Annotated in this window: 49 protein-coding genes, 6 tRNA genes and 1 pseudogene (1 of these 56 running past the window's edge); 28 read left to right on the top strand and 28 right to left on the bottom strand. The window is 67.2% G+C overall.

The window, feature by feature from the left end; all coding sequences use genetic code 11:
- Positions 1–582: the 5' portion of a TetR family transcriptional regulator gene (locus Amac_RS34850; RefSeq protein ID WP_155358675.1), read on the bottom strand. Its footprint begins 63 nt before the window's first position; only the first 582 of its 645 coding nucleotides appear in the window; its start codon is at positions 580–582; its stop codon lies off the left edge, out of view.
- A 157-nt stretch (positions 583–739) separates the two neighbouring features.
- Here Amac_RS34850 and Amac_RS34845 point away from each other — a divergent pair, with 157 nt between their 5' ends.
- Positions 740–1,189, top strand: coding sequence for a winged helix DNA-binding protein (locus Amac_RS34845; protein ID WP_155358674.1), 450 nt, complete (start codon positions 740–742; stop codon positions 1,187–1,189).
- A gap of 52 nt (positions 1,190–1,241) precedes the next feature.
- Here the strand turns inward: Amac_RS34845 and Amac_RS34840 are convergent, their stop codons facing one another.
- Positions 1,242–2,204: a helix-turn-helix transcriptional regulator gene (locus Amac_RS34840; protein WP_155358673.1), complete on the bottom strand. Its 963-nt coding sequence runs from the start codon at positions 2,202–2,204 to the stop codon at positions 1,242–1,244.
- Positions 2,205–2,268: 64 nt separating this feature from the next.
- Here Amac_RS34840 and Amac_RS34835 point away from each other — a divergent pair, with 64 nt between their 5' ends.
- Complete coding sequence (locus Amac_RS34835) at positions 2,269–3,396, top strand: epoxide hydrolase family protein (protein WP_155358672.1); 1,128 nt, start codon at positions 2,269–2,271, stop codon at positions 3,394–3,396.
- 37 nt (positions 3,397–3,433) lie between these two features.
- Here Amac_RS34835 and Amac_RS34830 read toward each other — a convergent pair whose 3' ends face one another.
- The 9 genes from Amac_RS34830 to Amac_RS34790 form a co-directional block, all read right to left on the bottom strand.
- Positions 3,434–3,961 (bottom strand): EF-hand domain-containing protein, encoded by a 528-nt coding sequence (locus Amac_RS34830; RefSeq protein ID WP_174900263.1) that lies wholly within the window; start codon positions 3,959–3,961, stop codon positions 3,434–3,436.
- 102 nt (positions 3,962–4,063) lie between these two features.
- Positions 4,064–4,137, bottom strand: a tRNA-Glu gene (locus Amac_RS34825).
- A gap of 10 nt (positions 4,138–4,147) precedes the next feature.
- A tRNA-Glu gene (locus Amac_RS34820) sits at positions 4,148–4,224 on the bottom strand.
- 10 nt (positions 4,225–4,234) lie between these two features.
- Positions 4,235–4,324, bottom strand: a tRNA-Ser gene (locus tag Amac_RS34815).
- Between the two features lie 11 nt (positions 4,325–4,335).
- A tRNA-Leu gene (locus Amac_RS34810) sits at positions 4,336–4,409 on the bottom strand.
- A gap of 10 nt (positions 4,410–4,419) precedes the next feature.
- Positions 4,420–4,493: transfer RNA gene (locus Amac_RS34805), tRNA-Leu, on the bottom strand.
- 352 nt (positions 4,494–4,845) lie between these two features.
- Positions 4,846–5,478, bottom strand: coding sequence for a hypothetical protein (locus Amac_RS34800; protein WP_246268930.1), 633 nt, complete (start codon positions 5,476–5,478; stop codon positions 4,846–4,848).
- A 149-nt stretch (positions 5,479–5,627) separates the two neighbouring features.
- The gene (locus Amac_RS34795; protein WP_155358670.1) at positions 5,628–6,986 is read right to left on the bottom strand and encodes a hypothetical protein; all 1,359 of its coding nucleotides are present in this window, start codon (positions 6,984–6,986) and stop codon (positions 5,628–5,630) included.
- Positions 6,987–7,086: 100 nt separating this feature from the next.
- On the bottom strand, positions 7,087–8,697 hold the full coding sequence (locus Amac_RS34790; protein ID WP_155358669.1) for a dolichyl-phosphate-mannose--protein mannosyltransferase: 1,611 nt from the start codon (positions 8,695–8,697) through the stop codon (positions 7,087–7,089).
- A 107-nt stretch (positions 8,698–8,804) separates the two neighbouring features.
- On the opposite strand from Amac_RS34790, the gene rsmI reads away from it, so the two are divergent.
- Positions 8,805–9,647: a 16S rRNA (cytidine(1402)-2'-O)-methyltransferase gene (gene rsmI / locus Amac_RS34785; RefSeq protein ID WP_246268922.1), complete on the top strand. Its 843-nt coding sequence runs from the start codon at positions 8,805–8,807 to the stop codon at positions 9,645–9,647.
- A 110-nt stretch (positions 9,648–9,757) separates the two neighbouring features.
- Here rsmI and Amac_RS34780 read toward each other — a convergent pair whose 3' ends face one another.
- The gene (locus Amac_RS34780) at positions 9,758–11,242 is read right to left on the bottom strand and encodes a hypothetical protein (RefSeq protein ID WP_155358667.1); all 1,485 of its coding nucleotides are present in this window, start codon (positions 11,240–11,242) and stop codon (positions 9,758–9,760) included.
- 97 nt (positions 11,243–11,339) lie between these two features.
- On the opposite strand from Amac_RS34780, the gene Amac_RS34775 reads away from it, so the two are divergent.
- Both Amac_RS34775 and metG read left to right on the top strand, forming a co-directional pair.
- Positions 11,340–12,560, top strand: a complete 1,221-nt coding sequence (locus tag Amac_RS34775) for a glycosyltransferase (RefSeq protein ID WP_218041468.1) — start codon at positions 11,340–11,342, stop codon at positions 12,558–12,560.
- 40 nt (positions 12,561–12,600) lie between these two features.
- Positions 12,601–14,391: a methionine--tRNA ligase gene (gene metG, locus Amac_RS34770; protein WP_155358666.1), complete on the top strand. Its 1,791-nt coding sequence runs from the start codon at positions 12,601–12,603 to the stop codon at positions 14,389–14,391.
- A gap of 34 nt (positions 14,392–14,425) precedes the next feature.
- Here the strand turns inward: metG and Amac_RS34765 are convergent, their stop codons facing one another.
- Positions 14,426–15,631, bottom strand: a complete 1,206-nt coding sequence (locus tag Amac_RS34765; RefSeq protein WP_155358665.1) for an RNA-guided endonuclease InsQ/TnpB family protein — start codon at positions 15,629–15,631, stop codon at positions 14,426–14,428.
- 29 nt (positions 15,632–15,660) lie between these two features.
- Here Amac_RS34765 and Amac_RS34760 point away from each other — a divergent pair, with 29 nt between their 5' ends.
- The 5 genes and pseudogenes from Amac_RS34760 (at position 15,661) to Amac_RS34745 (ending at position 19,899) form a co-directional block, all read left to right on the top strand.
- The gene (locus tag Amac_RS34760) at positions 15,661–15,819 is read left to right on the top strand and encodes an Arc family DNA-binding protein (protein ID WP_155358664.1); all 159 of its coding nucleotides are present in this window, start codon (positions 15,661–15,663) and stop codon (positions 15,817–15,819) included.
- A gap of 238 nt (positions 15,820–16,057) precedes the next feature.
- A pseudogene (locus Amac_RS58130) lies at positions 16,058–16,183 on the top strand (transposase); the annotation flags it as partial.
- Between the two features lie 67 nt (positions 16,184–16,250).
- Positions 16,251–17,051: a transposase gene (locus Amac_RS56625; protein WP_246268921.1), complete on the top strand. Its 801-nt coding sequence runs from the start codon at positions 16,251–16,253 to the stop codon at positions 17,049–17,051.
- Positions 17,052–17,491: 440 nt separating this feature from the next.
- Complete coding sequence (locus Amac_RS34750) at positions 17,492–18,349, top strand: TatD family hydrolase (RefSeq protein WP_155358663.1); 858 nt, start codon at positions 17,492–17,494, stop codon at positions 18,347–18,349.
- Between the two features lie 626 nt (positions 18,350–18,975).
- Complete coding sequence (locus tag Amac_RS34745) at positions 18,976–19,899, top strand: resuscitation-promoting factor (RefSeq protein WP_170322809.1); 924 nt, start codon at positions 18,976–18,978, stop codon at positions 19,897–19,899.
- Positions 19,900–19,918: 19 nt separating this feature from the next.
- On the opposite strand, the gene Amac_RS34740 is transcribed toward Amac_RS34745, so the two are convergent.
- Positions 19,919–21,391 (bottom strand): integrin alpha, encoded by a 1,473-nt coding sequence (locus Amac_RS34740; RefSeq protein ID WP_155358661.1) that lies wholly within the window; start codon positions 21,389–21,391, stop codon positions 19,919–19,921.
- Positions 21,388–23,298 (bottom strand): serine/threonine-protein kinase, encoded by a 1,911-nt coding sequence (locus Amac_RS34735; protein ID WP_155358660.1) that lies wholly within the window; start codon positions 23,296–23,298, stop codon positions 21,388–21,390. The genes Amac_RS34740 and Amac_RS34735 overlap by 4 nt, the downstream gene beginning before the upstream one ends.
- A gap of 153 nt (positions 23,299–23,451) precedes the next feature.
- Here Amac_RS34735 and rsmA point away from each other — a divergent pair, with 153 nt between their 5' ends.
- Complete coding sequence (gene rsmA / locus Amac_RS34730; protein WP_246268920.1) at positions 23,452–24,300, top strand: 16S rRNA (adenine(1518)-N(6)/adenine(1519)-N(6))-dimethyltransferase RsmA; 849 nt, start codon at positions 23,452–23,454, stop codon at positions 24,298–24,300.
- Here rsmA and Amac_RS34725 read toward each other — a convergent pair.
- Positions 24,290–25,438, bottom strand: a complete 1,149-nt coding sequence (locus Amac_RS34725) for an FG-GAP repeat protein (protein ID WP_170322808.1) — start codon at positions 25,436–25,438, stop codon at positions 24,290–24,292. The two genes, rsmA and Amac_RS34725, sit on opposite strands and share 11 nt — an antisense overlap.
- Before the next feature lie 242 nt (positions 25,439–25,680).
- A complete protein-coding gene (locus Amac_RS57745) occupies positions 25,681–27,021 on the bottom strand; it encodes a serine/threonine-protein kinase (RefSeq protein WP_307729791.1) in 1,341 nt (446 codons plus the stop codon).
- A gap of 124 nt (positions 27,022–27,145) precedes the next feature.
- Here Amac_RS57745 and Amac_RS34715 point away from each other — a divergent pair, with 124 nt between their 5' ends.
- Positions 27,146–28,033: a 4-(cytidine 5'-diphospho)-2-C-methyl-D-erythritol kinase gene (locus Amac_RS34715; protein WP_155358657.1), complete on the top strand. Its 888-nt coding sequence runs from the start codon at positions 27,146–27,148 to the stop codon at positions 28,031–28,033.
- A 16-nt stretch (positions 28,034–28,049) separates the two neighbouring features.
- Positions 28,050–29,840, top strand: a complete 1,791-nt coding sequence (locus tag Amac_RS34710) for an ABC-F family ATP-binding cassette domain-containing protein (RefSeq protein ID WP_155358656.1) — start codon at positions 28,050–28,052, stop codon at positions 29,838–29,840.
- Between the two features lie 88 nt (positions 29,841–29,928).
- On the opposite strand, the gene Amac_RS34705 is transcribed toward Amac_RS34710, so the two are convergent.
- Together Amac_RS34705 and Amac_RS34700 are read right to left on the bottom strand one after the other, a co-directional pair.
- Positions 29,929–31,452, bottom strand: coding sequence for a trypsin-like serine peptidase (locus Amac_RS34705; RefSeq protein ID WP_155358655.1), 1,524 nt, complete (start codon positions 31,450–31,452; stop codon positions 29,929–29,931).
- A gap of 325 nt (positions 31,453–31,777) precedes the next feature.
- Positions 31,778–32,290, bottom strand: coding sequence for a MarR family winged helix-turn-helix transcriptional regulator (locus Amac_RS34700; protein WP_174900262.1), 513 nt, complete (start codon positions 32,288–32,290; stop codon positions 31,778–31,780).
- A gap of 85 nt (positions 32,291–32,375) precedes the next feature.
- On the opposite strand from Amac_RS34700, the gene Amac_RS34695 reads away from it, so the two are divergent.
- The 3 genes from Amac_RS34695 to Amac_RS34685 all read left to right on the top strand — a co-directional run bounded on the left by Amac_RS34695 (position 32,376) and on the right by Amac_RS34685 (position 35,093).
- Positions 32,376–33,128, top strand: coding sequence for a trans-aconitate 2-methyltransferase (locus Amac_RS34695; RefSeq protein ID WP_155358653.1), 753 nt, complete (start codon positions 32,376–32,378; stop codon positions 33,126–33,128).
- 99 nt (positions 33,129–33,227) lie between these two features.
- Entirely contained in the window at positions 33,228–33,575 is a 348-nt protein-coding gene (locus tag Amac_RS34690) for a VOC family protein (RefSeq protein ID WP_155358652.1), read from the top strand.
- Positions 33,576–33,644: 69 nt separating this feature from the next.
- Positions 33,645–35,093 carry a CYTH and CHAD domain-containing protein gene (locus tag Amac_RS34685; RefSeq protein WP_155358651.1) on the top strand — a complete coding sequence of 483 codons (1,449 nt, stop codon included), beginning with the start codon at positions 33,645–33,647 and terminating at the stop codon, positions 35,091–35,093.
- Positions 35,094–35,158: 65 nt separating this feature from the next.
- On the opposite strand, the gene Amac_RS34680 is transcribed toward Amac_RS34685, so the two are convergent.
- From Amac_RS34680 to Amac_RS34665, 4 genes are all read right to left on the bottom strand, one after another.
- The gene (locus tag Amac_RS34680; protein WP_155358650.1) at positions 35,159–36,010 is read right to left on the bottom strand and encodes an NUDIX hydrolase; all 852 of its coding nucleotides are present in this window, start codon (positions 36,008–36,010) and stop codon (positions 35,159–35,161) included.
- Positions 36,007–38,109 (bottom strand): RNA degradosome polyphosphate kinase, encoded by a 2,103-nt coding sequence (locus tag Amac_RS34675; RefSeq protein WP_155358649.1) that lies wholly within the window; start codon positions 38,107–38,109, stop codon positions 36,007–36,009. The genes Amac_RS34680 and Amac_RS34675 overlap by 4 nt, the downstream gene beginning before the upstream one ends.
- Before the next feature lie 162 nt (positions 38,110–38,271).
- Complete coding sequence (locus Amac_RS58125; RefSeq protein WP_155358648.1) at positions 38,272–39,279, bottom strand: TetR/AcrR family transcriptional regulator; 1,008 nt, start codon at positions 39,277–39,279, stop codon at positions 38,272–38,274.
- A 91-nt stretch (positions 39,280–39,370) separates the two neighbouring features.
- A complete protein-coding gene (locus tag Amac_RS34665) occupies positions 39,371–40,312 on the bottom strand; it encodes an acyl-CoA desaturase (RefSeq protein WP_155358647.1) in 942 nt (313 codons plus the stop codon).
- 249 nt (positions 40,313–40,561) lie between these two features.
- Between Amac_RS34665 and Amac_RS34660 the strand changes: the two genes are divergently transcribed.
- The 5 genes from Amac_RS34660 (at position 40,562) to pth (ending at position 44,826) form a co-directional block, all read left to right on the top strand.
- Positions 40,562–40,634: transfer RNA gene (locus Amac_RS34660), tRNA-Gln, on the top strand.
- Between the two features lie 150 nt (positions 40,635–40,784).
- Positions 40,785–42,227: a bifunctional UDP-N-acetylglucosamine diphosphorylase/glucosamine-1-phosphate N-acetyltransferase GlmU gene (glmU, locus tag Amac_RS34655; protein WP_155358646.1), complete on the top strand. Its 1,443-nt coding sequence runs from the start codon at positions 40,785–40,787 to the stop codon at positions 42,225–42,227.
- 74 nt (positions 42,228–42,301) lie between these two features.
- Entirely contained in the window at positions 42,302–43,279 is a 978-nt protein-coding gene (locus Amac_RS34650) for a ribose-phosphate diphosphokinase (protein ID WP_155358645.1), read from the top strand.
- Between the two features lie 93 nt (positions 43,280–43,372).
- Positions 43,373–43,984: a 50S ribosomal protein L25/general stress protein Ctc gene (locus tag Amac_RS34645; RefSeq protein WP_155358644.1), complete on the top strand. Its 612-nt coding sequence runs from the start codon at positions 43,373–43,375 to the stop codon at positions 43,982–43,984.
- 251 nt (positions 43,985–44,235) lie between these two features.
- Positions 44,236–44,826 carry an aminoacyl-tRNA hydrolase gene (pth, locus tag Amac_RS34640; RefSeq protein ID WP_155358643.1) on the top strand — a complete coding sequence of 197 codons (591 nt, stop codon included), beginning with the start codon at positions 44,236–44,238 and terminating at the stop codon, positions 44,824–44,826.
- Here the strand turns inward: pth and Amac_RS34635 are convergent.
- A complete protein-coding gene (locus tag Amac_RS34635; protein WP_246268919.1) occupies positions 44,823–45,392 on the bottom strand; it encodes a 3'-5' exonuclease in 570 nt (189 codons plus the stop codon). The genes pth and Amac_RS34635 overlap by 4 nt on opposite strands.
- 94 nt (positions 45,393–45,486) lie before the next feature.
- On the opposite strand from Amac_RS34635, the gene Amac_RS34630 reads away from it, so the two are divergent.
- From Amac_RS34630 to Amac_RS34600, 7 genes are all read left to right on the top strand, one after another.
- Positions 45,487–46,917, top strand: a complete 1,431-nt coding sequence (locus Amac_RS34630; protein WP_155358724.1) for a sugar transferase — start codon at positions 45,487–45,489, stop codon at positions 46,915–46,917.
- 4 nt (positions 46,918–46,921) lie between these two features.
- Positions 46,922–47,683: a 3'(2'),5'-bisphosphate nucleotidase CysQ gene (locus Amac_RS34625; RefSeq protein WP_155358642.1), complete on the top strand. Its 762-nt coding sequence runs from the start codon at positions 46,922–46,924 to the stop codon at positions 47,681–47,683.
- A 26-nt stretch (positions 47,684–47,709) separates the two neighbouring features.
- Positions 47,710–48,624 (top strand): sulfate adenylyltransferase subunit CysD, encoded by a 915-nt coding sequence (gene cysD / locus Amac_RS34620; RefSeq protein ID WP_155358641.1) that lies wholly within the window; start codon positions 47,710–47,712, stop codon positions 48,622–48,624.
- Positions 48,624–49,868 carry a sulfate adenylyltransferase subunit CysN gene (cysN, locus tag Amac_RS34615; RefSeq protein ID WP_155358640.1) on the top strand — a complete coding sequence of 415 codons (1,245 nt, stop codon included), beginning with the start codon at positions 48,624–48,626 and terminating at the stop codon, positions 49,866–49,868. The genes cysD and cysN overlap by 1 nt, the downstream gene beginning before the upstream one ends.
- 107 nt (positions 49,869–49,975) lie before the next feature.
- Positions 49,976–50,869, top strand: coding sequence for a sulfotransferase family protein (locus Amac_RS34610; protein ID WP_246268917.1), 894 nt, complete (start codon positions 49,976–49,978; stop codon positions 50,867–50,869).
- Between the two features lie 16 nt (positions 50,870–50,885).
- Complete coding sequence (locus Amac_RS34605) at positions 50,886–51,779, top strand: glycosyltransferase family 2 protein (RefSeq protein ID WP_155358639.1); 894 nt, start codon at positions 50,886–50,888, stop codon at positions 51,777–51,779.
- Complete coding sequence (locus Amac_RS34600; protein ID WP_155358638.1) at positions 51,779–52,609, top strand: WecB/TagA/CpsF family glycosyltransferase; 831 nt, start codon at positions 51,779–51,781, stop codon at positions 52,607–52,609. The genes Amac_RS34605 and Amac_RS34600 overlap by 1 nt, the downstream gene beginning before the upstream one ends.
- A 744-nt stretch (positions 52,610–53,353) precedes the next feature.
- Here Amac_RS34600 and Amac_RS34590 read toward each other — a convergent pair.
- The 4 genes from Amac_RS34590 to Amac_RS34570 all read right to left on the bottom strand — a co-directional run bounded on the left by Amac_RS34590 (position 53,354) and on the right by Amac_RS34570 (position 57,584).
- Positions 53,354–53,701, bottom strand: a complete 348-nt coding sequence (locus Amac_RS34590; RefSeq protein WP_155358636.1) for a hypothetical protein — start codon at positions 53,699–53,701, stop codon at positions 53,354–53,356.
- 43 nt (positions 53,702–53,744) lie between these two features.
- Positions 53,745–55,502, bottom strand: coding sequence for an AbeC-like domain-containing protein (locus Amac_RS34585; RefSeq protein ID WP_155358635.1), 1,758 nt, complete (start codon positions 55,500–55,502; stop codon positions 53,745–53,747).
- A 358-nt stretch (positions 55,503–55,860) separates the two neighbouring features.
- A complete protein-coding gene (locus Amac_RS34575; protein WP_155358633.1) occupies positions 55,861–56,784 on the bottom strand; it encodes a sulfotransferase in 924 nt (307 codons plus the stop codon).
- On the bottom strand, positions 56,781–57,584 hold the full coding sequence (locus tag Amac_RS34570; protein ID WP_246268928.1) for a lipopolysaccharide biosynthesis protein: 804 nt from the start codon (positions 57,582–57,584) through the stop codon (positions 56,781–56,783). The genes Amac_RS34575 and Amac_RS34570 overlap by 4 nt, the downstream gene beginning before the upstream one ends.
- Positions 57,585–57,671: the final 87 nt, after the last annotated feature.

Genomic DNA, 57,671 nt, shown 5'->3' with positions numbered 1-57,671 from the left:
GCTTTCCAGGAGGGACTGGCGTCCGCCCTGGCCGCCGGTGCGGACCCAGGCGCGGGCGGCGATGGTCCAGGCTGTGGTGGTGAGTTCTGCCAGCACCTGAGGTCGAAGGTCTCCGAGCGGCAGGTTGAGCTTGTCGGCAAGCAGGTCGCCGGTCTGCTGCTGGATGTCGGCACGGTGGTGTGCTGCGTACGCCATCAGGGTCGGCGCGGTCAGTACGAGCCGGCGGGTGGCGACATAGCGGTCCGGCCAATCCGCATCGAGTCCGGTGACGACCCCACACAAAATGTCCTTCATCTCGGTGAGGATGACGCCCGACAGAGTGTGGTCCCGCAGCGCGGTCAGGTTGGCCGACCACAGCTCGACTTCGGCTTCGATGGCGGCGGCTTCCTTGGCCGGGAAGGTACGGAAAAAGGTGCTCTTGGACACCTCCACCTCGTCGACCAGCTCCTCCAGCGTGGTCGCGTCGAAGCCCTTCTCGGTGAACATGCGCAGCGCGGCATCGGCCAGCGCCCGACGGGTGCGCAGCTTCTTGCGTTCCCGCAGCGGCAGCGAACGGTCAGCGGCCGAGGAGACGGATGCCATGGCAACACCCTAGCGTGACAAGCCCCAGCCTCTATAGGAGCTGAGCGTCTTTTAATTCATGTTGTCAAATGGTACTCAGTATCAGTATTGTTCGATTGTGGTACCGGCTCCCCAGAACACTCACCGATATGCCTCGACCTCTGACGAAGGAGCAATCATGTCCACCACCCCGATCCTCAACGGCCAGGTCCTCGGCCAGGCCCATTACGCCACCCGGGCCGTCCTGGAACGCGAACTGGCCCGCATCCGGACGTCCTTCCAGCAATCAGTCGCGCTCAACGTCGTGGCGAACAACGGCGGGGTCGTCGGCCGCGCCTGGCTCCTCGACCGGATGACCAGCACACTGAAGATCGACGAATCAGCTGCGTTGGAGACGCTCACCGAACTGACCGACGCCGGATTGGTGGAGGTTCTGCCCGACGAGCAACCGCGCGTACACTTCACCAAGGCCGGTCAGGCAGTGCAGCACCAGATCAGCGACGCGGTCGCCGACATCACGGCCCGGCTGTACGCGGACATCCCGGCCGCGGACATGGCCGTCGCAGGCCACGTGCTGACCCTTGTCACCCAGCGGGCCAACGCCGAACTGGCGGCGACCAAGAGGTAGCGTGCAGCGTCACCCACGCCTTCGCCCCTACGGCCTGAGGGCTGGCCGCGCCCTACACATCCCCGGCGGCGCGAGTGGCGCGGCCGCCCAGCGCACGCAGATACTCCACCAGCTCTGGCGGCTCGTGCACGTCGAACTCGCAACCGAGCATGAGCAGGCGCGACGCCAGCCACTCCAGGGTGTCGGCAGAGCCACGCAGGCGGCAACTGTGCTGATCGATCACCTCGACCTCGCCCGCAGCGGCGCCGAGCCGTTGCCTGACCTGCTCGGCCGGGAGGCCCAGGGTCGCCACCACCTCATAGGTCGGTGCGAGCGAGTACAGCTTGCTGGTGATGAACGCGGCCGCGTCCTGCTCGGGCGGCACGCGGGGCGGAACCCGTACGCCGGTCGCCCGCGGCTCGCTGATCCGGTCGGCGCGAAAGATCCGCCAGTCGTCGCGGTCATTGTCGTACGCCAGCAGGTACCAGCGGCGTCCGGCCGCCACCAGGCGGTACGGCTCGGCCAGACGCCTGGTCGGGGTACCGTCGCCCGCCCGGTAGGAGAAGCGCAGCCTTTCCCGATTGGCGGCGGCCCCAGCGAGCACCACCAGGTCCTGCGGGTCGAGGTTCGGCTCGCTCCCGGTCAGCATGGAAACGGTGGCGGCGCCGAGCGCGCCGACCCGGTGCCGCAGCCGGGACGGCAGCACCTGCTCCAGCTTGGCCAAGGCCCGTACGGACGCCTCCTCGATGCCCTCCACCGGATGCGAGGCCGCGGTACGCAGGCCCACCGCGATGGCCACCGCCTCATCATCGTCCAGCAGCAACGGCGGCATGGCCTTGCCCGCGGCGAGCCGGTAGCCACCTACCGGGCCCATCGTCCCCTGCACCGGATAACCCAGCTCACGCAGCCGGTCGATATCCCGGCGGATCGTCCGGGGACTCACCCCCAGCCGCTCGGCCAGCTCGCTGCCAGGCCAGTCACGTGGAGTCTGCAGCATCGACAACAGCTGGAGCAGCCGCGCAGAGGTATCACTCACGAAACCATCATGCACGTCCATATAGGACGAAAACTGGCCTACATAGTCCCTACCGTCGGATCTCATGAGCACCGAGAAGTTTTCTATCCACATCCCCCATGACGACCTGCACGACCTGAACGATCGACTTGCTCGCACCCGCTGGTCCCGGCAACTGCCCGGCGAGGGATGGAGCCGCGGCGTCCCCGTCAACTACCTCAAGGAGCTGGCCGACTACTGGCGTGACGGCTACGACTGGCGCCGGCACGAGGCGCGGCTGAACGAGTTCCCCCAGTTCGTGACCGAGATAGACGGCCAGGACATCCACTTCCTGCACGTCCGCTCCACCGAGCCCGGCGCGCTGCCGCTCGTCCTGACGCACGGCTGGCCGAACTCCTTCGTGGAGTTCACCGACCTCATCGGCCGTCTCACCGACCCCTCAGCGCACGGCGCGGACCCCTCCCAGGCGTTCCACGTCGTCGTACCCTCGGTTCCGGGATTCGGCTTCTCCGCGCCGCCACGCGGGACCGGCTGGACCGCCACGCGCGTGGCGCGGCTCTGGGCCGAGCTGATGCGGCGGCTCGGCTACGACCGTTACGGCACCCAGGGCGGTGACTTCGGCGCATACGTCGCCCCGGAGCTGGCCAGAGCCGCTCCCGACCAGGTGGTCGGCGTGTACGTCGTCAGCGGCCTCGGCTTCCCCACCGAGAAGGACGTCCCGGAAATGAACGACCAGGAACGAGCGGCCTATACAGAGCTCATGCAACAGGACTGGATGAACGGCGTGAATCACCACGCACTGCTGCGCGCCGCGCCCCAGACCTTCGCCTACGGATGGCACGACTCCCCGGTCGCGGCCCTGGCCTGGATGACGCAGAAGTTCCACGAGTTCAACGCCACCGGCAGACCACTGGAGCAGGCGATCGACCGTGACCTGTTCCTGACCAACGTGAGCCTGTACTGGTTCACCGGGACGTTCGGATCCTCGGCCTGGCCGTATTACGACAGCACCGGCTCCGGCTGGCCGGAAGGGCAGACCGCCGTACCGACCGGCGTCTACAGCGGACCGCCTGGCATCCGCCGACTCGCCGAACGCCACAACACCATCGTGCACTGGCCGGAGGACAACCCTGCCGGCCACCATTTCATCGCCATGGACCAACCCGACCGCTTCGCCGCCGACATGCGCGAGTTCTTCGCCAAGGTCCGCTGACTTCCACGGACCGGCTGGCGCGCCTCATGACCGACGGCTATTCCGCCAGCGCGCCGAAGACGTAGGTTCCGGGAGCGTTCGGGTTGTCGCCTGCCCAGAACTCTGTCCAGTGGGTACGGAACTCGTCGCGGGTGAGGTGGCCGTCGCCGTCCAGGTCGAGGCGGGGGAAGATCTCATCGGTGGCTGTGGGCGTCCCGTTCCAGGTCTCGATGAGCGCGCCGTACTCCGAGCGGGAGATGAGGCCGTCCCCGTTGAGGTCGATGGCCTCGAACATCGTGTCGGCGGTGCCGGAGACCGCGTCCGCCATGTCGCCGAGGCCTTCCACGACGAGGAGCACCTCGTCGAGGGTGACGGCGGTGTTGCCGTCACGGTCGGAGGCGGCCTGGAGCACCGGCCACCAGCCGGTCATGACGGCGGCCAGTCGCTCAGGATCGACGGATCCGGCGACGGCCATCCAGCGGCGGGCGAGGGCATGGAAGTCGGCCTCGGTCAGCCGGCCGTCTCCGTCCACATCCATCGTGCGGAAAACTCCGATGATCTTTCTACGCTGGAACTCACTGGCCACATCAGCCTCCGTTCTTCAGGAGACTTCATGCTTCCGGTAGGCCACTTTCGGTGACCATACTCTATTGAGTGACGAAACTGTTACGTAACGTGGTGGGTCCAGTACCCCGTACCGGATTCGAACCGGCGTTCTCCCGGGTGAAAGCCGGGCGTCCTGAACCGCTAGACCAACGGGGCACGACAAAGCTGGTAGCCCGTACCGGATTCGAACCGGTGATCTCCTGAGTGAGAGTCAGGTGTCCTGACCAGCTAGACCAACGGGCCTTGTCGTGAGCGGAGGGGGCGAGGGTCGAACTCGCACGCGCTCGAAAGCGCCAACAGTTTTCGGGACTGCGGCCGTCGCCATCTGTCGGCTGGCCCCTCCACGGATTTTCGTGCCGCCCCGGGGATTCGAACCCCGACGTCCCGTGTCCTGAGCACGGTGCCTCCTGCCGTTGGGCTAGAGCGGCCTGTTCCGCGTACGTCCGGCGGGATTCGAACCCGCGACCTCCGGCACCTCGGGCCGGCACCTCTACCATTTGGGCTACGGACGTCTGGAATTTCTCCGCTATTGAGTTTTAGGCATGCGCATACCCGGTCACGTCAGTTAAGGAAGTGCGGGAAAAGAAAAAGCCGCCGGGGTGTCCCTGGCGGCCTCGCGGCGATCTCTTGGGGGTTTACCAGGAAGACCGCCGGAGCCGCAGCACGAGAGCGCGCAGAGATCGCGCGTCCAGTGAACGCAGACTGCGCGCCTGTTCCAGCTGGTAGCTCACGACTGTCATCCTTCCCTGCCTTCGCCCGAGCGTCTTGCTCGTGTTATCCAGAACGGTAGCCGCCCGGCTCGGCGGGCGCTACATATTTAAGGGCGAAGGCAGGGAAGGAATCGTCTCCCAGTGCGTGAATCGTTTAGAGTGTGCCGTTCTCTATGGCTGTCTTGAGGCCGGCTTGCGTGGCCTGATGTGAGGCGACGCCGTTGGTCACGGTGAAGTCGATCAGGAGGATGCTGGCCTCGAAGGTGAGGTGTTCGGTTACTCGGGTTGTGCCGTTTCCGAGGTCGGTGAAGATGATTTTCTGGTGGGTGACGACGTTGGGGAGGGTCCAGGTGTCGGTTTCGTAGTAGAACGCGTTGCGGTGGATTCGCTGTTGGGCGTGGGTTTTGCTGCTGATGGGGATGCCGGCTACAACGGGGATGTCCTCGATCGCGGTGAAGTTGATGTAGCGGACGTCGTTCTCGGTCCAGTCGGCGTGGGTTACCACTCGTTTGAGGAACGAGTGCATGCCGATGTGGTTGTTGACGTTGGAGTAGGCGTCGAAGACGTGCGCGATGGGGGCGTTGATGTCGATCGCGATGTCGCGGGTGACCTGGCTTCGTCCGGTCCAGGGCAGGGGAGCGGTCAGGATCTCGTAGAACCGGTACGTGTCCCACGCGAGCTGCCACGACGCAGCCAGTTGCGCATCCGTCTCGGCGCGGGCAGGGGTGGATAATCCGGTCAGGAGCAGGGCCATCGCCACGACGGGAGCCGTGAGGAATCGCAGCATTTTCTTCACAGGTACCTCAAAGGTGAGGGTTGTACGGGTTCAACCTTCTACCCCATGTAGGAGCACTTGAGGAAGTGGTCTCCTGAATGTGATCCGAAACGCGCGCCCAGAACGAAGAGCCGTCCGTCCAGGGGCAGCCGTGATTCGACTCAGCCGAGGCCCGCGTACTGGCGAGGGCGCAGGGCCTGCGTGCGGAGCGCGGACAGGACCGCTTGCTGGCCGACGGGTGTCAGTTGCCAGCTCGCCCGCCAGTCGCACGACATGCGCAGATCCAGCGCGTCCAGCCGCCGCTGCAGCTCCCCGAGCGGGGTGGTCAGGTCCGCGGCGGAGACCTGCCCCCCGGCGGAGGACCGCCAGCCTTCGCCGTTGACCACGTCGGCCACCCGATCGCGCAGCTCCGCGTAGGGCAGGGGGTCTCCGTCCGCGAGCAGCATCAGCGCCGCCTCCCGGACGGAAACTTCGAAATCGTGTTCCCCCTGGGCCGGGGTGAGCAGGGTCGCCGTCGCGGCGGTCCACATCGCCTCGGGGTCGTCGGAGAGTTTGCGGCCGGCGACCGTGAGCACCAGCTTCCGGCCGTTGCGCCGCAGAGCCCGCAGTTCCTCGCTCACGATCTCTCGCAGCATCGTCAGGGTGGGAACGTCCGCCTCGCCCCGGATGGACCCGGCGGTGACCGCGTCCCACCCGAACAGCTCGGCCGATTCCACCACCAGCGCCCGGGACAGGTTGAATTTCTGCGTCAGCGGCACACCGCCGCTTCCGGCCGCCCAGTCCAGCAACCACCACAGCGACGCCAGATGCGGTTCGGCGGGAGCGGGAATGGGAGCGTAGAGCCGCACCTCGAAGGGCTGGGCGAGTTCGCGGCGGGCCTTGCCGCGGCCGAGGACCCAGCGGTTGAGGCGTTCGCCGTGGACGCGGTGGAGCCAGCAGTCGCCGCCGAGCTCGGCGCGGGGCTCAGTGAGCCAGCGCGTGGTCAGTTCCACCCGGCCGCGGGTGAGACCGCGCATGACCGTCGTGGCGGGCGTCTCCGGTTCGTACGGCATGGCCAGCTCGCCCGACACGATCGCGAGCTCGAGCGCGGCCGCGCAGGCGACGTGCGCGCCGAGCTCCTCCGGGCCCATGATGGAGCTCCAACTGAGTTCGGGAACGTCGGGGGGCAGCACGCCGGTGGCCTCAAGCGCCTGCTGGTAGGCGGCGGCCCCGGCCTCTTCGCCCTCGCGGCCGTAGGTGCGCAGGATGTGCGTGGTCGTTTCGGACGCGCACAGCGCCGCGTAGCGCTCCATGCCGCCCAGCTCGAAGAGCCGGCCGAGGGCGTGCGCGATGGCCACGTGATCTCCGGTGACCTTGATCGGCAACGCGTACCAGAGGAATTCACACACGTCGAGTTGGCTGATGGTCTCCAGGGCCTCGCCGCCGGTGAGCCATTCCACGGCGATTCTGGCCGAGTCGGCGACGTCCGGCTCGGCGCGCTCCAGTTCGGCGAGGAGCGCCGCCACATCAGGTGCGGGCATGACCCGCAGTCTGCCGTATGGGACCCACCGTTGACGACGACCGAGAGACACTCGGGACCACCCCCCTAGTGACTCACGATACGGACACCGCTGCCAGAGCTCAGATCCAGCCCGACTTAAACAACATTCGGGCATACCAGTCCTGGTACGGAATGACCTCCGCGGACAGCACCGGATAGAGCCACCAGAAGTTGACCAGCGCGAGCAATGCGAACGCTCCCACGGCCACCGCCCCGTACAGACGGCGGTTGCCGGGCCGGGTCATCGGCCCGATGATCAACCCGGCGCCCAGCACGATGGCGAGGATCATGAAGGGAACCATGGGAATGGCATAGAACAGGAACATCGTCCGGTTGTCGACGATCTGGAAGTAGAACCAGGGAAGCCAGCCCGCTGCGTACCCGAGCAGGATCGCTCCGGCGCGCCAGTCGCGGGTCGCCACGTACCAGCCGATCATCGCGATCAGCGCGATGAGGCCGCCGAACCAGATGATCGGCGTGCCGGTGCCGAGCACGGCCCACGAGCAGTTGTCCGAGCCGCAGCCCTTGGGCGATTCGTAGAAAAATGCCACAGGGCGCAGCAACATCGGCCACTGCCAGGGCTCGGACGCGTACGGATGTGAGGAGTCCAGGCCGGTGTGGAAGGAAAGGATCTGTTTCTGGTAATCCACCCAGGAGCGCAGCGAGTCGAAGATGAAGTACACGGGGCCGTTGGAGGTCGCCTGGGCCCAGTTGCGGCCGTAGCCGCGGTCGGTGGCGAACCAGCCCGCGAACGAGAGCACGTAGACCAGCAGCGGGATGAGCGCGATCCAGGCGAAGGCGAGCGGGAGGTCGCGGCGGGTGGTGCCGAGGAGGGACTGGCGGAGGCCGACGGCGCGGCGGGCGCCGAAGTCCCACAGGACGGTCATGATGCCGAAGGCGGCGATGAAGAACAGGCCGGTCCATTTGGTGGCGAGCGCGCCGCCCAGGCAGAGGCCGGCGGCGAGGCGCCACGGGCGGATGCCGAGCGAGGGGCCGAGGTCGCCGACGCCGGAGGTCTCGTACCAGTCGGCCAGGCGTTGCCTGCTTCGATCGCGGTCGACCACCAGGCAGGCGAATCCCGCGATGACCCAGAACATCAGGAAAATGTCCAGCAGGGCCGTACGGGACAGGACGAAGTGCAAGCCGTCCAGGGCGAGGAGGAAGCCGGCGAAGCAGCCGAGAAGGGTGGAGCGGGTGATGCGGCGGGCCACCCGGGCCAGCAGCAGGATCGACAGGGAGCCGATGACGGCGGCCATGAAGCGCCAGCCGAACGGGGTCAGGCCGAACATCCACTCGCCGAGGCCGATCATCCATTTCCCGAGGGGCGGATGGACCACGTATGACGCGCATTGGTCGACTTGTTCGCAGACCTTGAAGATGTTCGTGTCGCCGCGGAGCACGGCCTGGTTGGCCGCGTCGCCTTCGATGAACTGGCGCTCGACGCCGTACTTGATGGTCGACCAGGCGTCTTTCGCGTAGTACGTCTCGTCGAAGACGATCGCCTTGGGCGTACCCAACCGGTCGAAGCGGAGAATAGCGCCGAAGATCGTTACGATGATCGGGCCGAGCCAACCCCATATCGCGCTGCCGGGCATCGGCGGGACCAGCCGATCGCGCACGGAGGGCGATGAGTTCTGCGGGTCCGGCTCGGGCTGCTCGTACGCCTGATTGGCGAAGTCGGTCACGGCCACCCGCCCACACTACTGGCGACACCACGCCACGAACACGACGTACGCGCCGATTCGATCCTGTTCGGCCACAGTCCGAACGGGGGCGCTGGGGACAACATACTGGTGCAGTGAGTGAATTCGGCAGGCTGGTGTTGGCGGGCGCTCCGATCGGGCAGGTCGGCGACGCGTCGCCCCGGCTGCGGTCGGCGCTCGAAACGGCGGATGTGATCGCCGCCGAGGACACCCGGCGGTTGAAGCGGCTGGTCTCCGATCTCGGGGCGAATGTGACCGGGCGGGTGGTGTCGTACTACGACGCCAATGAGATCACCCGGGCGAAGGAGCTTCTCGATGTGCTCCTTGCCGGAAAGACCGTGCTTGTCATCACAGACGCGGGCATGCCCGGCGTTTCCGACCCCGGCTACCGGCTGACCAAGCTGGCCGTCGACGCCGGTGTGCCCGTCACCGCCCTGGCCGGGCCCTCCGCCGTGACCACCGCCTTGGCGATCTCCGGGCTGCCCAGCGATCGTTTCTGCTTCGAGGGCTTCCCGCCGCGCAAGTCCGGCGACCGGGCGCGGCGCCTGGCGGGCCTGGCCACCGAGGAGCGCACGATGGTCTTCTTCGAGGCGCCGCACCGGCTCCAGGCCTGCCTTGAGGCGATGGCCGAGGCATTCGGTCCCGACCGCCAGGCCGCCGTCTGCCGCGAACTGACCAAAACCTACGAAGAGGTACGGCGAGGCGGGCTCGGCCAGCTCGCCGACTGGGCCGCTGGGGACATGCGCGGCGAAATCACCATCGTGATCGCCGGGTACGCCCCTGATCAGACCGAGCCGGAAATCGAAGATCTGGTCGCCCAGGTCGCCCAACTGGAGGCGACTGGAGTCGCCCGTAAGGAAGCCATCGTCGACGTGGCGAAAAGAGCGGGTATCCCCAAGCGGGACCTATACAACGCCGTACACACGGCGAAGTCCTGAAAGGGCGCCCCCAGATTCAGTGAGCTGGCCGTTATCGGGCGCCGTTTACCTCGTCGTTGGTCCTCGCCGTCCCGGCGCCAAAAGGGCGTTGCGGTCCTCTGGAGGGGGTCTCAGGCTGCTTCGGGGAGGTCTGGCGGAGTGGGGCGGGTGCGGCGGAGGCCGTGGCGGAGGGTGATGGCGGCGGCGAGGCAGGCGAGGGGGGCCGCGGGGATCAGGTAGCGGTAGTCGAATTCGGCGGTGGCGGCGGGGGCGAGGATCAGGCCGACGGAGGCCAGCCAGGGGAGCAGGACGGGGCCGCCGAGTTTGCGCCAGCGGAGGGCGACACCGTACAGGCCGATGAGGAGGAGGACGCCGAGGGCCAGGCCGGGCAGGCGCATGATCTTCTGGTAGCCGATCATGATGTCGGCCCAGGGGCGGGTGTTGACCGTGGCCGCGGGGCCGTTCTCGTAGGTTTCGGCGTCCGTGTGGGTCTGGCCGCGGAAGGAGGTCCACTGGGGGAGCCGGGTGGTGATGTTGTTGCCGAATTCGTACTGCAGGAAGGTCTTGGTGTCCGGGAACGGGCTGCGGTCCCAGCGGAAGGCGCGGAAGAAGTCCTTGGCGACGACGGCGAGGTAGTCGCCGGGCTGGCTGAGGATGGCGCGCGTCGCGAAGGCGCTGGTGTTCTTGTTCATTTCGGCGTCGAACTTCATGCCCGCGCCGAACACGTGGATCTGGTTGTCGTTGTCCCACCAGAGGTAGGCCTGCGCGGAAGGGCCGCGATCCGCGGGCTTCTTCGGGATGCAGAGCAGGGCGAGCTGGAGTTCGGCGCGGGGGTCGAGGCCCATCTCGTGGCAGTCCGAGAACGACGCGGTGCGCATGTAGAGGATCACGCCGTCGCTGCTGGTCATCGCGAACTGGCCGTTGACCGCTTTGAACCAGCCCATGTAGCCGACGACGGGAATCGCGCAGGCCGTCACCAATGCCAGGATCGTCTTCCAGCCTGTCCGCTTGACCAGGAGGTAGACCACCACCAGCGCCAGGATCGGCAGGCCGATGCTGCGGGTGAGCGCGGTCAGCGCGAGCAGGCCGCCGACAGCCGCACCGACTTTCCACGACATTTCCCGATGCCACAGCACCAGCGTGATGACCCCGACCACGAGCAGGACGAACATCGCGTCCGACATGATCATCTGCTCGATCTGGATCTGGTACGCGTCGAACAGCACCGGCACCGCGGCCAGCGTCGCCCCCCACCCAGGCAGGTTGAATCGCCTGGTTAAGAGCGCATATATCAGGACCCCAGTGCCCAGGCCCATCAGATGCTGGGTGAACACCACCAGGGCCAGGCTGTGCAACGGCTTGAGCATCAGCAGCCAGAATCCGTACCCATCCGGCCGGATCGGATGCGGGCGGGGGTGCAGCGCGACGGAGATGTAGTCGTAGGAGTCGTTGAACCACATCGCCGGGCCGAAGCCCAGCATCGTGATGATCCGCAGGACCGCGCCCAGGCCGAGAGCGGCGGCGAACCAGCGGTGCCGGCGCAGAAACGCGACTGAACGCCCCCACCGTCCGATGCTGGGGGCGCTCAACGTTGTCGGTTCCGCGACCGCGACCATGCTTACAGAATGCCAGTCGTTTCACGGACTTGACTCGGGCACATGGGGGTAGCGGGCATGATTGGTTGATCTGATCGAAAGCTTGAGGGGTTGCGACGTGGAACTCACGGTGGTCATGCCCTGCCTCAACGAGGCGGAGACCGTGGAAACGTGTGTGCGCAAGGCGCTGGACTGCATGCGCGAGAACGGCATCGAGGGCGAAGTGGTGATCGCCGACAACGGCAGCACCGACGGCTCGCAGCAGCTGGCCAGGGATGCCGGCGCCCGCGTGGTGCACATTGCCGAGAAGGGGTACGGCAATGCCCTGATCGGTGGCATCCGGGCGGCGCGCGGCAAGTACGTCATCATGGGCGACGCGGATGATTCCTACGATTTCACCGGTCTGCTGCCGTTCGTTGAGGAACTGCGCGCGGGTGGCGAACTGGTGATGGGCAACCGCTTCAAGGGCGGGATCGCCCCGGGCGCGATGCCCCCGCTCCACCGCTACCTGGGCAATCCGGTGCTCTCGTTCGTCGGGCGGCTGTTCTTCCCGAGCGCGATCGGCGACTTCCACTGCGGCCTGCGCGGCTTCCGGCGCGACTCGATCCTGCGCCTGGGCCTGCAGACCGGCGGCATGGAGTTCGCCTCCGAGATGGTCGTGAAGGCGACCCTGCAGGGCCTGGACGTGCGCGAGGTGCCGACCACCCTCGCGCCCGACGGCCGCTCCCGTCCGCCGCACCTGCGCTCCTGGCGGGACGGCTGGCGCCACCTGCGCTTCCTGCTGCTGTACAGCCCGCGCTGGCTGTTCTTCATCCCCGGCCTGGTGCTGATGACGCTCGGCCTGGTCGCGGGCACCGCGCTGACCTTCGGCCCGGTCTACATCGGCAAGCTCGCGTTCGACGTCGACACCCTGGTCGGGGCGTCCGCGATGGTGGTGATCGGGTTCCAGGCCGCGCTGTTCGCGCTGTTCACCAAGGTGTACGCGGCCGAGGAGGGGTTCCTTCCTGAGGACCGGCGGGTGCGGAAGCTGGTCGACATCGTGACCCTGGAGAAGGGCCTGGTCGCCGGTGGGCTGCTGGCGCTGGGCGGTCTGGTCGGCCTGATCGCCTCGCTCGCGCACTGGGGCGGCCGGGGCTTCGGGGAACTGATTCCGGCCGAGGTGCTGCGCATGGTCGTGCCGTCGGCGACCGCGTTCATCATGAGCTTCCAGACGATCTTCGCGGCGCTGTTCATCAGCATCCTGGGGATTCGCCGGTCGAAGGAGACCTCGATCGACATCGCCGCGTCGGCGGCCGAGGAGGCGGCGGAGGCCGTCACCCGTACGGCAACGCGGGGTTAATCGGTTCGAGCGGGCGGTCAAGGGGCTCTAGGCTGGACGCATGTCTCAGCACATCTTGACCGCCGTCGCGTGGCCCTACGCCAATGGGCCGCGGCACATCGGGCACGTTTCCGGGTTTGGCGTGCCGTCCGACGTCTTCAGCCGCTACCAGCGGATGGCGGGCAACAAGGTGCTGATGGTCTCGGGGACCGACGAGCACGGCACCCCGATCCAGGTCCAGGCCGACAAGGAGGGCCTTTCCGCGCGTGACCTCGCCGATCGATATAACCGGATCATCGCCGAGGACTTGACCGCGCTCGGACTTTCGTATGACCTGTTCACACGGACGAGCACGCGCAATCACTACGCGATAGCCCAGGAAATCTTCCTCGGGCTGTACAACAACGGATACGTCTTCCCGAAGACCACGCTCGGCGCGGTTTCCCCGTCAACCGGGCGCACGCTGCCTGACCGCTACATCGAGGGCACCTGCCCGATCTGCGGGTATGACGGCGCGCGTGGCGACCAGTGTGACAACTGCGGCAATCAGCTCGACCCGGTCGACCTGATCAATCCCAGGTCACGCATCAACGGCGAGACGCCCAAATTCATCGAGACCGAGCACTTCATGCTCGATCTGCCCGCCTTCACCGAAGTGCTCGGCACATACCTGCAGGGCAAACAGGGCGAGTGGCGTCCTAACGTGCTCAAGTTCGCGCTCAACCTGCTCGGCGATCTGCAGCCTCGGGCGATCACGCGGGATCTGGACTGGGGGGTGCCGATCCCGCTGGATGGCTGGCGTGACCGCAGCGACAAGAGGCTGTATGTCTGGTTCGACGCCGTCATCGGGTATCTCAGCGCCTCGATTGAGTGGGCCCGGCGCTCCGGCGACCCCGACGCCTGGCGTGCCTGGTGGCAGAACCCGGACGCGCGCGGCTACTACTTCATGGGCAAGGACAACATCGTCTTCCATGCCGAGATCTGGCCGGCGCTGCTGTTCGGCTACAACGGCGAGGGCGCGCGCGGTGGCACGCCGGGGTCGCTCGGGCGGCTTGAGGTGCCCTCCGAGGTGGTTTCGAGCGAGTTCCTAACGATGGAGGGGCGGAAGTTCTCCTCGTCCAGGTCTGTCGTCATCTACGTGCGCGACTTCCTGGAGCGGTATTCGGCCGACGCGCTGCGCTACTACATCTCGGTCGCAGGTCCGGAAAATCAGGACACCGACTTCACCTGGTCGGAGTTCGTCAACCGCAACAACGGCGAGCTCGTCGCGGCCTGGGGCAACCTGGTCAACCGGTCGATCTCCATGGCGGCCAAGAACTTCGGCGAGATCCCCGCCGCCGTCGATCTCACCGACGCCGACCGCGCGCTGCTGGCTCGTTCGCGTACGGCTTTCGCCTCCGTGGGTGCCGAGCTCGCCCGATCCCGGTTTAAGAACGCCGTCAACGAGGCGTTCGATGTGGTTCGGGATGCCAACAAGTACCTGGCCGAGCAGGAGCCTTGGAAGATCAAGGACGATCCTTCCCGGCAGGGGTCGATCCTGCACGTGGCGTTGCAGGTGGTCGACGACGCCAAGACGCTGCTCACGCCGTTCCTGCCGACCTCGTCCAACAAGATCTTCGACATGCTGGGCGGGGAGGGTGTCTGGTCCGGCATGCCGCAGATCAGCGAGGTCGACGAGGATGGCGGGCCCAGTTACCCGATCATCTCGGGTGCCTACGACGGGGCGGCGACCTGGGAGCACCGGCCGATCCGGTCCGGCACGCGTCTCGCCCCGCCCACGCCGCTGTTCACCAAGCTGGACCCCAAGATCATCGACGAGGAACTGACACGCCTGGCCGACCCCGCCAATTGACTGCTCCCCCTCTCAAAAGAGGGGGATTTCTGGCTCACGCTGCTCGGTCGTTCAGCGAACGATCGAGTCTTACGCGATCAACACCAGCCGGGATCAGACCAGCCCGGACGAGCATCACACAGGCGGAGTTCTTGTCCCTGGGGGAGATGGCTCCGCACGCGGTGCAGGCGTAGGTACGTTCCGACAGCGGTAGTGCGTGCTTGGTTCTCGCTCCGCAGTGCCCGCAGTCCATCGTGGTGTGCGCAGGGTGCACAAGCCGCAGGTCCCGGCCGTGCTTACGCGCCATGTTGATCAATTCGCGTTTGGTGGCCGAAATCACCGCATCGGCGGCCTTTCTCGCCATGGTGGACTTGGCAAGGAACTTCGGCCGGAAGTCCTCCACCGCGATCTGGTCGAAGTCGGCGGTTACGCGTTTGGCCCATTTGCGGGCGGTGTCCTGCCGCTGCCGCGCGATCTTCTTGTACACCTTCGCGGCCTGTCGCTTGGCCTTCCGGTAGCCTTTCGACGCGGCCTGCCCGCGCTTCGGCTTCCGGCGGGCCATCTTCCGCTGATACCGGGCCAGCCTGTCGGCGGCCTTCCTGCCGTACTGGTGGTGCGGAAGGTCATGGCCGTCGCTGGTGGTGGTCGCGGTCTCCTTCACACCCCAGTCGATACCGATGGCCTGCCCGTTCTCGGGGAGCGGCCGGGTCTCGGCAGGGACGACGAAGGAGGCGTACCAGTGCCCGATACTGTCGCGATATACGCGGACGCTCGACGGATCGGCCGGGAGGTCCCGCGACCACACCACCGTCAGCGTGATCCCGCCCGCCAAGTGCAGGCGTCCGTTCTTGAGGCGGAAGCCGCGCCGGGTGTAGTTGAGCGTCGGCGCGGCGAGATCCTTCTTCTTGAAGCGCGGCATCCCCGCACGCTGCTTGATCGGCAGGCGGGCCTTGATGTCCTTCAACGCCTTAGCGCGGGACCGGGCGAAGTCGCGGATGATCTGCTGTTGCGGCACCGATGTGCCCTCACGCAGCCATTCGTGCCCGGCGCGCCAGCCGGTCAGCATCTTGTCCAGTTTTGCCGGGCCGCACTCCTGCTTAGCCTTGTGAGCGGCCCGGGACTCGGCGACGCACTGGTTCCACACCCAGCGGCACCGATCCCACTCCACGAGCAGTGTGGCGAGTGCGGTGGACGACATGCGAAGGCGGTAGGTGTGCCGGGCGTGCCCGGAACCCTCCTCATCTTCTTCTGGTGTCGTCATGACACTACTTTACCACTACATTTAGTGGTGTGGATCACGAAGTACGCATCACGCTCCGCCTGCCAGCCGATCTTCACGCGTGGCTGGCAGCTCAGGCCAACTCCGCCCGCCGGTCCCTCAACTCCGAGATCGTGTACCGGCTTGAGTCGCAGCGCGAGACCGCTGGGGCAGACGACGAATCGCCCTGACGGCGATTCGTCTTTCCCTGTCCTGCTCCGCAGGGGTGATGTCGCTGCGACCGCGTCCGTGGCCGGAGATTCCCGAGATGACCGTGCGAGTGGCACGGGCGGCATTTCCCGAGGGGACGCTGGCGATGTGGATCCGCGATGTGCCGGGGCCGCTGTTCGCCGATGAGGGTTTCGTGGGCATGTTCGGGGTACGAGGTCGTCCTGGCCTGTCTCCGGGACAGTTGGCGCTGGTGTCGGTGTGCAGTACACGGAGAACCTTTCGGACCGGCAGGCCGCTGACTCGGTCCGAGGCCGGATCGAGTGGAAGTATGCGCTCGGTCTGCAGTTGGATGATCCGGGATCCGACTTCTCGGTGCTCAGCGGCTTCCGCGCTCGTCTGGTGGCACACGGCCAGGAAGAACACGTCCTGGAGTTGCTCCTGGAGCGCCTTTGTGAGCTGGGATTGCTTCGTGCCGGAGGACGTCAGCGCACCGATTCCACACACGTGCTGGCGGCAGTGCGTTCGCCGCTCCCGGCTTCCCGACGGTACAGCCGCCCGGACCGAGTACCTGCTGCAGGTCGGCGCGGACGGGTACCTGCCGCTGGAACGGATCTACGATCCGGTCGCCCCGCCGTGGCTGCGGCAGATCCCCGCCGTACAGATCCTGCGCAAGTCCTGGATCCAGCAGTGCTACCGACAAGAGGGGGAGGTGCATGTGCGGCAGGGCAAGGACCTGCCATCAGGAAGGCTCCGGCTGGCCTCGCCCTATGACCCCGACGCACGGTATGGGGGGTCAAACGCGGACCGGCTGGATCGGCTACGAGGTCCACCTGACCGAGACTGCAACCCGGACGCTGCTCATGTGATCACGCACGTGGCGACTACCGACGCCACCGTCGAGGACTCCCAGCTCACCGCCACCATCCACGACGACCTCGCGGCACGGGACCTGTTGGTCCACGCGCGTGGTGAGTATGGCGTCGAACTGCTGGGCCCGGTGCAGTTCTCCAGCAGAGGCCAGGCCAAGACGGGGGGATTCGAGTGGAGCGCGCTCGCCATCGCCTTCGACCAGCGGCACGCGACCTGTCCGGCGGGTCACACCAGCAGTACTGAGCGTGACGAGACCAGCCGCGGCCTGCCATTGATCCGGATCGACTTTCATGAACGCGACTGCAGTCCTTGCCCGATGCGCCCCCAGTGCACTACTGCCAAGACCGGGCTGCGCAAGCTCACCATCCGCCCTCGTGAGTAACATCAAGCCCTCGAACGCGCCCGGCATGAGCAACTCACCGACGAGTGGAAAGAGCGCTGCAAAATCCGGGCTGGCGTCAAAGGAACCATCTCCCAAGCGATCCTGATCGGCATGCGCCGAACTCGCAATCTCGGCCTGAATAAGACCCAACCTCGGCAACGTGCTCGCCGCGACCGCGATCAACCTCATCCGGCTGGACGCCTGGCTCGCCGGAACACCTCTGGGAGTCACGCGGACATCCACTTTGCACGGCTGGAGTTGGCAGCGTGACCCAATTGGGGAACAGAGTCCTGAAGGCAGGGGCATCCTCGGAGGTCCTCGGTGAAGGCCTGGTTGGACTCCTGGGCGGTGGGCCTACCGCCCAGTGGTCGGACGCGTTCCGTCGGCGATGGATGATGCATCGAGGAATTCTGATCGGGGGGCGGCGATAGGTTGTGGGCATGTCGCGTGAGATGCCGTCCCCGCCTGAGCCGCTGGGAACCGAGGTGTTCGATTCCCACTGCCATCTCGACATCATGGTGGGGGATCGGCAGGCGTCCTCCGGGGATCCGGTGGCGCTGGCCGCTCAGGCGGCCGGGTCTTCGGTGGCCGCGGTGGTGGAGCAGGCGCGGGCTGTGGGGGTCACCAGGCTGGTGACCATTGGGTACGATCTGCGGTCCTCGCGGTGGAACGCCGAAGTGGCTCGGGACCATCTGGATGTGTACGCAGGGGTGGCGATCCATCCGAATGAGGCGCATGCGGCCACGCCTGAGGTGCTCGCGGAGATTGAGGAGCTGGCTCGGCAGCCGAGGGTGCGGGCGGTGGGGGAGACCGGGCTCGATTTCTACCGGGACTGGGCGTCGCACGACGATCAGCACGCGAGTTTCCGGGCGCACATCGAGATCGCGAAGCGGACCGGCAAGGCGCTGGTGATCCATGATCGGGACGCGCACGATGCGGTGCTGGCGGTGCTCGCCGAGGAGGGCGCGCCGGAGGTCGTGGTGTTCCACAGCTATTCGGGCGACGCAGAAATGGCCAAGAAGTGTGCTGAGGCGGGATATTTCCTGTCGTTTTCTGGGCCGGTGACGTACAAGAACGCAGGTTATCTGCGGGAAGCGGCGGCGGTGGCGCCGGTGGAGCTCATGCTGGTTGAGACGGATGCGCCGTATTTGCCGCCCACGCCGCACCGGGGGAAGCCCAACGCGCCCTACCTGATCCCGTTGACGTTGCGCTGCCTCGCTGAGGTGAAGGGCGTGGATGCCGACGATCTGGCCCGGGCGGTCAGTCGCAACGGGGAGCAGGTTTTCGGCGCCTGGTAGAGCCAGATCGGCAAAACGCCCGCTAATGCGTGGTTTTTGCGGCATATTGGGGGTCATTCTCCTGAGCCAACTGCGACCAATGTCACGGCGGGGATTCAGTGATGAGGTTGAGGTAGGAGTGACGACGGCGCTAGCGTCGTGAGCCGGTCAACCTCCGGAAGGACGCGTCCATGTATTCACCGACATTGGAGCAACCGTTCGGGGGCGGCATCGGCGAGTCGGGAGGCGAGCCGGTCGGGCCGCCCCCCAGCGATCGAACGGCCACGCTCGGATCTCCACCAGCGGATATGACTGCGCCAGTCGCCGATCGAGGGCACGGGGGTGCGCCGGTGGGACCTCCAGCTGCGGATACCGGTGCGCCGGTCGAGCCGTTACCGAATGATCAAATGCGAACGGACGGGGCGCCGCGGGTGGGTCGCAGGCGCAGAGGTCAGCCCGCCGAGGTGCCTTCCAGCGATCCCGTTCCCCCGGGTGAGCACTTCTACGACACGCGCGAGGACGGGCTGTCGGGTGGTGTTCGACTAGGGGAATCGTTAGACGACGGTGTTCCGCGGCCGAGGTCGCGTCGGGCGCGGCAGCAGAGCGATCATGAGGGTGCTTTGTCGCCTGAGGACCTCCACGACCTGATGCTTGAGCCGAGCCGGCAATCCGCGCCCACCTGGCGGACCTGGCTGCTCTCCCCCTGGGCTGGATCGCTTTACGCCGCCCTCGCCGGAATATCACTCGGCATGATCGTCGGCGGCGGGCTGGCCACCGAGGTCACCCTCGACGTCGACGGAGATCTCATCACGTTACGCAGCTTCGCCGGAACCGTGCACGGCGTGCTCGACGCCGCCAATGTGAGCTACGACGCCGAAGACCACGTCCAGCCCGCCCCGACCCAACCCGTGGCCGACGGCGCCACCATCGTCGTACGGCATGCGCGCCCGCTCACCCTGATCATGGACGGCAAGCGCAGCACCCATATGATCACCGCGCTCAACGTCGGCGACGCTCTCGAAGACCTCAAACTCGACCCCGCCCGCCTACGGCTGTCCGCCAACCGCATGCGCCAGATCCCGGTCTCCGGCTTCAAACTGAGCGTGCGAACCCAGCGCAAGGTCTCCATCGTCGCCGACAAGATCCGCGTCACCACCATCACGACCGGCCGCACCGTCGCCGAAGTCCTCAAACAGGCCAACATCACCCTCGCCAAGGGCAACACCGTCCGCCCCGGCCTGAAAAACTTCCCCGAAGACGGCTCGGTCATCCGGGTGATCCCCGCCCTCCCCCCGCATACCATCCCCATCGCCCCCAACGTGGCCGCCCTCAACTGGGCCGGCCTCGCCGACTGCGAATCCCACGGCAACCCCAAGGCGTACAACCCCGGCGGCCCCTACTACGGCATGTACCAGTTCAGCCTCCCCATGTGGAAAGCCGTAGGCGGCACCAAAACCCCCATCGACTGGCCCGCCGAAGAACAGACCTACCGCGCCCAACTCCTCTTCCAACGAGTCCAGGGCCGCTGGCAAGGCCAATGGCCCCACTGCGGCGCCCGCCTCGGCGCCTAACACATCCAACGACCCGGAGTCAGCCGACGGAGCGGCCTAGGTCGGTGGTTCCCTTGCGGGTGGTTTTGATGAGGGTGGCGGGGCCTGTGGCGCGGGTGGCTACGGCGCCGCCGCCCTTGCGGTCGGGGATGCCGATGACCAGGCCCTGGCCGGGGGAGAGGCCGTTGGGGTTGCCGTAGGAGGCTAGGGACCAGCCGAAGTGTTGGTAGGGCTGGGGGTCGGGGAAGTCGAGGGTGTCGCCGCTTTGGCCGCCGCGTACGGAGGCGAAGCGGACTCGGCCGGTTTCGCGGGCCTCGCTGGTTGAGGCGAAGGGTTCGCCGATCGCGAGGACGGGGACGCGAGGGTTCAAGAAGGCCATGGACCAGCCGATGGCGGCGCCTTTGACGACCGGGATCGTGGGGAAGCGGAGTTCGCCGACGCCCATGCGGAGGGTGCGGAAGGGGGCGAGTTCGCCGGAGCCCTTGCGTTCGAACAGCTGGATCGCGCCGGTGTTGGCGATGTCGCCCTGGTCGGCCAAGGGAATGCTGACCGCGAGATATGCGGTGTCTCCCCACTCGGCGTACGCCAGGGACCAGCCGAAACGGTTGCCCGATTTCTCGACGACGTCCTTGGTGGCCTGATTGAGGTCCCATTTGCGGCTGGTGTAGGGGCCCTTTTCGAGGACGTCGAAGATGACCGCGACCATGCCGGAGTCGATTTTGCCGGAGGCGACCTGAATTCCGGTGCCGTCGTTGTTCTCGTACGGAGCGCCGACGACCAGGTCTGGTTTGTCGGAATCGCCGCCGAGGTTGCCGATCGCGAGGGACCAGCCCCACATGTCGCCGACCTCGCCGTTGCCGATGACGCCCTCGTTCTCCTGGGTGAGGCGTTTGGTGGAGCGGATCGTCCCGTCCAGGTCGAAGACGTGCACCGCGCCCGCGTCGGCGGGTTCGTCGGCGTGGGGTTCGCCGACGGCGACGATCGCGCCGCCGCCGGTCAGGTCAGCGGCGGCCAGAGACCAGCCGAAATGGGCTTCCGCCTGCTTGTCCGCGTCCAGCGGCAGCACCTCGGCGTCCCCACCGGAGGCGGTTCCGAAGAAGACGTAAGCGGCACCGGTGTCGGTGTCGCCCGCGTAGGGGGCGCCGACGATGACGTCGAGGCATTTGTCGTCGTTGACGTGGGCTGTTCTTACGGCCCAGCCGAAGCCGTCGCCGGGTTCGGGGTTGGGGCTGCGCAGTTCGAGCGTGCCACCGGCACCGGGGAGGCCGTCCGGCGCCTCTTCGGTCTTCCCGCCCAGGAGGACCTGAACGATGCCGGCGCCCTCGATGCCGTCGAGGTCGGCGAAGGGGTCGCCGGTGACCGCGTCGGTGAGACCGTCACCGTTGAAATCGGCGGGGCCTGCGGTGGTGGCGCAGTCAGCACGTGCGGATGCCGTACCGGATGCGAGGGCCGGGGTGGTCAGGACGGCGAGCGCGGTGGCGAGGGATGCGGCGAGGACCGCGGAGCGGGTCATAGCTGAGCCTCCACTTCGTCGGTGAGGGACAGCTTGGTGGGGGTGCGGCCGGAGGGCAGGTCGAAGACGAGGACGCCGTCCACCTTGGTGCCGGGTTTGAGGGCGGTGGGGAGGGTGGTCGAGGTCTCGTGCGGCGTGTATTCGCTGCCTTTGTCGTCGATGAGGGTGGGGGCCACGCCGTTGAAGGCGGCCAGTTCGCCGCCGGTGTTCAGCATCGACCAGCGGACCAGGCAGAAACCGCCCTTGGCCGCGGTCGCGCCCTCGTGCGCCTGTACGCCGCAGCGGGGCTGCTGGGGGATGATCAAGGCGAGGTCGTATCCGCCGAGCGAGATCTGGCGGCCGACGTCCTCGCCGATTCGGGGCGGCGCGGAGACGCTGGCCTTGGCCAGGGGCTTGGGCTCTTCGTCGGGTCCGGCGGTGAGCAGAACGACCAACGTCACCGTCAGCGCCGCCACCACGGCACCCGCACCCAGCAACCACCGCATGACCGAGGTACGCTCACGCTTCCCGGCCTCGGTGGGCGAATCCTCCGCATAGGGGAGGGCACCCCGGGGATCGGTCTCCACCGACCGCCACGCCTGCTCCATGGCCGTCAGCGACGCGGCCTCCGGAACCGGGTTCGGACCGGACACGCCGTAGGGAGGACGACCAGAGGCAGAACCGGGAGCGGTACCCTCCTGAAGGTTACGAACGGGCGGAGAACTCTCCGGATATGGAGGAGCACCTTCCCGGAATCCGGCTGGAGCCGACGAAGCGCTCTCAGCTGGGGTCTTTTCCTGGGGGCCGGCCGGGGGAGCGCCGATCGAACTGCTGCGACCCGGAGCAGATCCCTCTGTACCGGTGCTCCCCGGTGCGGAATCGCCCGGAGAGGTGCTGCGGGGAGCCGGAGTCGGATTTTCGGTGGTCGTGGGAGATAAGGCCGCCTTCTCAGGCGTCGGAAGCGAGAACGTGGCAGTCCGGGCCAGAATCTGGGTGGCGTCCGGTTCGGCGGCCACGTTCGGTGGAGCCTCCCAGGACTCGGAGAGCATTTCGGTGGCGACCAGCGTGTTCTGCGAGCCGGACCCCATCGACGCGGGCTCCGGAATCGCGCCACCCACCAGGGCGATCAGCAGATCCTGCGCGGTCGGCCGCTGGAACGGATCCGGATCGGTCGCCCGCCGGGCCAGCTCGTTCAACGGAGCGGGCAGGGCACCAAGATCAGGCCGCCCGCCCAGCACCCGGGCCGCGAGCGTGACCGCGTCCCCCCGCCCGTACGGATGCCGCCCACTCCCCGCATACGCCACCAAACAGCCCCACGCGAAGATGTCCGTCCATGGGCTGATCTCCTGCCCGCGCACCTGCTCCGGCGCCCACCACCCGGGACTACCGAGCAACTCCCCGGACTGGGTGAAGCTGTGCGTGGCATCCAACGCCCGCGCGATCCCAAAGTCGATCACCCGCGGCCCGGACATGGACAGGATCACATTCGCCGGTTTCAGGTCGCGATGCACCAACCCCGCCACATGGATCGCCGCCAGCGCCGCCGCGACCCCCAGGGCCACCCCGTGCAACGGCCCCGGATCGAGCGCCCCGAACTGGGTGATCTGCCGCGACAGCGGAATCCCGGCGATGTACTCCGTCACCATGTACGGAGTTCCGGTCTCGGTGTTCCCGTTGTCCAGCACCTGCGCCGTACAGAACGACGCCACCCGGCGCGCGTTCTCCACCTCACCGTGGAATCGAGCGGCGAAATCCTCATCCGTGGTGAATTGCGCCTTCACCACTTTGACCGCCACCAGCCGCCCGGTAGGCGCGACGGCCAGGTACACCGTGCCCATGCCGCCCTCGCCAAGCCGGCCCAGCAGCCGGTAGGGCCCGATCGCGGGCGGATCGTGCGGGGTAAGCGGCTCGGCGCCGGTCGGTTCCATCGGGGGATCTCCTACTACCTGGGATTGCGCGCCCACGTTATCCACCGTTGCCTCCCTTCGTACATGGGGTGTTCGACGCCGAGTTCAGCTTGGATGTTTCGTACCGGGGGGCAACAGGTAATTCGGCACGCTCGCATGCCCGACACTGGAGCCATGAGTTTGCTCGGGCCCGTCGAAGTGCGATCGCTGGCGGAGAAATTGAACATCCGTCCGACGAAGAAGCTCGGGCAGAACTTCGTCATCGACGGCGGGACGGTTCGCAAGATCGTCCGGGTGGCGGGGGTGACGCCGGAGGATGTGGTGATCGAGATCGGTCCCGGTCTCGGCTCGCTGACGCTGGCGCTGCTCGGCGAGGTCGCGCGGGTGGTGGCGGTGGAGATCGATCCGGTGCTGGCGGCGCAGCTTCCCGTGACGGTCGCGGAGAAGGCGCCCGAGCACGCGGATCGCCTCTCGGTGGTGGCCGCCGACGCGCTCCGGATCAATCTGGACGATCTGCCCGCCGAGCCGACCGCGCTGGTGGCGAACCTGCCCTACAACGTGTCGGTTCCGGTCGTGCTGCACCTGCTGGAGATCCTGCCGTCCCTGCGGCGCGGCCTGGTCATGGTCCAGGCGGAGGTCGCCGACCGGCTGGCCGCCCCTCCCGGCTCCAAGATCTACGGTGTGCCGTCCGTGAAGGCCGCCTGGTATGCGGAGGTTCGCCGGGCCGGTCCGGTCGGCAGGAACGTGTTCTGGCCCGCCCCGAACGTCGACTCCGGTCTGGTCTCCCTGGTCCGCCGCGACCCGCCGCCGACCTCCGCCACCCGCGAGCAGGTCTTCGCCGTCGTGGACGCCGCTTTCGCCCAGCGCCGCAAAACCCTCCGCGCCGCCCTCGCCTCCTGGGCCGGTACGGCATCCGCCGCCGAACACGCCCTCACCGAGGCGGGAATCAACCCCTCAGAACGCGGCGAACAGCTGAGCGTGCTCGATTTCGCCAAAATCGCAGAACACGGCCCTATCCGGTGACGGCCGCCCCGAACTCGAGCGCGTCCCCGTCCGGAAAGATCAGCTGAGGCTCGCCTCCCCCGGGCGAAACCACGGCAACCGCACCGGTCGTCCCCCGATCCGGTACGCCCACGAGCGCGAACCCGTCCCCCGTCCGGGCCAGGCTCCACCCGAAATGGTCGTACAGCTGACCGTCCGCCAACCGGATGATCCGGCTGACCCCCCTGGTCGGATCAATCGGAATCGCTTGTACGGCTCCGCATTCCAGCCGCCGGATCTCGCTCTGCCCCGGGACCCCGGCCAGCAGATCCGCCCCCACGAACGCGAGCGCATAGCCGAACATGTCCCCCGGCTCCGGCAAGTCCCCGATCCCGACCGACCCTTCGTGCAGGCTCCTGATCAGGCGCGGATCCCCTGACGTGGACTCAAAAAGCAACGCCAGGCCGGAATCCCGCGCCCCTCCCACGTCCGCGTGCGGCGCTCCGACGGCGAGATAGCCCTTCCCGGCGTGCGTACCGTACGCCAGCGAATGCCCGAAATGATCGCCGGACCGGGATTGTGTCCCGGAGTCCACCAAGGACAGATCCCAGCCCACCCCGCGATATGTCCACGGCTTGGTCGCCACGTCGTACACGACCGTGACCGCCCCCGTGTCGATCTGCCCGACCTCTTCCCGGTCCTCAAAAGGCGCACCAACCGCCAAATCCACGTCCCCCGGGTTCCCGCCAAGCCGCGCGAACGCGAGCGACCACCCGAACATGTCGCCCGGCTGCGCCGCCCCCGGCACCCCCGGGGTGTTCTGCGTAATCCGCTGCGGTTCCCGCGGTTTGCGCCCATCGAACCGGAACACGTACGCCGCCCCGGAATCGGCGACCTCATCCGCATCCTCATGCGGCGCCCCCACGGCCACGGTCCCCGACGCGATCGCCAGCGACCACCCGAAATGCGCATTGGCCCGCGGCGCCGGAACCTTCAACTCCAGCCGCGACCTCGTGCTCGTTTTCCCACCCCAGAAGACATAGGCGACCCCCGCCCCCGGCACCGTGCTCCCATCCGACAGCACTGACGCGAACGGATTGGAGACCACCACATCCAGGCACTCGTCACCGTCCAGACGCCCCGCCTTGGCCGCCCACCCCGCCCGAAGCTCCAACGGCACCGCCCGGCCATTCAACATCGGCCCCAACAACACATACGCCTGCCCCTGCACCCCGCTCCCCGGCGAAGCCGGGTCGGTAACGATCGCATCGTTAACCCCATCCCCATCAAAATCAGCCGTCCCCGCACCCTTACAAGCATCAGCAGGCGGCGCCCCAGCCCCAACCAACCCCGCCACCAGCCCACCGGCTAACAACAAAACCGCCGCTTTCCGCAGCCTCCACCCAGGTAATGGCCAGGTCTTCACAGGCGGACCTCGGTTTCGTTGCCGCCCGCCATCGGTGATCCGGTCAGCATGGCGGGGACGTTGCCTTCGGGGAGCGTGTACTGGGCGGTTAGGGAGAGGCTGTCGCCCGGCATGAGTTGATCGGGTGGGCGCGCGCTGGTTGTCGTGTGGGTGAGACCCTGGTCGTCGATGAGCTGGGGGTAGGTGCCGAGCGGGGCGGTGGCGCCGCCCATGTTGATCAGGAGCCAGGTCACCGCGCAGTTTTTGCTGCCGGTGGGGGCCGGGAGGCAATGCGGGCGCTGGACGATTATGTGGACGTCGCGGACGACGATGCGGCGGCCGATGTCGTTGGCGCGGCCCTGCTCGCGGCTCCCGGAGGGCGTACCGTCGCGGAAGCCGAGGTACAGACCCGCGGCGAGGACCACAAGGCCGGCTAAGACGGCGAAGGGCCACTTGCGGCGTTTGCGGGCGGGTGGCTGGATGTTCTCCGGGGGGTCCCAGGCCAGGACTTCGGTGCTGGGGTCGTCGCGTCCGCCGACGAGGGCGAGCAGGAGTTCCTGGGCGGAGGGGCGGTGGCGGGGTTCCTTGTGGAGGGCGCGGCGGACGAGGTGGTCGAGGGGGGCGGGGAGGCCGTCCAGGTCGGGTTCGGATTCTAAGACGCGGTGGGCGAGGACCATGGGGTCGCCTTCGCCGAAGGGGTGGCGGGCGTTGCCCGCGTAGCCGACCAGGCAGCCCCAGGTGAAGACGTCGACGGCGGGGGTGACCACCCGGCCCTGCAGCTGCTCCGGCGCCCACCAGCCGGGGGATCCGACGACTTCGCCGGTCTCGGTGTGTCCGTGGGTGGCGTCGACCGCGCGCGCGATACCGAAGTCGATCACCCGAGGGCCGGACATGGACAGGATCACATTGGCCGGTTTCAGATCCCGGTGCACCAGTCCCGCCGCGTGGATGGCGGTCAGCGCGGCGGCCACGCCGAAGGCGACCCCGTGTAAGGTGCCCGCCTCCAGCGCGCCGAAGCTCGCGATCTGCCGGTCCAGCGGGGTGCCCGGGATGAACTCGGTGACCATGTAAGGCCGCCCGTCCTCGGTCGTGCCCTGGTCCAGCACCAGCGCCGTGCAGAACGAGGCCACCCGCTGCGCGTGCTCCACCTCGGTCTTGAAGCGCTGGCTGAAGTCCTCGTCCACCGCGTACTGCCGTTTGACGACCTTGACGGCGACCTGGCGCTCCCCGTCCACGCCGAGGTAGACGGTGCCCATGCCGCCCGTACCGAGCCGCCCAAGCAGCTGATAGGGCCCGATTCGCGCCGGATCGCCCGCGGAAAGCGGCGCGCTGATGGCCGAGTTGACGTCGATGTGCACTCCCCGTGAACCGCGCGTTGCCGCAACCGTACCGTTCTATGTACGGCTTTCGCCCTAATTTGTGCTGATCTTTTATCGGGCGTAGCGGCAGGTCAGGTTAGGCTCGGATGCCGTGACGTCATCTGTGACCGTTCGTGTCCCGGGCAAGGTCAACCTCCAGCTCTCGGTGGGGCCGCTGCGGGACGACGGCTACCACGACCTGGTGAATGTTTTCCACGCGGTGTCGCTGTTCGACGAGGTCACCGCCGTGGAGGCGGCGACGTTGACGGTCCGGGTGGAGGGTGATTCGGCCGGGCTGGTGCCGCTGGACGGCGACAACCTCGCGATCCGGGCCGCCCGCGCCCTCGCCGCCCGCGCCGGCCGGCCGTACGGCGCGGAGCTGGTCATCCGCAAGTCCATCCCGGTGGCGGGCGGCATGGCCGGCGGCAGCGCCGACGCGGCCGCGGCCCTGGTGGCCTGCGACCGGCTCTGGGGCCTTGGCCTGACCCAGCGTGACCTGCTGGACATCGCCGCCGATCTGGGGAGCGATGTGCCGTTCGCCCTGCTCGGCGGCACCGCCGTCGGCACCGGCCGGGGCGAGATGCTCACGCCGCTCCCGGTCCGCGGCACCTTCTTCTGGGTGTTCGCCCTCGCCGACGGCGGCCTTTCCACCCCCCAGGTGTACGGCGAGTGCGACCGCCTCCGCGAAGCCGCCGGCGAACGCGCCTGCTGGCCCGCGCTGAGCGACCAACTCGCCGCCGCGCTCCGCGACGGTGACGCGCCCGGGCTGGGAAAATCCCTGGTCAACGACCTGCAACCAGCCGCGATCATGCTCCGCCGCAGCCTGGCCAGGACCCTTCAGGTCGGCCGGGATCGCGGCGCGCTCGGCGCGCTGGTCTCCGGCTCCGGCCCGACCTGCGCGTTCCTCGCCGAGTCGGCCGAGCACGCGCTCGACCTGTCGGTGGCGCTGAAGAGCGCCTGCCGCGCCGTGGTGAGCGGCTACGGACCGGTCCCCGGAGCCGTGGTCGTCTAGATAGGCTTACCAGGCGATGAATCTGGTCAATCTTGAATCCGTCTCCCACGCCTACGGTCCCAAACCCCTGCTCGCGAACGTCTCGCTCGGCGTCGAGGAAGGCGACCGCATCGGCGTCGTCGGCCGCAACGGCGGCGGCAAGACCACGCTGATCTCGATCATCGCGGGGGAGTTGAAGCCGGACGGCGGGCGGGTCACCCACACCCGCAACCTGCACGTCGGCGTGCTCTCCCAGCGGGACGACTTCGCCGCCGACGCCACGGTCCAGGAACTCGTCCTGGGTGGCAGAGCCGAACACGAATGGGCGGGCGACGCCGCGATCCGGGAGATCCTGGCGAACCTGCTCGGCGACATCGAGCTGTCCGCGCAGGCTGGCGCCCTGTCCGGCGGCGAGCGGCGCAGGACCGCGCTGGCCCGGCTGCTGATCGGCGCCGACGACCTGATCGTGCTCGACGAGCCCACCAACCACCTGGACATCGAGGCCATCGCCTGGCTGGCCGGACACCTGGCGGCGCGCCGGTCGGCGCTGATCGTGGTCACCCACGACCGCTGGTTCCTGGACGCGGTGTCCACCAGGACCTGGGAGGTCGTGGACGGCTCCGTCGAGCGATATGACGGCGGCTACGCGGCGTACGTGCTGGCCAAGGCCGAGCGCGCGCGGGTCGCGCAGGCCACCGAGGACCGGCGGCAGAACCTGATGCGCAAGGAGATCGCCTGGCTGCGGCGCGGCCCGCCCGCGCGCACCTCCAAGCCCAAGTTCAGGATCAACGCCGCCGAAGCCCTGATCGCCGACGTGCCGCCGGCCCGCGAGACCGTCGAACTGCTCAAGTTCGCCTCCGCCCGCCTCGGCAAGACGGTGTACGACCTGGAGGACGTGACCCTGCACGCGGGCGGCCCCGACACCGGACCCCTGGTCCTCGACCACTGCACCTGGCAGTTCGGCCCCGGCGACAGGATCGGCCTCATCGGCGTCAACGGCTCGGGCAAATCCACCGTGCTCCGCCTGCTCTCCGGATCGGTACGGCCCGACACCGGCCGCCTGGTCGAGGGACGAACCGTCAAACTCGCCCACCTCTCCCAGGAACTCACCGAACTCGACCCCACCCGTCGCGTCCTGGAGACGGTCGAGGAGATCCGCAAGTACATCACCGTCGGCAAGAAGGAATGGTCGGCCTCGCAGCTGCTGGAGCGCCTCGGATTCAAGGGCGACGCGCAGTGGAAGGTGATCGGCGACCTGTCCGGCGGTGAACGCCGCCGCCTCCAGCTGCTGAGGCTGATCATGGACGAGCCGAACGTGCTCCTCCTGGACGAGCCCACCAACGACCTGGACATCGAGACCCTGACCGAACTGGAAGACCTGCTCGACGGCTGGCCGGGCACCCTGGTCGTGGTCAGCCACGACCGCTATTTCCTGGAGCGCGTCTCGGACCGCACGGTGGCCCTGCTCGGCGACGGCAAACTGTCGATGCTGCCCGGCGGCGTCGACGAATACCTGGACCGCCGCGCGGCCGGCAACGCCCTGTCGGCCCGCGCGGCGACAGCCGTACCCACCCTGGTGGTCGAGACCCCGATCACGGTCGGCCTGTCCGCCAAGGAGCAGCGGGAGCTCCAGAAAGAGCTGTCGCGGCTGGAACGGCAACTGGACAAGCTCTCCGAACGCGAAGGAAAAGTGCACGCCCAGATGGCCGAGGCGGCCAGCGACTTCGAACGCCTCGGCACACTCGACGCCGAACTCCGCGAGATCGCCACCCTCAAGGAGAGCACCGAAGTCGACTGGCTGAACGTGGCCGACCGCCTGGGCGAATGAACGAGAAAGGGCCCGGCCGAGCGCGGCCGGGCCCTTTATTTCACGTACTCAGGCGAACCGGGGCACCTCCGGTTCTCCCGTATAGCTACTAGACGATCTTGCCGGACCAGAGGTTCTTGGCCACGCTGTAGACGCCGTAGGTCTCACCGTCGAAGTACGGGGAGACGCTGGTGTCGTAACGGTTGTTCTTGTCGGTGTCGGAGACGCCGATGGTCACACCGTTCAGGTAGCCAAGACGACGAGCGCTCTTGTAGTTCAGCAGCCACGACGAGCCGAGTGCGCCCTCGCCGGTGAAGCTGGACTTGATGCCGATGAGCTCTTGGGCCTTGATGGACGAGGCCGAAGCGGCGAACGTCTTGCCGTACGCCCACTTGAGGGTCTTGCCGGTGAAGGCGTAGTTGCCGTCCGGGTGGGAACCGCTCGGGTAGCCGAACACGAAGACCGGCTTGCCGATCTTCTGGTTGTAGGCCAGGCCCTGGCCGCCGACGTTGTCACCGAGGCGACCGACGTCCTTGAGGCCGATGGACAGCACCTTGCCGACGACCTTGTAGTCCAGGTCGTAGTTCACCCAGAAGGAGCGCAGGTGGTACGTCCAGCCGCCACCCTCCTTGGGCTTGGTGTACCCGAGCGTCCTCTTGTCTTCGCTCAGGTAAACGTTGCCCTCGACGTTCTGGCCGTCCAGAGCGTCCTGCCAGGCGGTCTGGCCCACATCGTCGCTGTCGACGTAGCCGGTGCCGGTCGCGGCGGCCTTGTCGACGTCGTCGAAGGGGGTGTTCGAGTTGAACTTGTGCCACGCTTCGTAGGTAACGCCCCCGACATGCTTGGACTCGGGCGAGTGCTGCGGCTTGACCCTGTCGTAGTCGATGACCTCTTCGATCTTCAGCCAGGACCACCCGGTGGTCTTGTCCGCCGCGAGCTTCGCCTTCTCCTTCTCGGCCGCGCGCTTGGTCGGGTAGGGCTTGCTCTCGTAGTCCTTGTCGAAGCCCGCCGACGTCGGGATGACGCCGTTGTACACGGTGACGAACGCGTAGTCGCGGTCGCCGTCCTCGTACACGTCGAAGTCGTAGTGCGTGAAGCCCTGCTTACCGACGTAGATGCCCCAAGGGGTCTTGCCCTGGTAGTAACCGGGGACGAAGATCCACTTGTCGAGGGTGGCGGCGTTGCTCGTGGTGTCGTACACGCAGCTGCCGGCCGTGGCCACCAGGTTGCGGTACTGCGCCTGGATCGAGGTGCCCGTGCACCAGTGCGGGTCGCCGTCGGCGCCGATGAAGAACACCTTGCCCGAGGTCTTGGGCAGGTTGACGTTCTTCGACTTGCTGGTGCTCTTCTTCTCGTCGCCGATCGCGGGGACCACGCCGGGCTTGCTGTCCGCGGAGGGACCACCGGTCGAGACGTGCTTGGCGACGACCTTCGTCTCCACGTCGTAGGGCGTGGCGCCGATCAGGTTGGCCTTGGCCTCGCCGTACCAGAACGCCGCGACCTCGCGTGCCGCGAGGTTGGTGTTGGCCAGGATGACCGACGGGACCTCATCGCCCGCCTGAGCGGGGGAGGCGACAAGAGCGGAGGCCAGAAGGCCCGCGCTGATGCCGCCCACAACGAATGTGCGCTTCATGGTGTAACCCCAGGTCTGTCGTGGGACGTCACTTGCGCCCCATGCGTCAGTAAAGGAACAGTTAGAAGCTATAAGACGATCTACCGTTGCGAAAGTTGAACGGCTTGTCAGCTGGGCCTGCGGCCTCGCCTGATACACCATGTACCTGAGCGAAACCTGGGAATGGAAGGGTCGTTTCCCCTGCTGGCGGGGGCTGCCCAAAATGATCACGCCAGGACCGGTCCAGATGCGGTGTGACATAAATCACACACCCCAAATGAAACCACAAGGCGCTATTGTCCCGTCTTACTCGGGTTTCTCCTGCCACCTGGCGGGCAGTGAGCCCCTACGCTCCGCTGTCGGAAGCGTCAAAAGGGACAAGAAGCGTGCGCAGCAGGCCCGACAGGGCCTGCTGCTCATGCTTGCCGAGGGTCGCCAGGAGCTCCTGCTCCCGGCGGAGCAGCCCGGTGAAGGCGGCGTCGACCCGTTCGAGTCCGCTGGGGGTGAGCCGGACGAGCACGCCGCGGCGGTCCTCGGGGTCGGGGTGGCGGGTCACCAGCCCGGTCGCGGCCAGTCGGTCGATCCGGTTGGTCATGGTGCCCGAGGTGACCAGGGTGGCGCGTAGCAGCGCGCCGGGGCTCAGCTCATACGGCTCGCCGGACCGGCGCAGCGCGGTGAGCACGTCGAACTCCCAGGATTCGAGACCGTGCTCGGCGAAGCTGGCCCGCCTGGCCCGCTCGAGATGGCGGCTCAGCCGCGACACCCGGCTCAGCACCTGCAGCGGGCTGACGTCCAGATCGGGACGCTCCTGCTTCCACGCCGCAACCAGCCGGTCCACTTCATCCTCGGCCTGCCTCATGGGCACCAAGTCTATCTCTCTTGACGTCGAGACATCTATCACGATATCAAGTATCTTGACGTCGAGATAAATGGAAGGATGCCCCATGTGGAACCCCAGCCTGTACGGCCGGTACGCCGACGAGCGGGCCCGCCCGTTCTTCGAGCTGGTCGGCCGGATCGGCGCGGAGAACCCCCGCACGGTCGTCGACCTGGGCTGCGGCACCGGCGAGCTCACCGTGCAACTGGCCCAGCGCTGGCCGGACGCCGACCTGTCCGGCGTGGACTCGTCCCCGGAAATGCTCTCCAAAACCCCGCCCGGGGCTCGGTTCGACGTGCTGGACGCACGGGCCTGGAAGCCCGCCGAACCGGTTGACGTGATCGTGTCCAACGCGCTGCTGCAGTGGATCCCGGAACACCGCGAGCTGATCACCCGCTGGATGGCCGAGGACCTCGCTCCAGGCGGCTGGCTGGCCTTCCAGGTGCCGGGCAACTTCGACTTCCCCAGCCATGTCCTGATCCGCGACCTCTGTCAAAGCGCGGCCTGGCGGGACGAGCTCGGTGACCTGGTCAGGCACGCGCCGGTAGGGGATCCTGGCGAGTATCTCGACCTGCTCGGGGGCACCGAGGTGGACGCTTGGGAGACGACCTACCAGCACGTGCTCCAGGGGGAGGACGCCGTGCTCACCTGGGTCAGGGCGACCGCGCTCCGCCCGATGCTGGGGCGGCTCACGCCGGACCGCCAGGCCCAATTCCTGGCCGAGGCGGGCAGACTGCTGGGAGAGGCGTATCCGCGCCGCCCCTACGGCACCCCGTTCCCGTTCCGGCGGATCTTCGTCGTGGCCCGGAAGGAGTCCTAGATGATCCTGGCGATCCATCAAAGCTGGCGGCGAGTTGCGGGCCTTCTATGGAGGCGTGATCGAAGTGGATCTTCGTTGTGGCTCGGAAGGACGCTATAGATGATCGTGGGAATGCATCATGTCCAGCTGGCCGCGCCCGCCGGGAGCGAACCCGAGCTGCGGGCCTTCTATGTGGGCGTGCTCGGCATGACCGAAGTCGAGAAGCCTCCCGAGCTGGCCAAACGCGGCGGGGCCTGGTTCCGCGGGCAGGGTGTCGAGCTGCATCTGGGCATCGAGGCGGATTTCAGGCCCGCCCGCAAGGCGCATCCCGCGCTGCTGGTCACCGATCTGGACGAGTTGCTGGCCCGGCTGCCGGATGCCGTACCCGATGATCTGCTGCCGGGGTATCGCCGGTGCCATGTGCACGACCCCGTGGGGAATCGAATCGAGCTCTTGCAGATGCCTTGAGCGATTTGTTTACCTTCGGGTGGCATTATGGCCGCACATAAGCGGCCAACTGTTCACTGCGAGGTGCTAGTGCCGATCGAGATCGAAGACAAGTTCGACGTTCCCGCCGAGTTCGAGATCCCGGACCTGAGTGATCTCAAGGGCGCCGCGGCGGCCGTGGGCCCTCGCACCTTCTCGCTGGTCGCCATCTACTTCGACACGCCTGACCTGCGGCTGGCCGCACGCGGCATCACGCTGCGGCGCAGGCGCGGCGGCGACGACTCGGGCTGGCACCTCAAGCTCCCCAAGAGCAAGGGCGTGCGCGAGGAGGTCACCCACCCGCTGACCCGCAGCACCAAGGTGGTGCCCCCGGAGCTGGCCGAACTCGTGCTCGTCTACAGCCGCGGCAAGGACCTGGTCCCGGTCGCCCAGCTGGACACCAAACGCGGCGTCACCCGGCTCATGGACGAGCACGGCGACATCCTCATCGAGATAGCCGACGACCGGGTCAAGGGCACGGTCTTCGGCGAGCCGCCGGCCGTGACGCGCTGGCAGGAAGTCGAGGCCGAGCTGGTCAAAGGCGACGAGACCATCCTGCGCCGGGTCGGCAAACGGCTCCGCAAGGCGGGCGCCGTCCCGGCCGAGTCGGCCAACAAGCTCGGCCGCCTGCTCGGCGACGCCGTCCCCGCCGCGCCGCCCCCGCCGCCGGCGGGCACGGCCGGCGCGGTCGTCGCGAACTACTTCCGCACCCAGGTCGAGGCGCTGATCGCCCACGACGGTCCAGTACGGCGAGCCGAAGACGACGCCGTGCACCAGGCCAGAGTCGCCTGCCGCCGCATGCGCAGCGCGCTCAGGGCGTTCAAGTCGCTGGTCGAGGACACCGAGGAACTCCAGGAGGAGCTGCGCTGGCTGGGCGAGGTGCTCGGCGAGGTCCGCGACCTGGAGGTCATCAGGGCCAGGTTCGCCGGGCACCTGGACACCCTGGACGACGCCATGATCGTCGGCCCGGTCCGCGAGCGCCTCGGCTCCGACCTACTGGCCAAGGAGGACGCCGCCTACGCGCGCGTCCGGGAGGTCATGAGCGACGAGCGCTACTTCGCGCTGCTGGACGCGCTCGACGCGCCGCTTCCGCTGACCAAGAAGGCGGCCAACCCCGCCGAGGGCACCCTGGAGAAGATCGCCGAGAAGGAGTGGCAGCGGGTCGAGGGCCGCTACGCCACCGCCCAGGCCATCGAGGACCGCGACGAACGCGAGATCGCCATGCACGACGTGCGGAAGGCGGCCAAACGGGCACGGTACACGGCCGAGGCGCTCGGCATGACCCAGGCCGCCAAGCGCGCCGAATCGGTTCAGGAAGTGCTCGGTCTGCACCAGGACGGCGTCGTCGCCCAGCAGACCCTCGCCGCCGAAGCGGACCGCGCCCGCGAGGCCGGCGAGGACACCTTCACCTACGGCGTGCTCGTCGGCATGGAACACGAAACGGCCGAACGCGCGCACCGCAAGTTCCCCAGCGTCTGGGCCAAGGTCACGGCTCAGTAGCCCCAACGGGCAATCGCCGCACCGTTAGTCGTATGTCGCGGCCAAGCCCGCCGATCCGGAGGATATTACGTGGCGTAACGTTCCACGCTGACTAGGTGGTCGCCGCTGTGGTGGACGACCGCGAAGGCGCCCTTGCGGAGGTGGGTGTCGCCGCAGCGGTGGTCGCAGATGGCGTCGAGCAGGTCGGGGACGACCTTGCCATGCGTGCACACGACCGCGGGTTCGTCCAGTTTCTGGACCAGGCGGAGGGTTTCGCGTGGGTCGTAGTGGTTCTCCGTGAGGAGTTTCTCCTTGCGCACGGGGAGGCCGGTTTGCGTCGCGTACGGCTTGAGGGTCTGGACGCAGCGTTTGCTCGGGGAGCTGACCAGGGCGGTCGGCGCGTACCCGACGAGGGCGGTGGCCAGGGTTTCGGCTTGGGCCATCCCGGCCTGGTCGAGGGGGCGGCGGTCGTCGTCGCCTTTCCAGTCCTGGCGGGAGCCGGCCTGGCCATGCCGTACCAGGATCAACGGGGTGGTGCGGAGAGGGGCGGCGGTGAGGGCGCGGAGCAGGCCCGCGTCCCATTCGTAGGTGAGGCGGCGGCGGGCGGCGTCCAGGCTGAGCCATGCGACCTGGTCGACCTCCTCGACGGCTTCCAGGTCGCCGATGGCGACGGCCTGGGCGGTCCAGTAGTCCACCCGTTTCAGGCGGCCGTCCTTCAGGTAGTGCACGGGGGGCAGCGAACGGCCGAGGACGACCTGCAGGCCGGTCTCCTCGGCCACCTCGCGGAGCGCTCCGGCGATCACGTGCTCGCCGGGTTTCAGCTTGCCCTTGGGGAAGGACCAGTCGTCATACCGGGGGCGGTGGACCACCGCGACCTCCGGGTTCCGCTCGTCCCCGCGCCAGATCACGGCACCGGAGGCGCGTACCAGATCGGTCATTCGCTGTCGTCCACCGTGCGCCACCGGCGGGTGCCGATGAGGTGGTGCTGCAGGTCGGTTCCGCCTTGGTGTCTTTGCCAGAGTCCGTCCGCGTTGAGCCACCATGAGTCCGTCCCATCGGAGAAGGCCCGATCGAGCAGGTCCGCGATGTACGTGCGATGTTGCGTTCCGGTCACCTTGACCAGGGCTTCCACTCGGCGGTCCAGGTTCCGGCGCATCAGGTCGGCGCTGCCGATCCAGTATTCGGGGCGCCTGCCCAGGCCGAACTCGAACACCCGCGAGTGCTCGAGGAAGCGGCCGAGCACGCTTCTGACCCGGATCGTCTCCGACAAACCTGGCACGCCCGGCCGGAGCGTGCAGATGCCGCGCACCAGGAGGTCGATCGGGACTCCCGCCCGCGAGGCACGGTAGAGCGCGTCGATGATGGGCTCGTCGACCAGCGAGTTCGTCTTGATGCGGATCTTGGCCGGGCGTCCGGCGGTCTGGTGGGCGATCTCCCGGTCGATCCGGCCCAGCACGCCCTGGCGCATCGAGTGCGGGGCGACCAGCAGGCGGCGGTAGGCCGAATGGTTGGAGTAGCCGGTGAGATGGATGAACAGGTCGGTGACGTCCTCGCCCATCAGCGGGTCGGCGGTCAGCAGGCCGAAGTCCTCGTACATGCGGGCGGTCTTCGGGTTGTAGTTGCCGGTGCCGATGTGGCAGTAGCGGCGCAGCTCGCCGCTCGGCTCCTGGCGTACGACCAGGGCCAGCTTGCAGTGCGTCTTCAGGCCGAGCACGCCGTAGACGACGTGGCAGCCGGCGCGTTCGAGCTTGCGCGCCCAGGAGATGTTGGCGTGCTCGTCGAACCTCGCCTTGATCTCGACGACGACCACGACCTGCTTGCCCGCTTCGGCGGCGTCGATCAGGGCGTCCACGATGGGGGAGTCGCCGCTGGTGCGGTACAGGGTCTGCTTGATCGCGAGTACGTCCGGGTCGGCGGCGGCCTGCTCGATGAAACGCTGCACGCTGGTGGAGAAGGAGTCGTACGGGTGGTGCAGCAGGATGTCGCGCTCGCGGAGCAGGGCGAAGATGTCGTCGTCGGCGTGTACGGCTTCGGCCGGGACGAACGGGCGGTAGCTCAGGTCGCCGCGGTTCTGGGCCGGGCCGATGTCGGCGATGGCGTGCAGGCCGGACAGGTCCAGCGGGCCAGGCAGCCGGTAGATCTCGTGTTCGGCGACGCCGAGCTCCTCGACCAGGAGTTCCAGGACCTCGTCGGTGATGGTGTCCTCGACTTCGAGGCGGACCGGAGGGCCGAAACGGCGGCGCAGGAGCTCGCGTTCGAGGGCCTGCATGAGGTTCTCGGTGACGTCCTCGTCGACGTCCAGGTCCTCGTTCCTGGTGACGCGGAAGACGTGGTGCTGGATGATCTCCATGCCCTTGAAGAGCTGGCCCAGGTGGGCGGCGATGACGTCTTCCAGGGGGACGAAACGGTCTCTGGAAGCGGTGACGAAGCGGGGCAGCTGGCTGGGAACCTTGACGCGGGCGAAGACGGTGTTGCCCGTTGACGGGTTCCGGACGGTGACCGCGAGGTTGAGCGAAAGTCCGGAAATATAGGGGAATGGGTGGGCGGGGTCGACGGCGAGCGGCGTCAGCACCGGCCGGATCCGCTCCCGGAACAGCTTGCGCATCGCGGTGCGCTCATCCCGGCCCAGATCATCCCACCGGACGATCTCGATGCCCTCGGCCGCCAGATCCGGCCCCACCAGCTTGTGGAAGCAGGCGTCATGCCGGCGCGCCAGCCCATCCGCGATCCCCGCGATCCTGGCCAGCTCCTCGCGCGGCTTCAGCCCGCTCTTGGTCCGCAACAGCAGGCCGGTGGCCATCCGCCGTTTCAGCCCCGCCACCCGCACCCGGAAGAACTCGTCGAGGTTACTCGCGAAGATCGCCAGAAACCGCACCCGCTCCAACAGCGGCGTCCGCGGATCCTCAGCCAGCTCAAGCACCCGCTCATTGAACTGAAGCCAGCTCTCCTCCCGGTTGAGAAACCGATCAGGAGGAAGTGGCCGATCCCCAGGGTTGTGGTCTTCCTGCTTCGAAGCGACAGAGATTTCGGCGGACATGTCCTAAATATGCCCGAACTTGTTGAACGGAACGTTAACTGACACCTGAAATCTCGGCGTGTCTCGCTCTGACAGGACGATTTGTGGGGGAACTACGGCGATGGCGGGGGCGGGCGGAGCCCGAGGGAAAACAGAGGGCTGGGTGGGTGGGAGAGACTACCCCTACTGGGGTTCCACGTCTGCGAGGCGGGCTTCTAGTTCGGCTTGGCGGGCTTCGAGGGCGCGGAGGCGTTCCTGCTCGCGTTGTTCGCGTTCGCGTTGCTTCTCGAGCTCGCGCTGCAGCTTCTCGTGTTCCTTTGTCTCGCGTTCACGTTGCTTGTCGAGCTCACGCTGAGCCTTCTCCTGCTCCTTGAGCTCGCGTTCACGCTGCCGCTCCAGCTCCTTGGCCTCACGCTCCCGCTGCTTATCGAGCTCCCGGCGCAACTTCTCCTGCTCCTTGAGCTCACGCTCCCGCTGCTTACCCAGCTCCTTGAGCTCCTTGTCGCTGAGCTCCTTCCCCGGCATTTCAGGAACAAGGCCCGGAGCGAGGACAAGCCCACGCGACGCACTCGTCAGCCGCGGATTCGGGTCCAAACTCGTAAGACCGTTCCAGCAGAGATTCACCAGATGAGCGGCCACCTCCTCACGGCTCGGCTTACGCACATCCAGCCACCACTGCCCAGTCAGCGCGACCATGCCGACGAGCATCTGCGCATACATCGGAGCAAGCTTCGGGTCGTACCCACGCTCCACGAACTCATCGGCCAGCACATCCTCCACCTGGCTCGCGATGTCACTGAGCAGGCTGCCGAAGGTCCCCGTCCCAGAAGCCGCGTGCGAGTCACGAACCAGGATCCGGAACCCCTCGCTGCTCTCCTCGATGTACTGCAACAGCGCCAACGCCGCCCGCTCCAGCTTGACCAGCGAATGCGACGCCGACAGCGCCTGCGTCACCAGGCTGAGCAACCGCTGCATCTCCCGGTCGATGACGACCGCGTAGATCCCTTCCTTGCCCCCGAAATGTTCGTACACCACGGGCTTCGACACCTTCGCGTGAGCTGCGATCTCCTCCACCGACGTCCCGTCGAAGCCCTTCTCCGCGAAGAGCGCGCGACCGATATGGATCAACTGCTCGCGCCGCTCGGCGCCGGTCATGCGTCTGCGGGATCTGGGTTCGGTCACGGGTTCCATAATGGCGGTCGCCGTGGAATCCGTCCCATTCGGGGATGGGAGACGTACGGCTACCACGATCTCCGCGGTAGCCGTACGAGAATTGCCTGGGTCAGCCAAGGCGCTTCGCCGCCAGTCTCTCGGGGACGGGCCAGCGCACGTCGTACACCCAGCCGAGCTTCTCGAAGATGCGGATGGTGCCCGCGCTCAGGTCGATCTGGCCCTTCAGGGCGCCGTGCCGGGCGCAGGTGGGGTCGGAGTGGTGCAGGTTGTGCCAGGACTCGCCGAACGAGGGGATGGCCAGCCACCAGACATTTCGCGACTTGTCACGGACTTCGAAGGCTTCGTCGCCGAAGACGTGGCAGATCGAGTTGATCGACCACGTGACGTGGTGCAGCAGGCCGATCCGGATCACGGTGCCCCAGAAGAACGCGGTGGCCGCGCCCTGCCAGGACCAGGTGATCAGGCCGCCGAGGACGGCCGGGAGGACCAGAGAGGTGATCGCCAGAGTGGGGAAGAGCTTGTGGAGCCTGATGACGTCCGGGTCTTTGACCAGGTCCGGGGCATACTTCTCCCGGTTTGTACGGTGTGTTTCGAACAACCAGCCCATGTGGGCCCAGAGCAGGCCCTTGGTGATGGCCCAGAAGCCGGTCCCGAAGCGCCACGGCGAGTGCGGATCGCCGTCCTTGTCGGAGAACTTGTGGTGCTTGCGGTGGGTAGCGACCCAGTCGAGCACCGACATCTCCAGGGAGAGGCTCCCCGCGATGCCGAGCGCGATCTTCATCGGGCGCTTGGCCTTGAACGAGCCGTGGGTGAAGTAACGGTGCAGACCGACCGTCACCCCCAGGCCGGTGACCACGTAGAAAACAAAGCCGATCGCGACGTCGATCCAGCTGAGCAGGCCCCAGCTCCAGGCCATCGGCACGGCGACGGCGAGTGCCACCAGTGGCGCCCCGACGACGAAACCGAAGGTGATGAGCTCGGGAAGGGTCTTCGGTTCGGGGTCGATGTCCGGTTTCGGCTGCGGAGCGGCTCGCTCCGTTACAACGGTCATGGGCTACCTCGCGGTCGTGGGATTGCTGCCTACGCTACCGTAACTTACGCCATCGTAAGTAAGGAAGCCCTAAGTTGTGACTGTATGGAACATGACCGTTGAAGGTCCATCTCGTGGCGCTCCCCCGACTTGCCGAACAACACGAACTCTGTTATGGAACGACGGGCGACACAGCGCGCGGATATCACAACGCGTCTTGGGATCGGTCCCGGTAAGGTGGTGGCTGATCGAACCGGTTGGTTCGAGCTATCCGGCGTTGGGTAATTGGCAGCCCGCCAACCTTTGGAGTTGGTTTGTCCTGGTTCGAGTCCAGGCGCCGGAACGCGGTGGGGGTGGTGTGCCGGGTGTGATCGGTGCCCGGCCAGGTAAGCTCACGTTGTCGAGTGGGTGACCGTGCGGTGCCTTGGCGGTAGCCGTACAGCATCCTGATCTAAGAGCCGTCTCACCAGCGGATCCGAGGGAGCTCCCACAAGTGAGTGCGCCGCGCCCGGCCGCCGTCATCGTCCTCGCCGCGGGCGAGGGCACGCGGATGAAGTCGAAGACCCCGAAAGTTTTGCACGAGCTTTGTGGTCGCTCCCTGGTCGACCACATGCTCGTCGTCGCCCGGGGCCTCAACCCCGACAAGTTGATCGTCGTCATCGGCCATGCGCGCGAGCAGATGGAGGCCCATCTGGCCCGGACCTCGCCCGACGCGCGCCAGGTCGTCCAGGAACAGCAGAACGGCACAGGACACGCGGTCCGCACGGTCCTGGAGGCGGTCGGCACCATCGACGGAACGGTCCTGGTGACCTACGGCGACACGCCGTTGCTGCGCACCGAGACCCTCACCGCCCTGCTGGCCAGGCACGCCGACGACGCCAACGCGGTCACCGTGCTGACCGCGAAGGTCCCGGACCCGACCGGTTACGGAAGGATCGTCCGGGATGCCACCGGCGCGGTCCTGGAGATCGTCGAGGAGAAGGACGCCACGCCCGACCAGCGCGCCATCACCGAGATGAACTCGGGGGTGTACGCGTTCGACGGCCTCCTCCTCGCCGACGCCGTCAAACGTGTCTCCACCTCCAACGCGCAGGGCGAGGAATACCTCACCGACGTGCTGTCGATCCTCCGCGAGGAGGGCCACCGCGTCGGCGCCCACATCGCGGTCGACTACGTCGAGGTCGAGGGCGTCAACAACAAGGTCCAGCTGGCCTTCGCCCGCCGGGTGCTCAACGAGCGCATCCTGCACGCCCACATGCTCAACGGCGTGACCGTGATCGACCCCGCCAGCACCTGGATCGACGCCGACGTCACCCTGGAGGCCGACGCGGTGATCCACCCCGGCACCCAGCTGCACGGCGCGACCCGGATCGCCGCCGGCGCCGAGATCGGCCCCGGCACCACCCTCACCGACACGATCGTGGGCGAGGAGGCGGTCGTCCGCAACGCCGTCTGCTTCAGCTCCGAGATCGGCCCGCGCGCCTCGGTCGGCCCGTTCGCCTACCTGCGGCCCGGCACCCGCCTCGGCGTGAAGGGCAAGATCGGCACGTTCGTGGAGACCAAGAACGCCACCATCGGCGAAGGTTCCAAAATCCCCCATCTCAGTTACGTCGGCGACGCCACCATCGGCACCGGATCCAACATCGGCGCCGGATGCGTGTTCGTGAACTACGACGGTGTCACGAAAAGTCACACAACGGTGGGCGATCATGCCCGGGTCGGCAGCGACAACATGCTGGTCGCCCCGATTCACGTCGGCGACGGCGCGTACACGGCGGCGGGCTCGGTGCTCGTCAACGACGTGCCGCCGGGCGCGATGGCCGTGGCCAGGAGCCGCCAGCGCAATGTCGAAGGCTGGGTGCTCCGCCGCCGGGTAGGTACGGCTTCCGCGGAAGCAGCCCAGCGGGCGCTCGATTCCGGGCAGGCCCCAGCGTGAAGCAGTACGGATCGGATCAAGGCGCGGTCTACCGCGTATCACCGGATTATCCCGGGCCAGGAGGAGCAAGCCGCATGAGTGGGATTCAGACGATGGGTCAGAAGAACCTGATGTTCTTCTCCGGTCGGGCGTATCCGGAACTCGCCGAAGAAGTCGCGAAGAACCTCGGGGTGGAGATCACTCCCACCGCGCTCCGCGACTTCGCCAACGGTGAGATCTACGTCCGCTACCTGGAGTCGGTACGGGGCTGTGACGCGTTCATCATCCAGAGCCACACCGCCCCGATCAACAAGTGGATCATGGAACAATTGATCATGGTGGACGCGCTGAAACGCGCCTCCGCCAAACGGGTGACCGTGATCATGCCCTTCTTCGGGTACGCCCGCCAGGACAAGAAGGGCAGAGGCCGCGAGCCCATCACCGCCCGCCTGATGGCCGACCTGTTCAAGCAGGCCGGCGCCGACCGCCTGATGTCCATCGACCTGCACACCTCGCAGATCCAGGGCTTCTTCGACGGCCCGGTGGACCACCTGTTCGCGATGCCGATCCTGATCGACTACCTGCGCGACAAGGTCGACCCGGCCACCACCACGATCGTCTCGCCGGACACCGGCCGAGTCCGCCTGGCCGAACGCTGGTCGGACTCGTTGCGTACTCCGGTCGCCTTCATCCACAAGCGCCGCGACCTGGACGTGGCCAACCAGGTGAAGGTCAACGAGGTGGTCGGCAAGGTCCGCGGCCGCACCTGCGTGCTGATCGACGACATGATCGACACCGGCGGCTCGATCTGCAAGGCCGCCGACGCCCTCTACGACCACGGCGCCACCAACGTGGTCGTGGCCGCCACCCACGCCGTGTTCAGCGAACCCGCCGTGGACCGATTGAAGAACTCGCGGATCTCCGAGGTCGTCGTCACCAACACGCTGCCGATCCCGGAGGCTGCGCGCTTCGACAAGCTCACCGTGCTGTCGATCGCGCCGCTGATCGCCCGCGCCATCACCGAGGTCTTCACCGACGGTTCGGTGACGAGCTTGTTCGAGGGAGACTCATAAGCCGATAGACTGCATTAGTTGCGCTCGTAACGCCTTCCGCTAGGGCGGGTGAGGGGGAGCGCGTCATCCATCGATTTCCCTAGGAGATGTGCCGTGTCCGAAGTCATCATCACCAGCGAACCCCGCGATAAGTTCGGCAAGGGCGCCGCCCGCGCCATCCGCCGCGCCAACCGCGTCCCCGCCGTTCTGTACGGCCACGGCACCGAGCCCCGCCACCTGAGCCTGCCGGGCCACGAGCTCCTGCTCGCGCTCCGCACCCCCAACGTGCTGATCAAGCTGGAGGGCGCGGTCACCGAGCTGGCCCTGCCCAAGGGCGTGCAGCGCGACCCGATCAAGGGCTTCCTTGAGCACGTCGACCTGCTCGTGGTCAAGCGCGGCGAGAAGGTCGTCGTCGAAATCCCGGTCACCGTGGTCGGCAACGTCGTCAACGGCGCGATGCTCGACCAGCAGATGGTCCAGGTCCAGGTGGAGACCGAGGCCACCCACATCCCGACCGGCGTCGAGGTGGACGTCGAGGGCAAGGACGCGGGCTTCGACCTGTTCGCCGCCGACCTGCCGCTCCCCGCCGGAACGACCCTGGTCGGCGACCCCGAGGCGCTGATCCTGCACGTGATCTCCGCTCCCACGGCCGAACTCCCCGAGGAGCCCGAGGCCGCCGAGCCGACCGCCCCCGCCGAGGCCCCCGAAGCGGCCCCCGCCGAGTAACCCGATCGCGGCGAGAGCCCCACCGGGCATTTCATGCCAGTGTGGGGCTTTCGCCTTTCCTGAGGTTTGTGAGCATTCTGAGCCCTTGAACCTTGTCTGGACGCCGGGCGCGTGACCTCGCCCACGGCGCGAGGGACGTTCATCCTCTCGGCCGTGAACGTGTTCCACGTCGCTTGGCCGGATGCGAGGTGGCTAGAGTTCGAGGATCTAGGCTGGGAACCTGCGTGGGCTGAGTATGGCGGGGAGACGTGGTGGATCGTTGGCTTGTGGTCGGGTTGGGCAATCCTGGCCCGGAGTATGCGGCCAACCGGCATAACGCGGGATTCATGGTGGCCGATGAGCTGGCCGCGCGTGCCGGTGGCCGGTTCAAGGCGCACCGGGCGCGGGCCGAGGTCATGGAAGGACGTCTCGCCGGGGCGTCCGTGGTCCTCGCGAAGCCGCTGTCGTTCATGAACCTTTCTGGCGGGCCGGTGAAGGCACTGGCCGACTTCTACAAGACCACGCAGCTCATCGTCATCCATGACGAATTGGACGTCCCCTATGGCGCACTCCGTACAAAACTGGGCGGCGGAGACAACGGCCACAACGGGCTGAAGTCCATCACGAAGTCGCTCGACACCAAGGACTACCTGCGCCTGCGTTTCGGCATCGGCCGGCCGCCCGGGCGCATGGACACCGCCGTCTACGTTCTCAAGGATTTCGCCACCGCCGAGCGCAAGGACCTTCCCTTCCTGATCGATCGCGCGGCGGACATGGTGGAATCCCTGATCCAGGTCGGCCTGGAGCCGACCCAGAACAAGTTCCACGCGGCCGACCTCAACCTCTCCGGCCCGCCGCGCTAGCGCCAGGTCATCAGGTTCTGGAACAGCTCGGCCTGCTCGAGGGCGTCGTCAAGCGCGTGATGGGAGTGCCGCCGGGTCGACCGCACCTCCTGCGGCATCTGCCGCTTCGTCGCCCACCCAATGGGAACCTTCGCCTTAGCGGCATAAAGCGTCTTTATATCCATGCACCGTGAATGCCCAAACGGCGACACGCCCGCGAACTTCATGAAGTACCAATATATCCACATCCAGTCAAAGGAAAGCGGATACGCAACCAGCACCGGAGTGGACTTCCCGCAGGTCTCCGTGAGCCACTTCGCCGCCGACTTCATGGCCTCCTCCGGATCGCGCCCCTCCCGAACCAGCAGGTCACGATCAAGCCCGCACACAGCCATGGCATCCGGCACGAAATCATCACTGATCGGCCTTAGTTCCGCATAAAACGTGCTCACGCTAGGGTCAAGGCGCTCGAACTCGCGCCCGGTCATCCGCCCGGCCACGGCCATCCCAAAACTCACCATGGAATATGGCCCCGGAATCGGCCCGTCCGCCTCGATATCAACGGAAATGTAGGTTTCGGCTTTCACTGAATTCTCCCCAAGGCAGCGCTAGCATGTCCAGCGGCCAATTAACGGTAGGTATGCGTACGGTTACACGGAGGTATGCGTGAGGGACGGCGAGATGCGGGCGGTCGTCGTCGACCGGGCGCTACCGGTGCCGGAGCGAAAGCTGACGCCGACCTGGACCCTCCGGTATCGGGTGAGTGCCGCCATGTCCGACATCACCTGCGCCTTTCTCGCCGGAGCCGCGGCGGTGGTCCTGCGATTCGGGGAAGTCACTCCGTATGTGGAGCCTTACGTTCTGCTGAGCGGAACCCTGCCATTGTTGTGGGTGATCGTCATGGCCCTCAACCGCGTATACGAACCCCGGCTGATCGGCGTCGGCTCCGAGGAGTTCCGCCGGATCGCCCAGTCGGGCATCGCGATCATCGCCGCCGTGGCCATCGCCGCCTACGTCACCAAGACCGACCTGGCCCGCGGCTACGTCGTACTCGCCCTCCCGCTCATGACCATTCTGACCCTCCTCGGCCGGTACGGCTTGCGCCGCGGCCTGCACCGCAGAAGATCCCGAGGCCAGTGCATGCGCCGAGTCGTCGCCGTCGGACACCCGGAAGCGGTCGCCGACCTGGTCCGCCTGTTCCGCCGCGAGCGCTACCACGGCATGGACATCGTGGCCGCCTGCCTCCCCGAGGAAGGCCCCGACGTCGGAGTCCCCGTATTGGGCGATTTTTCCGACGTGCCGCTGGTGGTCAACCGCATCAACGCCGACACGGTCGCCGTGCTCGCCTGCCCGGAGTTCGACGGGATCGCGCTGCGCCGGCTGGCGTGGCGGCTGGAGCGCAGCCGTACCGACCTGGTGGTGGCGCCGGCCCTGATGGAGGTGGCCGGGCCGCGCACCACGATCCGCCCGGTGGCGGGCCTGCCCCTGCTGCACGTGGAACATCCGGAACTGGCCGGAGTCCGGCGGCTGATCAAGAACGGCTTCGACCGCCTGGTCGCGGGCGTGGTCCTCATCCTGCTGTCACCGCTGCTGCTCGCGCTGGCGATCGCCGTCCGGGTGACCAGCTCGGGCCCCGCCCTGTTCCGCCAGACCAGGGTCGGCCGGGACGGCCAGGAGTTCACCATCCTGAAATTTCGCACCATGGCCCAGGACGCCGAACACCGGAAGATCCAGCTGGTCAGCGACGCCGACGGGGTGCTCTTCAAGATCCGCAGAGACCCCCGGATCACCCCACTCGGAGCCCGCCTGCGACGTCACTCGCTCGACGAGCTCCCCCAACTCATCAACGTGGTCAACGGCCACATGTCCCTGGTCGGCCCCCGCCCGCCCCTGCCAGAGGAGGTGGCCCGCTACGGTGACGACGTCCGCCGCCGCCTGCTGGTCCGCCCCGGCATGACCGGCCTCTGGCAGGTGAACGGCAGATCCGACCTGTCCTGGGAGGAATCGGTACGGTTGGACCTGCGTTATGTCGAGAACTGGTCCCTGATGTTGGATCTTCAAATCCTCTGGAAGACGTGGTCGGCCGTGGCACGCGGAGCAGGAGCGTACTGAGAAAATGACGATCAGAGACGACCACGCCCTAGCCGAAGACCTCGCGACGGAGGCAGGCGAGAAGCTTTTACGCCTGCGCGCCCGATACGGCTTCGATGACCCCAAAGCGCTCAAGGACGCGGGCGACCGCGAGTCCCACCGCTTCCTCACCGAATCGCTGGAACGCCTGCGCCCGAGCGACAGCGTGTTGTCGGAAGAAGGGGACCGGCAGGATCCGGCCCGGCTGAAGGCGAGCCGGGTGTGGATCGTCGACCCCCTGGACGGCACCCGCGAGTTCGGCGAGGCCGGGCGGGCGGACTGGGCGGTGCACGTCGCGCTCTGGGAGAAGGGCGAGCTCGCGGCGGGCGCGGTGGCGTTGCCCGCGCAGGGCCGTACGCTGTCGACCGGCAAGCCCCCCAGGCTGCCGCGCCATGAAGGCCCCCGATTCCGGATCGCGGTGAGCCGCACCAGGCCGCCCGAGTTCGTACAGAAACTCGCCTATCTGGCCGGCGCCGACCTGGTCCCGATCGGCAGCGCGGGCGCGAAGATCTGCGCGGTGCTCACCGGCGAGGTCGAGGCCTACGTGCACGCCGGTGGCCAGTATGAGTGGGATTCGGCCGCTCCGGCGGCCGTCGCGCTCGCCGCGGGAGCGCACGCCAGCCGCATCGACGGCTCGCCGCTGACCTACAACCAAGCCGACCCGTCCCTGCCCGATATCCTGGTCTGCCTACCGGATCTGGCGCCGACGTTGCTCGCCGGCATCCGTGACCTGCATCGGCCTGTGTAACCATCCCCAATCTTAGGAAGCCCCCAATGCTTCAGCGCGACTACACGACGTCGCAGCTCGACGTCCTCGAAGCCGAGGCGATCCACATCATGCGTGAGGTCGCGGCCGAGTTCGAGCGCCCCTGCCTGCTCTTCTCCGGTGGCAAGGATTCGATCGTGATGCTGCGCATCGCGGAGAAGGCGTTCTGGCCGGCGCCGATCCCGTTCCCGCTCATGCACGTGGACACCGGCCACAACTTCAGCGAGGTCATCGACTTCCGGGACCGGCGGGTGGCCGAGCTGGGCGCGCGGCTGGTGGTGGCGTCCGTGCAGGACTCGATCGACGCCGGGCGGGTGGTCGAGGAGACCGGGCGGCGGGCGTCCCGGAACCGGCTGCAGACGACCACGCTGCTGGACGCCATCGAGGAGCACGAGTTCGACGCGGTGTTCGGCGGCGCGCGCCGGGACGAGGAGAAGGCGCGGGCCAAGGAGCGGGTGTTCTCGTTCCGGGACGACTTCGGGCAGTGGGACCCGAAGAACCAGCGGCCCGAACTGTGGAACCTCTACAACGCGAAGATCCGCAAGGGGGAGCACATCCGGGTGTTCCCGCTGTCCAACTGGACCGAGCTCGACATCTGGGACTACATCCGCCGGGAGGGCATCGAGATCCCGACGATCTACTTCGCCCACACCAGGAAGGTGTTCGAGCGCGACGGCATGCTGCTCCCCGAGTCGGACGTGCTGGAGCGCGGCGACGACGAGCCGCTGTTCGAGGCGATGGTGCGCTACCGCACGGTCGGCGACATCACCTGCACGGGCGCGGTCCACTCCACGGCCGCCACGGTGAGCGAGATCATCGAAGAGATCGCGGTGACCAGGATCACCGAACGCGGCGCCACCCGGGCCGACGACCGGGCCTCCGAGGCGGCGATGGAAGACCGCAAGAAGGAAGGGTACTTCTGATGGACATCCTTCGGTTCGCCACCGCCGGATCCGTGGACGACGGCAAGTCCACGCTGATCGGCCGCCTGCTCTTCGACTCCAAGGCCATCTTCGAGGACCAACTGGAAGCCGTCGAGCGCACCAGCCGGGACCGCGGCACCGAATACACCGACCTCTCGCTGCTCACCGACGGCCTGCGCGCCGAACGCGAGCAGGGCATCACCATCGACGTGGCCTACCGCTACTTCGCGACGCCCAAGCGCAAGTTCATCATCGCCGACACGCCCGGGCACATTCAGTACACCAGGAACATGGTCACCGGCGCCTCCACGGCCGACCTGGCCATCATTCTGATCGACGCGCGCAAGGGCGTCCTGGAACAGTCGCGGCGGCACGCGTTCCTGACCACGCTGCTGCGGGTGCCGCACCTGGTGCTCGCGGTCAACAAGATGGACCTGGTCGACTACTCCGAGGAGCGGTTCGAGGAGATCCGCGAGGAGTTCACCTCGTTCGCGTCCAAGCTCAACGCCAGCGACCTGACCTTCATCCCGATCTCCGCGCTGCACGGCGACAACGTCGTCTCCCGCTCGGAGAACATGCCGTGGTATCAGGGCACCTCGCTGCTGCACCACCTGGAGAACGTGCACATCGCCTCCGACCGCAACCTGGTCGACGTGCGCTTCCCCGTGCAGTACGTCATTCGCCCGCACAAGACGGAATTCCACGACTACCGAGGCTATGCCGGGCAGGTCGCGGGCGGCGTGCTCAAGCCGGGCGACGAGGTCATGCACCTGCCGTCCGGGATGGCCACCAGGATCGCCGCGATCGACACCTTCGACGGTCCGGTGGACGAGGCGTTCCCGCCGATGGCGGTCACCCTGCGCTTCGAGGACGACATCGACATCTCGCGCGGCGACATGATCTGCCGCCCGAACAACCAGCCGCTCGCCACCCAGGAGATCGACGCGATGATCTGCTGGATGGCCGACAGCGTGAAGCTGCGCCCGCGGGCCAAGCTGACCATCAAGCACACCACGCGGACCGCGCGCGCCCTGGTCAAGGACCTGCACTACCGGCTGGACGTGAACACGCTGCACCGCGACGAGACGGCCGCCGAGCTGTCGCTCAACGAGATCGGCCGGGTGTCGCTGCGCATCACCCAGCCGCTGTTCGTGGACGACTACGCCAGGAACCGGCTGACCGGTGGCTTCATCCTGATCGACGAGGCCAGCAACGGCACCGTCGGGGCCGGGATGATCCTCTGATCAGGTAGATCATTTAACGTTCCGTGAACAAGTAGTTACTCTCCGCGCTAGCGTCGGCACGTTCCGTATCCACTTCGGGGGTCGTGCTCGTGTCTGACGCTCAGCCGGTGATCTTTGTGGGAGGGCTCGGCCGCAGCGGCACCACGCTGCTGGAGCGCCTGCTCGGAGAGCTGCCCGGGGTCGCGCCGCTCGGTGAGGTCGTGCATCTGTGGCGGCGCGGCGTGCAGGCCGACGAGCCGTGCGGCTGCCGCCAGTCGTTCTCGCAGTGCCCGTTCTGGCACAAGGTGGGGGAACGCGCGTTCGGCGGCTGGCGGGCCGCCAAGGCGGAGCGCCTGCAGGAGCTGCGCGGCAAGGTGGACCGGACCCGGCGGGTGCCGGTGTTCGCGTTCGGCCTGATCAGCCGCGAGGCGCTGCTGACCGAGTATGTGGCGTCCTACTACCGGATCTACGCGGCCGCCGCTGAGATAGTGAACGGCCGGGTGGTGGTGGATTCGAGCAAGCATGCCTCGCTCGCGTACTGCCTGTCGGCGATCATGGATTTGCAGGTCGTGCACGTGGTGCGTGATCCCCGCGCGGTGGCCGCGTCGTGGCGCAGGAAGGTGGCACGCCCGGAGGACGGCAGGCCGATGGCGCGCTGGACCCCCGCCAGGACCGCCGTGCACTGGGTGGTGCAGAACCTCGCGTACGAGGTGTTACGCGTCAAGGGCGTGCCCGTGCTGCGGGTGCACTACGAGGATCTGGTCGAGGAGCCGACGCGGACGCTGCGCCGGCTGGCCGAACGCCTCGGCCTGCCGTGCGGAGAGCCGGACTTCGCGTTCCTCGTCGGCCACGAGGCCCGCCTCGGCGTCGCCCACACCGTCTCCGGCAACCCGATGCGCTTCGCGGTCGGCCGGATCAGATTCCGCGAGAACCACGCCGCCCTGCCCTTCCCGCACCGCTGGGCGGTCACCCTGATCACCCTTCCCTTCCTGCTGCGGTATGGCTACCGCCTGACCTACTAGTTCCGGAGACCGAGACATGAACCCGTCCGTCGGCGTTGTCATCCCCACGCGCGGCGACCGGCCGGGCCCGCTGCGCGCCGCGCTCGAAGGCGTGCTGGGGCAGAATCCCGCCCAGGTTGCCGTCGTTTCTGACGGAGGCGATCCGATCGACGTCGCGGAACAGATCGCGGACGTCGTGGCGGCCACCCGTGGCCGGGTCCGGGTGCTGCCCAACCGGCTCAGCCCCGGCCTTCCCGGCGCGCGCAACACCGGCATCGCCGCGCTCACCACCGACCTGATCGCCTTCTGCGACGACGACGACCTCTGGCTGCCCGGCAAGCTGCCCGCGCAGATCGCCGCCCTCGGCGACGCCGAGTTCGCCTCCTGCGCCATCGAGGTGGAGTACGGCTCCCGCGTCGTCCCCCGCACCGCGGGCCGCTCCGAGGTGACCGTGGCCGACCTGGTCAGGTCGCGGATGATGATGGTGCACTCCTCCACGTTCCTGTTCCGGCGCGGCGCGCTGTGGGTGGACGAGAGCGCTCCAGGCGGCCAGAACGAGGACTGGGATCTGGCCCTGCGTGCGGCCAGGCGGCAGCCGATCGTGCATGTGGATCGTCCGCTGGTGCGGGTCCGCTGGGGAGGCTCCCAGTATGTGACTCGCTGGGCGGATCGCATCGCCGGGCTGGAGTGGATGCTGGCCAGGCATCCGGAACTGGGCGCCGACCCGACCGGCGCGGCTCGCGTCTACGGTCAGCTCGCCTTCCACCATGCGGCGCTCGGGCGGCGGCGCGAGGCCGGGCGGTGGGCGCTGCGCGCCTTCTCGGCCCGCCGGGGCGAGCTCCGCGCGCCGATCGCGCTGGCCGTCGCGACCGGCCTGGTGTCCGCGCACGCCGTGCTCGCGGCGCTGAACACCCGGGGGCACGGCATCTGATGGGGCGCATCCAGTCGCTGCTCGCCATACCCCGGCAGCGTCCGGCGCCGGAGCAGACCGTCCGGCGGCGGCGACGCCGGGTCTCGGTGGCCGGGATCGAGGTCGATCGGCTGACCGAGATCCAGGTCGTGGACCGGGTCGTCACGGCGCTCCGGCGGGGACGCGGGGGCCATGTGATCACGCCGAACGTGGATATCTGCCGGGCTTGCTCGCGGAACTCCGAATTGCGGGCGCTGGTGTTGAAAGCCGATCTGGCGGTGGCCGACGGGATGCCGCTGGTGTGGGCGGCCCGGCTACTCGGCCGCCCACTGCCGGCCCGGATCACGGGAGCCGAGCTGATCTGGTCGCTGTCGGAGGCGGCGGCGTTCTACCGGCTGCCCATCTACCTGCTCGGCGGCCCGCCCGGCGTGGCGGATCGAGCGGCCACCGCACTCTGCGAACGCTATCCCGGCCTCATCGTCGCCGGGGTGGACGCTCCTACGCCCGGGTTCGAGACCGACCCCGAACGATTCGAGCAGATGCGCAGGGCACTGCTCGACGCGAACCCCCTCCTGGTCTTCGTCGGACTCGGCTTCCCCAAACAGGACCTGCTGATCGACCGCCTCCGCGCCGACCTACCGGCCACCTGGTTCGTCGGCTGCGGCTCCGCGATCGCCTTCGCCGCCGGTTCGGTACGGCGCGCGCCCCACTGGATGCGCGACCACGGACTGGAGTGGCTCTACCGCCTCAGCACCGAGCCCAACCGCCTGGCCCGCCGATATCTGATCGACGATCTCCCCTTCGCACTCCGCCTGCTCCTGGTGTGCGCGGTACGGCGCTTGTTCACCTGACCCGACGGAAACCCGACCGCTCCATCTTCTTCACCCGGAGGTGGCAAGTGTTATAGCAAACCGTGTGCAGCCAGTGCCTCAGCCCCGGAACTTCCGAATTCGCGAAGCTGCCGTGCCATGCCATCATACCGTCGAGAAAGGCTGTAGGCTTGCCGCTTATTTAGGGTGTCATTGTTAAGCGCTAGATACAGGTCAACATAGCGCCGGTGTAGACCCGTCAATGCTGTGAGAGTCCTGCCCACAGCGTACGGGACTTGCTGTAGCAATAATCTTGGACAACGCGAGCTTTCCGCGCGCTGACGGGCTGGGTCCGTGAAACCTGACGACGACGTCAGGAAACCAAGATCTGCTCCGACGTCATCGAGCTTGGCCAGGTAACCTTCCACTATGTCTATTCCAACAGTTTTCGTCAGATGCTTGCATTCCCCAGCGATGACGACTTCGCACCCGGCGATGGTTCCGGTCACTCGGATATCGACCTGACGCGGTCGCCCACTCAATCTGCCAATCACGGTGACATGGTGCTCGACAACGGCGTCGGCGTCTATTTGTGCGAGAATAAATGCGACGCTCTGCTCGTACAAGAACCAGTCGGGTGGGTTTTGTGCGCCGCGCGACATGGTGTGCATGCTACCGCTCACTCGCAAAGTATGTGATGCCCGTCTTCGCACCGCTTCCCGGCCAGCCCTGCCCAGTGGGCCGCGCATATGCATGTCGGCATTTGAGAGGGCATATCGCAGCGCTCTAGGACACGGGAAACAGTAGAGCGGTGAGTGCGGCGACGGCTTCGGCGAGGGTGGCGACCGACGCGACGTGCTGGGCCAGGCGGGTCAGGCGGCTGCTGAGGGTGTTCTGGTCGAGGGTGGGCAGGGCGAGTTCGGTGCCGATGCGGTCGAGTTCGGCACGGGCGGCGGCGGGGTCGTCAAGGGTGGTTTCGTGTTGGGTGAGAAGGGCGTCGATCCTGGCGAGCAGGTCGTTGGCGGCTGCTGTCTGGGTGATGTTCTGGATGGCTTGGGGCTGGTTCCCGGCGGCCATCGGACCGGAGACATTGCCCCCTGAGATGCTGATGCCGTGGTTGACGGATTCGCTCATATCGATCGGCCCTGATTCGGAGAGATTGATGTTGTGGGCTTGGTCAGTTGGAGCGGGATTGGGTGGCGGTGGCGGCGGCGCCGGCGGCTACGGGGCCGGTGATAGTGCCGCCGGTGATCAGTGCGCCGTAGTTGACGACGGTGGAGGCCTGCTGACGGTAGATGGCGGTGTCGATTTCCTGGTCTTCGAGGTAGTCCAGGACGGCCTCGGTGAGACGCTGGGAAATGAGCTTGCTGTACTTGTCGATGTCGAGGACCTGCATGAAGCTGGTCGGCTCGGGTTCGGCGCCTAGTTCCCGTACGCTCTGGCGGGAGCCGAAGGGAAACACCCGGAAACGTGCGGGATTGGGCTTAGTGATGGCCTTCATGAGTTCCCGCCAGATCAGGCCGACCAGGCGGAAGGGCGCAAAAAGGATCTCTGCCGCGAGCTGGAGTCGGACGGCTCGCAGGGCCTGAAGGGCGACTTGTACGGGTGAGGTCATGGCGGGGAGCACGTCGATGATGTGGTACTCCCGCTTGCAGGGTGGCAGGGCGGTGACCAGGAACTGGGTGTACAACATGCGGCCTTCGACGGCGAGGTAGATGAAGGCGGAGATGTCGATTTCGCGGTCGATGCCGGGCATGACGGCCTGGCCGTCGGGTTTGGTGACCGGTGGGCCTTCCGCGCCGATGGTGACGCGCTGGTAGTAGCGCATGGCGCCCTGTGGATGGCGGATGACGGCCTGGATCGCGTCGTCGTCGAGGGTGAAGCGGGGGAAGCCGTGCTCGTCGATGAGGGGGTGGCTCTGGTTCAGCCAAGGTTCGCGGGGGAAACTGGTGTTCCAGTCGGGACGACGGAACGTGCCTGGCGCCGTCAGATGATCCTTGATGGCGAGGCGGACAATGCTCTCTTCGGGGTTGACGACGTCGTCCCGCATCTGGGCGAGGCGTTCCCGAACGAAGGTATGGAGCTGCACGGGGTCAATGGCCGTGTTGCGGCGGGTTCCGGAGGTCTTGCCGTGTTCGGGGCGGCGACGGTCGAGTTCGACGACGATGGACCAGGCGCGATTGGTGGCGCCCGCGCCGATGAAGGGGTCTTCGCCGTCGTAGAGGGTTAAATTGCCCCACTGTGCGTTTTTGATGTAATTCTGGCGTCGGACGTCCGTACCGTAGTCGGTGAATGGGATGACGTGCGGCTCGCCAGGGCGGAAGGATTTGGAGAGAAGAATGTATTGGCCAACCCAGTAGGCGATTCCTACCAGGAATGCGGCAATTGTGAAGATTGTTCCTAGGCTGGCCAGGCTGACGGCTATCTGATCAGCAACGTTCCGCCGGGGGGCCAGGCTGTTCAGGCCGCCGATCAGAGGGGCACCGGTGGACAGCAGGGCCAGGAGTGTGGTGACGGCCAGGGATGCGATCAGTGTGAGCGCGTTCCAGGCCGCCCAGATGATCACCACCACCCGCAGGACCCGTCTCTCCTTCACGAACGACAAGGCCAGCAGGGCGAAGGGCAGAGCCAGGAGCAGGACGCCTAGCGAGGCGGGGTTGAGCAGGACGCCCAGCAGCATGAGCACGGTGATGGCCCCGTCACGCATCCAGGAGAAACGCTGCGACCGCAGACAGTGGGCCAGCACCGGGGACACGTCCAGCCCGCCGTACGAGGGTGCGACGGCCCTGTTGTCGGCGAGAAGTTCGTCGACCACTTTATCCCGGAAGGCGGGATCGATATATGCGGCGGCGCAGAGGTACCTCGTCGCATTGGAGAGGAATGTGCTCTGGGACGGTGGGGACTGGGGGCGATCAGCCATTTCCTCGACCAGCATCAGATCTCCTGGAGGATTGCCGGACACGTCAGCCTAGTCGGAAATGCCGACAAGAGCGCCCAAATCCAAAACTTCGACCGCCCATTTGGAGAATCGCCCTGTTCGGTTGAACGGTTTCCTCATCCCGACAAAAACATCCCGCGCGGCCGAAGATGCCGAAGGCCCCGCCGGCCGCCCGGCAGGGCCTTCGGCATCCCCCAGTTGAACGGGTTGTCGTAGAAGGCGGAATTGGTGTGGCATGTGCCGGTCGGGGGCGTGTAACGCACCCCGTCCACAGTGAGCGTCACGTTGTTGGCGGTACCCCCAGGCGTCACCTCGCCGCTGATGAGGGTGGTCGGGTTCGTGCACTGGGGGATCGTCACCGAGGTGCCGCCGCCCGTGTACAAGTACGTTCGCGGGCCGCCGTTGACGGAGAGACCAGGGATCGTACGCGGGAGGCGTCCTCGGGGGAGAGCCGGGTTCGGGCGGCGGCTGTCGCGCTGTCGGTGCGCTGGAATGCCGTGCGGGACAAGCCCGACCAGGTGAAGGCGCGTTCGGTTGAAGGTCCGGTGCAGGCGCGGCGGACGAACTGTGCGGATCGGTCGGTCCAGGTGAGGCCGCACCAGGCGTAGAGGTCGCGGAAGCCGTAGAGGGGGTCGGCGGCCAGGGTTTCGTAGGAGACGACGCGGATGTTCGGGTGCGTGATCGTGTCGGTCACGTCGCGGGCGGCGCGCCAGAGGGCGGCGGCTTTCGCGATGCGGTCCTGGGAGCCGACGTGGTCGCGGAGGGCGAGCAGGTTCGGGTGGTCGCGGATGAGCAGGGGTTGTTCCAGGAGTTCGTGGAAGTAGACCGTCCAGCCGAGGTGTTGCCAGCTGCCGGTGAACGTGACCGGGTCGCGGATCAGGATGATTACCCGGCAGTTGAGGCGGGAGGCGAACCAGGCGGCGGAGAACAGGGCGAACGGGTCGTCCAGGAGGGCGCGGCGGCCGAGCAGGCAGCCGAGGGTGAACGCGGTGCCCGTTCTGAGCAGGCGGGCGAGGGCTGCTGGGCGCCGGTTGTGGCGTAGTTCGGCGAGGAAGCGGTAGCGGAGCGCGGTGGTGTCCGTGAACGCGGGGAGCCAGGTTGGTTCGTTGTCTTCGCAGATGTATTGGAACCGGTTGGGGGGTGGGGTGTTGAGGACGCCTGGGTGGTGGCGTTCCGGATTGAGGGGTTCGTTGACGTAGACGAGTTCGCCGGAGGCGCACAGCATGCGGCCGGTCCAGCTGGTGCCGCTGCGGGGGAGGCCGGTGACGAGAATGGTCATGTGGCGATCCTCGGGCGGAAGCCGTACAGCTGGACTAGGGGGAGGATGTTCTTCACCAGCACGCCGGCGGACCAGCCGAGAGCCGCACCGAGGGCGCCCAGTGATGGGACGAGGGCCAGGTCGATGGCGATGGTGACCGCTACTGCGGAGATGACGTTGATCAGGCTTGCGGTGGTGCGGCCGGACGCGATGAGGACCACGTCCACCATGCCGCACGCCGTGGCGATCATCATCGTGGCGGAGAGGACGAGGGCGATATCCACAGCCTGGGGATAACTTGGTCCGAACAGGCCGAGAATCCAGGGGGCGAGGGCCGCGTAGCCGATCCAGACCGGCCAGGTGATTGCCATCAGCGTCCGGGTGGCCTGCCGGTAGAGCGCTTTCGCCCTGTCAGAGTCGCCATCGGCGATCGCCCGAATCAGCCGGGGTTGTACGGCCTGCGCGAGCCCCTGGCTGACGAGTTGCCCAACTACTTTGAACCGCGTTGCAGCCGTATACATAGCCGCCTCAGCAGGCCCCGCCAACAGAGCGACCACCACGATATCCAGCCGCTGAAAGACCGCCTGAACACCACTGGCCACCGACCGAGGCCCGATATACCGCCAGAATTCCCCCCACCCAACCAACCCAAAAGAATCCCTCGAAACCCGAACCCCCGCCAGCACCAGCACCGGCACCGCAGGCAACGCCCAAGCCACCACCAACACCGGCACCGACGCCCCCGCGACCAGCGCACCCCCTACCAGAACAAGCTGCCCAACCGGCTGCACCACCCCACCCAAAACCAACGTCTCCCGCATCGACCCCCGCCCCCGAGTAGCCGCCACCAACACATCCGCCACCACCACAACCGGCAAAACCACCCCCAACACCCAACTCTCCCCAGC

The organism is Acrocarpospora macrocephala, from assembly GCF_009687865.1.
Lineage (GTDB): Bacteria > Actinomycetota > Actinomycetes > Streptosporangiales > Streptosporangiaceae > Acrocarpospora > Acrocarpospora macrocephala.
Note: the sequence above shows the minus strand (reverse complement) of the source record. Positions and strands in the feature narration are given on the sequence as shown.

Bases quoted from the DNA above. Each gene is read 5' to 3' on its own strand.
- Amac_RS34585 (WP_155358635.1), bottom strand. From the start codon at position 55,502: ATGCTGGTCGAGGAAATGGCTGATCGCCCCCAGTCCCCACCGTCCCAG.
- cysD (WP_155358641.1), top strand. From the start codon at position 47,710: ATGCTTCAGCGCGACTACACGACGTCGCAGCTCGACGTCCTCGAAGCC.
- metG (WP_155358666.1), top strand. From the start codon at position 12,601: ATGTCTCAGCACATCTTGACCGCCGTCGCGTGGCCCTACGCCAATGGG.
- Amac_RS34590 (WP_155358636.1), bottom strand. From the start codon at position 53,701: ATGAGCGAATCCGTCAACCACGGCATCAGCATCTCAGGGGGCAATGTC.
- Amac_RS34695 (WP_155358653.1), top strand. From the start codon at position 32,376: ATGTGGAACCCCAGCCTGTACGGCCGGTACGCCGACGAGCGGGCCCGC.
- Amac_RS34675 (WP_155358649.1), bottom strand. From the start codon at position 38,109: ATGTCCGCCGAAATCTCTGTCGCTTCGAAGCAGGAAGACCACAACCCT.
- Amac_RS34570 (WP_246268928.1), bottom strand. From the start codon at position 57,584: ATGCGGGAGACGTTGGTTTTGGGTGGGGTGGTGCAGCCGGTTGGGCAG.
- Amac_RS34765 (WP_155358665.1), bottom strand. From the start codon at position 15,631: ATGACGACACCAGAAGAAGATGAGGAGGGTTCCGGGCACGCCCGGCAC.
- Amac_RS34575 (WP_155358633.1), bottom strand. From the start codon at position 56,784: ATGACCATTCTCGTCACCGGCCTCCCCCGCAGCGGCACCAGCTGGACC.
- Amac_RS34835 (WP_155358672.1), top strand. From the start codon at position 2,269: ATGAGCACCGAGAAGTTTTCTATCCACATCCCCCATGACGACCTGCAC.
- cysN (WP_155358640.1), top strand. From the start codon at position 48,624: ATGGACATCCTTCGGTTCGCCACCGCCGGATCCGTGGACGACGGCAAG.
- Amac_RS34795 (WP_155358670.1), bottom strand. From the start codon at position 6,986: ATGCCCGCACCTGATGTGGCGGCGCTCCTCGCCGAACTGGAGCGCGCC.
- Amac_RS34745 (WP_170322809.1), top strand. From the start codon at position 18,976: ATGCTTGAGCCGAGCCGGCAATCCGCGCCCACCTGGCGGACCTGGCTG.
- Amac_RS34650 (WP_155358645.1), top strand. From the start codon at position 42,302: ATGAGTGGGATTCAGACGATGGGTCAGAAGAACCTGATGTTCTTCTCC.
- Amac_RS34780 (WP_155358667.1), bottom strand. From the start codon at position 11,242: ATGGTCGCGGTCGCGGAACCGACAACGTTGAGCGCCCCCAGCATCGGA.
- Amac_RS34625 (WP_155358642.1), top strand. From the start codon at position 46,922: ATGACGATCAGAGACGACCACGCCCTAGCCGAAGACCTCGCGACGGAG.
- Amac_RS34750 (WP_155358663.1), top strand. From the start codon at position 17,492: ATGTCGCGTGAGATGCCGTCCCCGCCTGAGCCGCTGGGAACCGAGGTG.
- Amac_RS34845 (WP_155358674.1), top strand. From the start codon at position 740: ATGTCCACCACCCCGATCCTCAACGGCCAGGTCCTCGGCCAGGCCCAT.
- Amac_RS34710 (WP_155358656.1), top strand. From the start codon at position 28,050: ATGAATCTGGTCAATCTTGAATCCGTCTCCCACGCCTACGGTCCCAAA.
- Amac_RS58125 (WP_155358648.1), bottom strand. From the start codon at position 39,279: ATGGAACCCGTGACCGAACCCAGATCCCGCAGACGCATGACCGGCGCC.
- Amac_RS34740 (WP_155358661.1), bottom strand. From the start codon at position 21,391: ATGACCCGCTCCGCGGTCCTCGCCGCATCCCTCGCCACCGCGCTCGCC.
- Amac_RS34705 (WP_155358655.1), bottom strand. From the start codon at position 31,452: ATGAAGCGCACATTCGTTGTGGGCGGCATCAGCGCGGGCCTTCTGGCC.
- Amac_RS34735 (WP_155358660.1), bottom strand. From the start codon at position 23,298: ATGGAACCGACCGGCGCCGAGCCGCTTACCCCGCACGATCCGCCCGCG.
- Amac_RS34800 (WP_246268930.1), bottom strand. From the start codon at position 5,478: ATGCTGCGATTCCTCACGGCTCCCGTCGTGGCGATGGCCCTGCTCCTG.
- Amac_RS34690 (WP_155358652.1), top strand. From the start codon at position 33,228: ATGATCGTGGGAATGCATCATGTCCAGCTGGCCGCGCCCGCCGGGAGC.
- Amac_RS34605 (WP_155358639.1), top strand. From the start codon at position 50,886: ATGAACCCGTCCGTCGGCGTTGTCATCCCCACGCGCGGCGACCGGCCG.
- Amac_RS34680 (WP_155358650.1), bottom strand. From the start codon at position 36,010: ATGACCGATCTGGTACGCGCCTCCGGTGCCGTGATCTGGCGCGGGGAC.
- Amac_RS34665 (WP_155358647.1), bottom strand. From the start codon at position 40,312: ATGACCGTTGTAACGGAGCGAGCCGCTCCGCAGCCGAAACCGGACATC.
- Amac_RS34700 (WP_174900262.1), bottom strand. From the start codon at position 32,290: ATGAGGCAGGCCGAGGATGAAGTGGACCGGCTGGTTGCGGCGTGGAAG.
- rsmA (WP_246268920.1), top strand. From the start codon at position 23,452: ATGAGTTTGCTCGGGCCCGTCGAAGTGCGATCGCTGGCGGAGAAATTG.
- Amac_RS34630 (WP_155358724.1), top strand. From the start codon at position 45,487: ATGCGGGCGGTCGTCGTCGACCGGGCGCTACCGGTGCCGGAGCGAAAG.
- Amac_RS34600 (WP_155358638.1), top strand. From the start codon at position 51,779: ATGGGGCGCATCCAGTCGCTGCTCGCCATACCCCGGCAGCGTCCGGCG.